Below are 56,587 nucleotides of genomic sequence, written 5' to 3' on the forward strand. Positions count from 1 at the left end.
ATGGCGTCGGCCGGTAAGACCCTGGTCGAGCTGTTCGGTCTCGCCCGCGAGCTGAACATCGACGCCGAGGGCATCGACATGGGCCCGTCCCCGACGGACGCCGCCCTTGCCGCCGACCTGGCGCTGCCGATCGAGGAGCTCGAGCTCACGGTCCGCTCCTACAACTGCCTCAAGCGCGAAGGCGTCCACTCGGTGGGTGAGCTCCTGGCACGTTCCGAGGCCGACCTGATGGACATCCGCAACTTCGGTGCGAAGTCCATCGACGAGGTCAAGGCGAAGCTGGCCGGCCTGGGCCTGGGCCTCAAGGACAGCCCGCCCGGATTCGACCCGACCGCCGCCGCGGACGCCTTCGGCGCCGACGACAACGCGGATGCCGGATTCGTGGAGACCGAGCAGTACTGAACGCTGCGTGGGGCGTGAGGTCGCGGGGGAGCCGGGTCCCAAACCCCAGCTCCGGGGCAGCAGTTGCCCGCCGACGCCCGTTGCAGAGCACATGCAGGACGCCTGGGCCACAGCCGGCCACCCACCGGCCCGTGGCCCGGGCGCCCGCTCAGGTCACGGTGGCAACAGCGGCTGGATCAGCGCCCACACGCCGTCAAAGGCCCCGGACGGTGATCGTCCGGGGCCTTTGCGCTGGTGCCCCCGGCAGGAGACCATTCCGGCCGAGGAGTTCCAGCGAGTGTGGACTCGCACCCGCCTGCCCGACACCGCTATTGACCGCAGTTGACCGCTGTATCTGGCACGACTGTGACACGCGACGGTGCGGCGTTGCTACTGCTCACGAATTGCCGGAACGCCATACAGGTCTTCGATCTGGCGCTCGGCGCGACGGCATGCAGCCATCATTCCGTTTGGCGTCTCGTAACTGCTGGTCAGTTCTTCCGAGCAAGCCTTTTGGCCATGCCATGAACAGCCGCGCCGCCACCCCACGGTGCCCTCGCGGTGCAACTGCGCGTCGTAGGTGTGCTTCACGATGGGCATGAGAGCTCCTGAAGGGCGTTAGGACGAGGGCTCAACGGTAGCGAGAGCTGGCGCTGGGGCAGGAGGCTTCGCGGGCAGGAGGCGGGAGCCCAGCAAAAGGGGAGCTGAGTCTTGAACTGTCCTTCCTCGCTATCAGCTTGCAAATCTGCCGGCTTGGCCTTCCCAGGTTCGAATCCCGGCGCCGCCACGCTAGTGGGAATCGGCCGCTGACCAGCAAGTTTGGTCGGGGGTAGCTCTCGCTTCAACCCGGCTCCCATGCCTGTGGCTTCCCGCCGTTCCCCGCTCGTGTGCCACACGGCAGACTGCCGGTGTGTGGATACCGGTGGCAGTGACAGCGCTCCTCATCATGCTCGCCTCGGCCTCTGCAGTCCTGCAGGCGCGAAAGGGTCGATGGTGGACCGCGGTCGCGGTCTTTTTGCCTTCCCTCGGCGTGGCGGCACTGCTTGCCGGCCTTGAGCGACAGAGCACGTCCTTCTTCGGACTCGCGGTCATGTTGGTCGTGGGTGGCTTCGGGGCAGAGGCCATGGCCTATTGGAAGACTCGGACCGCTGAGAGGGTGCGGACGGAACAGTGAGCAGCGGCAACGCGCAAGGTCGATGGAACGACTTTGGGCTGGAGCTTCTTTGGCCCGAGTGACCATGGCCCCGTGAGCTTCCGGCGCGTCAGCCAGTCTGTGGACCTGCCGGGCAAAGGCGCGAAGTTGGGGCCACCAATTTGGCGGGGGCTGTGGGTCGACGAACACACGGCGATCGGGCTATCCGTCGTCACGGACCAGCGAGGCTGGCTATCAGGCTCCTGCTGGCCGACCAAGAGGGCAGCCAATTCATCGGCACCGTGGACAAGTCCACGATGGAGCGGAATTGCCCGAATCGTCAGCGGGTCCGGTCAGTCGTGTCCTAGAGTGCGAGCGCGTCCGAGACCAGGAAGCGTGAGCTGGAGGCCGAGAGACGTACGAACGTCGAAATCGTCAAGGTGCCGATCTTTGAGAAGTGTGGGGGAAGAGTCCATGGACGAGGACAAGAAGAAGGACGCCGAGCTACCACCTTTGCTCTCACGGTTCGTGGACGCGGCGGTGTGGGCCAGGACAAACAGTGATCTTGTCTGGGACAGGCAAGCGGATGGAAGGTTCCGCGCTGGACTCGTCCTCAAGTTCTCCGCTTCCCAGTCCGTCATGCTGAAGATCGAGAAGAATCCTGGCAGCCGTCTCGACTGGCAGTTCGGTCCCGCCAAGCCCCTCCCCAAGCTGCGCAGGAAGCCTCTTAGCTGATACCTGAACCCACGCCCCAGTCGTCCCGAAGCAACTTGGGTGCGGGTTGTGCCTGGGATTGGCGTGCTCCACACCTGCGTCGATGGTTCGTACGCTTCCGCGCTCATCCACCGTTGTGCGTCGACAATGTCCCGCAGTTAGACACTCACCCCGCCCGTGCACTACTTCTTGCGACGCTTGCTCACCCTCTTCTTTATTTCGGCCTGGCCGCGCTTCGTCCAGTCACCTTGGTGTAGGTAGCAACGTGAGGTGCCCTTCAGCGTCTTGTTCTGGCAACGCCTTCCAGACGCCGTCGGCCAGCCGCACTTGCTCTGCTTCCACTCGCCCACTGTCCGCCCCCAGGTACTTCGCTCGAAGACTCGGCCGGCACTCAGCGTGCGGCGCCGTGCAAGCACTGGGTAGGGCGCATAGCCAACGGTGTGAAAGCTCCATGCGCGCGCGAGTCGGTACAGCACGTCGCGCGTGCAGGCTTTCAGTGACCGTTGGTGCTCCAAGAGGACGTGTACGAGGTCGTTCACCTGTATTCATGGTCGGATTTCCTGCGACACCCGCTTTAGGAAGAGAGGCTGGGGAATCCTGCCGCTGACCTGGGGCTTCGCAGCCCAGTGGGGGGGGGCCAGCAACTCGACCGCAGGACACTCCCGTTGACTGTGGCTGACCTCTGCATCTGGCACGCCAGTGGCACGAACCTCAACCGACGCCAGCCAGCCACGACGAGGGCTGTACTCAGCGATCAGGCGCGGTGTACCTCGCTGCACCCCCGCTGCCTCCCATCTTGGCGCCCTGCATGAGCCTCAAACCCTCGCTGTGGGGCCTTGGAACGCGCTTGGACTTGACACGGGTGACAACGCGACGCATACCGTCAGCGTGGGAAGCTGCGAGCATTTGCAGGCGGGTTGGGCGCTGACCTGGACGAACGGCTGTGATGCAGCTTCGTCGGACCCGGTTGCCTTCACCGTGGTTCCCCGCTGGATCTGGTGCGCTTGTGGTGCCGCAACTTTCTGGTCCGTAGCTCTGCCGGCCGGTCAGTGACGGCCACACCGGCCCCTGGGCGGGCCCGGAGAGACGCTACCGTGCGGCGGCGGATGCTGGGGTTGCGGTACCCGGTTGCTGTACCGCAGGATCCAAACGGGGGTGACCATGGAACGGCAAGTGCTGGAATCGCTGTTGGCCGGTGATGACGAGGCGTCTGTGGCGGCTCTGGCCACCCTCCGCAGCGGCGCCACCTACTGGGTGGGAGACGGGGCACAACCCGCAGGCCAGCATGCCGGAGTCTTCAATCGACGACTTCAGCGCATGCGGATGCACGGACTCGAACCTCTCGGGCTGGAACGAGCAGTGCAACTCATCCGCGAACATGGCCAGCCCGTGCGCACAGGGATGATCGATGCTGCCGATCGGACATGGACCACCCTGCTCTTCCTCACTGAGGACGGCAGCGCACTAGTGGCCTGCGCAGGCTGGCCGCTGCCGCTGGTCAGGAAGCCACCGCTTTAAGAGTTCGATCTATGCCCGCCCCTGGGCTCGTCGTCGGCTGGTTCCATGGTCGCGCAGGGGCGCTGCTGTCTGCCGCTGTCCGGGCTCGTTGATGTCAGTGTTGGAGGTCAGCGGAACAGCGCCGGCGCCGGGCAGATCATCAAAGCTGTTTTGGCGCGAGTGATCATTGCACCGGGATGAGATCGTCGGTCTCCGCTGGTTTGACCTCGACCTCGACAACCGCGTCCTCTACGTCCGTCAGCAGACCCAGCGGCGCCGTGGCGTCCTCTACGACGACGATCCGAAGAGCCGCCGTCGGCGCGCCGTGCCGCTGCCAGCCCTCTGCATCGCGCCTCTCCGTTGGCACCGCATGAGGCAGGCGACTGCCCGTATCAAGGCGGGGGAGAAGTGGCACCAGTCCGACTACGTCTTCGCCACCCGCACCGGCCGCCAAGTCGAGCCCCGGAACATCTACCGCCGTTCACGCGCGTCGCCGAGTTGGAGGTCCTCGGGCACAGCCAGATCAGCATCAACATGGACGTGTACACGCACGTGGTCCAGGACACCCAGCGCGAAGCCATGAGCCACATGGACCGTCTGCTGCGAAAGCGGCGGCCCGGTCGTCAGTGACCGACCCCGTTGATGTCAGAAGTGGATGTCAAAGGCCCCGGACCATGATCGGTCCGGGGCCTTTGCGCTGGTGCCCCCGGCAGGATTCGAACCTGCGACACCCGCTTTAGGAGAGCGGTGCTCTATCCCCTGAGCTACGAAGGCGGAAGGTGCCTTGACAGCGTAGCGGATGCGTCCCTCGGGGTTCGCCCCGGTTGTGGGGGATGGGCGGCGTGCCTTGTCGATCTTTCTCGGGCGGCGCCTCCGGGAGCGCTTGACCTCAAGTTAACTTGAGATTCTACGTTTCTAGCGCGGGCCCATCCAGGGCCGATCGCGGTCACTCCCGGCTACCGAAAACGAGGCACCTCCATGCCCCAGACCCCGCGCACCCCCGTATCCCGGATGTCCCAGGTCTCTCAGGCCTCCCCGGCGTCCCAGGTCTCTCAGGCCTCCCCGGCGTCCCAGGTCTCTCAGATCTCCCGGAGCCACCAGTCACCCCAGCCCCCACTCAAGATCGGCGTCCTCATCGGCAGCGTCCGCCCCGGCCGGTTCGCCGACAAGGTCTCCCAGTGGTTCGTGTCCGAGATCGGGCAGCGTGATGACATGGAGACGCATGTCATCGATCTGTCCGAGCCCGCCCTCACCGACGAGCTCAAGCTCACGCTGGAGCGGGCCGCAGGAAGCGGCGATGCCCCGACGCTGGCCGAGCGGATCGGTGGGCTCGATGGGTTCGTTGTGGTGACGCCCGAGTACAACCACGGCTACCCCGCCTCCCTCAAGCTGGCCATCGACTACGTCTACCGGGAGTGGCGGGCCAAGCCGGTCGGCTTCGTTTCGTATGGCGGTATGGCCGGTGGTCAGCGGGCGGTGGAGCAGTTGCGGCAGGTCTTCGCCGAGCTGCATGCCGTCACGCTGCGCGACACCGTCAGCTTCCACATGGCGTGGGAGCAGTTCGACGACGAGGGGCGCCCGCACGACCAGGACGGCACCGCCAAGGCCGCCGCCGTGCTGTTGGACCAGCTCGCCTGGTGGGGGCTGACCCTGCGGGAGGGCCGGGCCGCCAGGCCGTACGACGGCTGAGGCGTCCAGTCATCATTCATCGTTCATCAGTCCTCAGCCCTCACCGCCCCTCCAGCCCTCTCACCCCCAGCCCCCTCACCCCCAGCTCTCCTCACTCCACCCCCACCCGAGCAAACCTCCCCGCCACCCGAAGATCCCCCTCCACCCGCTCCGCCGTCTCCACCAACTCCGGCAGTACCTCCCGCACGCACTCCTCCACCGATCGCCGAGCCGCGTGCATCGCCACGTTCAGCGCGGCGACCACGCGGCCGGTGCGGTCTCGTACAGGTACTGCCACCGAGCGGAGTCCTGCCTCCAACTCCTCGTCGACCAGGGCGTATCCCTGCTTGCGGACCTCGTCCAGCGCTGTCGTCAGGGTCGCGGGGTCGGTTGTGGTGTGTGGCGTGAGGGGGGACAAGGGGCCCAAGTGGCGGTCTGCGGGCGGGAGATCTGCCAGTAGGACCCGGCCCAGCGATGTTGCGTACGCCGGCAGTCGCGTGCCCACCGTGATGTCGACGCTCATCACGCGGCCCGTGGCGGCGCGGGCCGTGTACTGGACCTCGTCGCCCGACGGCGTCAGCACCGCCAGAGACGTCGACTCGTGGACACGGGTGACCAGTTCGGTCAGGTGCGGGGTCGCGATTCGAGGGAGGGAGGTGCGGGACAGGGGTGGGAAGCCCAGGGACAGTACGCGTGGGGTCAGGGCGAAGGCGCGGTTGCCGGACTGGCGTACCAGGCCCAGGTGCTCATAGGTGATGAGTGCCCTGCGTGCGGTGGCCCTCGCCAGTCCCGTCGCCCGTGCCACGTCCGTCAGCGTCAGTTCCGTCCTGCCCTTGCCGAAGGCGGTCAGTACGGTCAGTCCGCGGGCCAGTGACTCGACGAACTCCCTGCCCAGTTCCTGCTTGGAGGCCCCGGTCCAGGCCGCCAGCCCCGCCGGCGCCGCCCCGCGCTGCGACTGCGGCTGCGGTGCCTCGCGCAGTTCGTGCTCCATCTTCGCGACCGTGGCCCGTAGGCGGGACAGGAGCGTGTCGCGCAGGTCCGCGGCGGTGTGGCGGCTGGTGTGGCTGACGACGTTCGCCACGCAGGCGATACGGCCGCCCGCCCGCGGATCCCTCACCGGTACGGACACGGCCACCAGTCCCGGCTCGATCAACTGGTCGTCCAGCGCCCAGCCGTCCTTCCGCGCCCGTGCCGCCCGGCGTTCGAAGTCCTCGTCGGGGGACGGGTGCGGTTGCGGCGGTACGGCGGGAAAGCCGCGGTCCTCCGGGTCCGTCGCCCGGCGCTCGCGCCAGGTCTGCCACTCCGCGGCCGTCCACTCCGTCGCGAACAGCGGGCCCGGCGCGGTGCGTTCGGCCGGGAGCAGGTCGCCGATGCGGAAGCTGAGGGACATCGCGCGGCGGCGGGTCGCCTGGTGGATGAAGCGGATGCCGTCGCGGTCGGCGACCGCCAGCGACACCGACTCGTCCAACTCGTCCGCGAGCGCGTCCGCGTGGGAGGTGAGGAGGGCGGGCAGGCCGAGGGCGGCCAGGTAGGCGTTGCCGAGTTCCATCACCCGGGGCGCCAGGATCACGTCGCGGCCGTCGAGGCGGACGTATCCCATGCGGGCGAGCGTGGACGCGATCCGGTCCACCGTGGAGCGTGCGAGTCCGGTCGCCCGTTCCAGCCCGCTTGCGCTCAGCGTCCCGCCCGCCTCCGTCAGGCACAGCAGCACCCCGACACCGCGGATCAGTGGTGTGACCGCCTCCACCGGCACGGCACGGTCGTCCAGGGTCGTCTTCGCGGGCATCGGCTCTCCGGTACGGCGGTCACGGCAGGCCTAACCGTAATCCGAATTGATCCAAGCCGATTCGAGCCGATTCGTTTCGCTTCACGCGCGCGTACCCGTGCTCGTACTTCGATTCATGCGCGTCACGCGCGCGTACGGCCGCGACTCGGGCCCACCCCCACGCCCAGCATTCCGGCCCCACCCGCACCCCAACACACCCCTGCCCCCAACACACCCCTGCCCCCAACACACCCCTGCCCCCAACACACCCCTGACCCCAACACACCCCTGCCCCCAACACACCCCTGCCCCCAACACACCCCTGCCCCCAACACATCCCTGCCCCCAACACACCCCTACCCCCGAGAAACCCGCACCCGATACCCCCCCGCCAAATCCGCCCCCACCACCTCCACCCGCACCCCCCGCTTCTCGTCCCGGAATTCCTCCCCCGGCACGAACGTCGCGTCCGAGAGTTCGGCGTGGACGTTCGGGCTGCGGGTGCAGCCGCCGCTGTCCTCGTGGGAGTCGAGGACCTTCACCGGGCCCATGCCGGTGTCGACGTCGGCGTCGATCTTGTAGATCAGGATGCCGGGGCGGCACACGGCCTCGTCGTTGCCCTCGCGGGTGCGTAGTTCGACGGCGTAGCCGGAGCGGCGGTCGAGGGGGACGAACACCAGCTTGGGGCCGCCCGTGCGGGCCAGTGGGGTCAGGGCGTACTCGGCCTTGCCGGGGGTGGCCGCGCACCGGACCTGGTCCGAGTCCAGCCAGCCCAGTTTCCATTTGTGCCAGCCCAGGAGGTCGTTGTTGGCCCCCCAGTCCTCGCTCATGATGTCCCAGTGGCCGACCGCGCCCCCGCCCTCGGCGGTGTACAGGTCGGGCAGGCCGAAGACGTGGCCGTTCTCGTGGGGGAGGACCCGGTAGCCGGTGCGGTGGTAGGTGCCGGAGCCGTCGTCCTGGCGGGAGTAGACGAAGGACGCGTTGGTCACCGAGACGCCGTCGGCCACCGGGGCCTCGGCGTTGCCCGCGAAGGTCACCGACAGGACCGTGTCCAGGGCCGACGGGCCGGCGTTCGGGGTCACCAGGACGTTCAGGAAGTCGTAGGACCGGAAGTCCACCTTGGGGTCGGCCGCGACCACGAGGTCCTGGACCAGCTGCCGGTACCCGGGGTCGAAGGGCGCGCCGCGCTCTATGCCGTACGCCCGGAACGACTTGGGCATGCGCAGCCAGCGGGGTATCGGGGTGTCGGGGCGGTAGTCGAGGCGGCCGTAGGAACTGGTGCGGAACCACTTCTGGGTCTGCGGGAAGAACTCCGCGAAACGGTCGAGCGCCTTGCCCGTGCCGGGCGAGTCTGGGAAGTCGACCATCAGGGTGAGGGCGCGGACGGTTCCGGTGGAGCGGGCGTAACCGCGCGGTGTCGGTACGCCCTCCGACATCTGGACCGTCGGCCGGCCGCTGATCATGCAGGGGCCGAGGGCCGCGGTGTGACCCGGTGGGATCGGGCTCGCCCCGGCCGCCGTGGAGGTCCCCGCCGTGAGGTGCCCGGTGCCTGCCGAGGTGCTGACCGCCAGGGTCAGGGCGGTCACGGAGGCAAGGGCGGCCACACGGCGGGGACGTATCCGACGGCTCGGCATGCATGGGCCTCTCGTCCATGGCAGCCGCCGACTGCGTACTGCACCCTCTCGATCACCCTGTGTCGAGGGCTGCGGGTGCGCGCGCTGGAGGAGACCGAACGTGGGTCCCCGGTCGCGGGAGGCGGGAGAGATTGTGACTCAGGTCACAAGGAATTCCTTGCGGGTTTGGGAAATAACCGGGGAGCCCCTCCCCGTTTAGTCATGTGTCCGAGCGAAACGGGGACAGCATCCCCGGATCGCCCACCCAGCAGAACTCAGGAGTACGCCGTGCAGACCGCCACCCCCGCACCGCGCAAGGCGACCCGGCCGCGCGCCGACGCCCTGCGCAACCGGGAGCGGATCGTCACCGCCGCCCGGGAGATGTTCGTCGAGTTCGGCCCCGACGTGCCGCTGGACGACATCGCCCGCCGGGCCGGCGTCGGCAACGCCACGGTGTACCGCAACTTCCCCGACCGCGACGCGCTGGTCCGCGAGGTCGTCTGCTCCGTCATGGACCGTACGGCCGCGGCGGCCGAGCTCGCGCTCGCTCAGACCGGGGATGCCTTCGAGGCTCTGGAGCGCTTCGTGCACACGGCCGCCGACGAGCGGATCAGCGCGCTGTGCCCCATGGTCCAGAGCACGTTCGACCAGCACCACCCGGATCTGGAGGCCTCGCGGGAGCGGGTCGAGCAGCTAATCGGGGCGATCATGGACCGCGCCAAGGTGGCCGGCCAGCTCCGCTCCGACGTGGACGTCGGCGACCTCATGATCGCCGCCGCCCAGCTCAGCCGGCCCCCGGCCGGAACGGGCTGCGACATCGCCGACCGCTATGTCCACCGCCATCTGCAGCTGTTCCTGGACGGACTGCGGGCCCCGGCCCGTTCCACCCTGCCGGGTACGCCGCTGACCATGGAGGACCTGCGCCAGGCCTGACCGATCAGTTCAGAGCACAACGGCAGTCATCAGAGCGCCACAGCAGCCGATAGACCGAATCACAAAGCCATCAACTCTCACCGGCCGTCACAGCCGACGAGCCGTCCCCTTTCCTTTCGTTTTTCCGTCACGAAGTCCCGAAGTGGGTAGACCCATGTCTGAAACGGCCGTAAAGGCTCCTGGCGGCACCCTCGGTGCCGTCGATCCCAACCGCTGGAAAGCGCTCGTCTTCATCGCGCTGGCCCAGCTGATGGTCGTGCTCGACGCGACCATCGTGAACATCGCACTGCCCTCCGCCCAGCAGGACCTGGGTATCTCCGACGGCAACCGGCAGTGGGTCGTCACGGCCTACGCCCTCGCCTTCGGTGGTCTGCTGCTGTTCGGCGGCCGGATCGCCGACCTCTGGGGCCGCAAGCGGGCGTTCGTCATAGGCCTGGCCGGCTTCGCCGCCGCGTCCGCGCTGGGCGGCGCCGCCACCAACGAGGCCATGATGTTCGGTGCCCGTGCCCTCCAGGGTGTCTTCGGTGCCCTGCTCGCCCCGGCCGCGCTGTCGCTGCTCGCCGTGATGTTCACGGACGCCAAGGAGCGCGCGAAGGCGTTCGGTATCTACGGTGCGATCGCCGGTGGTGGCGGTGCCGTGGGTCTGATCCTCGGCGGTTTCCTCACCGAGTACCTGGACTGGCGCTGGACGTTCTTCGTGAACATCCCGTTCGCCATTCTCGCCGCGGCCGGTGCCTGGTTCGTCATCCGTGAACCCAAGGGCGCCCGCAACCGCTCCGCGCTCGACATCCCGGGCGTGATCCTGTCCACCCTCGGTCTGGTCGCGCTGGTCTACGGCTTCACGCGCGCCGAGTCCAACGGCTGGGGCGACTCCCTGACGGTCGGCATGTTCGTCGCCTCCGGTGTGCTGCTCGCGGCCTTCGTCCTGGTCGAGTCCAAGGTCAAGGCCCCGCTGCTGCCGCTGCGCGTGGTCACCGAACGCAACCGCGGCGGTATCTACCTCTCGCTGGGCCTCGCGATCATCGCGATGTTCGGCCTGTTCCTCTTCCTGACCTACTACCTGCAGATCGTGAAGGGCTACTCGCCGGTCAAGACCGGCTTCGCCTTCCTGCCGATGATCGCGGGCATGATCACGGGCTCCACCCAGATCGGCACCCGGCTGATGACCCGGGTCGCGCCGCGGCTGCTGATGGGCCCCGGCTTCCTGGTCGCCGCCGTCGGCATGCTGCTGCTGACCCAGCTGGAGATCGGCTCCTCGTACGCCGCGCTCCTGCTGCCGGCGATGTTGCTGCTCGGCCTCGGTATGGGTACCGCGTTCATGCCGGCGATGTCGCTGGCCACGCAGGGCGTCAAGCCGCAGGACGCCGGTGTCGCCTCCGCGATGGTGAACACCTCGCAGCAGGTGGGCGGCGCGATCGGTACGGCGCTGCTGAACACGATCGCCGCCTCGGCGACCACGGCGTACGTCGCCGACCACATCGCCGGTGCCACCAGCCGGTCCCAGCAGCAGCTGGTCCAGCTGGAGGCCATGGTGCAGGGCTACACCAGCGCCATCTGGTTCGCCGTCGGCATCCTGGTCGCGGCCGCGGTCATCGCCCTGACCTTCGTCAACGCCGGCCGCCCGGGCGGCACGACGGTGGCGGCGTCCTCCGAGGACGGCGCCGAGGACGAGGTGCCGGTGCCGGTCGTCGCGCACTGACGCCGCACCGAGGCCGGCGGCAACCGCCGGCCCACCCCTTCGGGCCAGGCGTACGTACGGGGATGGGGACGCTCCGTACGTACGACCCCCAGGACCTGCCCCGGTTCCCTTGAATGAGCGGTTCAGCGGAGCCAGGGCAGGTCCGCACCCGCTTCGCTCGGCTGCAGGCCCTCGGCGACGATCCGCATGATCTCGCCGAGGGCCTTCTGCTGTTCCGGCGTCAGCCGGTCGAACATCGCCTGCTGCACGGCCTCCACATGGCCCGGCGCGGTCTGCTGCAGCACCTGAAGGCCCGCGTCGGTCAGCACCGCGAACTGGCCCCGCTTGTCGTCGGGGCAGTCCTCGCGCCGGACCCAGCCGTTCTTCTCCAGCCGGGCGATGGCGTGCGAGAGGCGGGAGCGGGTGATCTTCGCGTACATCGCCAGCTCGGTCATCCGCAGCCGGCGGTGCGCGGACTCGGCCAGCTTGACCAGCAGCCCGTAGTAGATGTGCGGCATGCCCGCGTCCCGCTGGAGCTGACGGTCCAGGTGGTCCTCGAGCAGGGTGCTCGCATCCAGGTAGGTGCGCCAGACGCGCTGCTGCTCGTCGGTGAGCCAGCGCGGCTGCGCCGCGGACGAGGGTTCGGGCGAGGGTGGCGCGGAGGTCGATGCCGTATTCATGTACTCCACTGTACGAGAGCTCTCCTTGAAATTTTAACTACCTCGGCGTACCGTCTTTTGAGCAGAGAAGCTTTAGATTTGAAGCAAATGGCTTCAAGTCCCCGGAGGGAGCCGCCGTCATGTCCGCCGCCACGCAGGAGCGCATGCCCGCCCTCTACCTCAGCCATGGCGCCCCGCCCCTCGCGGACGACCCGCTCTGGCCCGCCGAGCTCGCCGCCTGGTCCGCCGATCTGCCCCGCCCGAAGGCGATCCTCATGGTCTCCGCCCACTGGGAGGAGGCCCCGCTCGCCATCGGCGCCACCGAGACCGTTCCGCTCGTCTACGACTTCTGGGGCTTCCCCGAGCACTACTACCAGGTCGAGTACGCGGCCCCCGGCGCTCCCCAACTCGCCGAGTCCGTACGCAAGCTGCTGCGCGCCCCCGGTATCCCCGTGCAGGACATCCCGGACCGCGGCCTCGACCACGGCGCCTACGTCCCCCTCGTCGAGATGTACCCCGCGGCCGACATCCCCGTCCTGCAGATCTCCATGCCGACCCTCGACCCGGTGCGGCTCATGGAGATCGGCCGCAAGCTGGCGCCGCTGCGCGACGAAGGCGTGCTGATCGTCGGCTCCGGCTTCTTCACCCACAACCTGGCCGCCCTGCGGCAGGGCGGAATACCCACGTGGTCGGCGGAGTTCGACGACTGGGGCCGCCGGACGCTGGAGAACCGCGACTGGGACGCCCTGCTGGACTTCCTGCACAAGGCTCCGGCCGGCCGCTACGCCCATCCGCGCACCGAGCACTTCGCCCCGCTGTTCGTGACGATGGGCGCGGCGGACGCGGCCGGTGAGCTGGAAGCGACGCAGAAATCGGTGATCGACGGGTTCTGGATGGGGCTGGCGAAGCGCTCGGTGCAGTTCGGCTGAGGGTCCGGCCTTCCGGCCCGGCTCACAATTCCTTCTCGTACCAGGCGACGTCCCAGTACCGGCCGAACTTGCGGCCCACCTCGCGGTACGTGCCGACGTACCGGAAGCCGAACCGCTCGTGCAGCCGGGTGGAGGCCTCGTTCGGCTGGGCGATGCCGGCGTAGGCGCGGTGCACGTCCTCCTCGGCCAGGGCCTCGAAGAGGGCCTTGTAGAGGAGGGTGCCGACACCTCGCCGGCCGGCGTCGGGCGCGAGGTAGACGGTCACCTCGACGGAGGTCTCATAGGCGGGCTTCGGCCGGAAGGCGCTGGATGTGGCGTAGCCGAGAACCCGCTGTGAGTCGGCCCCAGGAGCCCCCTGCGTGGCAACCATCAACCGGTGCGGGCCGTCTTCAGGGTGGGAGAGCAGCCAAGGGCGGCGCTCTTCCGGCGTGAAGACCGCGGTATCGAATGTGATCGGCGTCTCACGTACATAGTGGTTGTAGATGTCGGTGAGGGCGTCGAGGTCACTCTCGACTCCCGGTCTGACCTGCACCTCTGTACGTGCCGACGGCATCGGTCCTCCTCGCGTGGCCGGACAGGGTACTGCAAGATCAGAAAAATATGGGGGTGGGTTGGGAATTCTGTCCTGATTCCAGTCGTTGTTTCCATCGGATGCAGGGCACTCGAGAAGAGTCCCAAGCGTTTACGAATCACCCGCCCGCCCACATCGCAAGGGAGCACGCATGGCAACCCGTGCCGTCGCCCGTCGTCAGTCCGCCGCCACCGGCGAGACCGTCGACAAGGCACGCAGTGTTCGCGCCCATGGCGGCGAGATCGCGGACCGCGACCTGGTCGGCATGTACCTCGACGAGATCGCGCGCACGCCGCTTCTCGACGCAGCCAAAGAGGTCGAGCTGTCACAGATCATCGAGGCGGGTGTGTTCGCAAGGCAGGTCCTCGACGGCTACGAGGAGGCCAGGGCGGACGCCACCCGCGAGGAGCTGGAGGCCCTGGTCGCCGACGGAGAGCGGGCCAAGGACATCTTCATCCGCTCCAACCTCCGCCTGGTCGTCGCGGTGGCCCGCCGCTACCCGCGCAGCGGCCTGCCCCTCCTCGACCTGGTCCAGGAGGGCAACGCCGGCCTGGTGCGCGCAGTGGAGAAGTTCGACTACCGCAAGGGCTTCAAGTTCTCCACGTACGCCACCTGGTGGATCCGCCAGGCGATCACCCGCTCGATAGCCGACCAGTCCCGCACCATCCGCCTCCCCGTCCACCTGGTCGAGGAGCTGGGCCGCATCCGTCGAGTGCAGCGCGAGTTCAACCGCGAGCACGGCCGCGACCCGGAGCCCGCGGAGATCGCCGCCGAGCTCGGTTCCAACCCGGACCGCGTGGTGGACGTCCTGGACTGGGCCCGCGACCCGGTCTCCCTGAACATGTCGGTGGACGACGAGGGCGAGACCCAGTTCGGCGACCTGCTGGAGGACACCTCCGCGGTCTCCCCGGAGCAGTCGGTCCTCACCCTGCTGCGCAGCGAGGAGCTGGACGACCTGATCGGCCGCCTCGACCAGCGCACGGCGTCCATCATCAAGATGCGGTACGGCATCGAGGACGGCCGCGAGCGCACCCTGACCGAGGTGGGCAAGGAACACGGCCTCACCCGCGAGCGCATCCGGCAGATCGAGAAGCACGCCCTGCTGGAGCTGAAGAAGCTGGCGCGCAGCACCGGCTTCGACGCCGCCGCGTAACACCACGACCACAGGGCGTACAAAGGGTGCGGCCGCGTACGCCGGGTGGCGAAAGACCGCGCAAACATGGCGCGTATCGCCGCTTTCAACCGACAGGACCCCGGGAACAAGACCTCAAGGCAAGGGAGTTCAGCCTCCGAGGACACTGACCCGCAACGCACCGGGTCCCACCGACCAAGTCCCGACGCACTCCCCCCGGCGCCGGGACTTTCCCCGAGCCGGGCTTCGGCGCCCAACCCCCCTGGGTGCCGGGGCCCGGCTCTTTTTCGCGCCGGGGCAGGCCTGGAAAGGGCGGGTCACCCCGTACCTGAACCACGGGGTGGCCCACCCGAATGGCAGATTGTGCCACATGGGCATAGCCTGCCGAATGTGAGCAGTCCCACCCCCGCTTCCTCCCCGTCCCTCACGGAGCGACGCAAGGCGGCGACCCGCATGGAGATCGCCCGCGCCGCGGCCGGCCTCTTCGTGAAACGCGGCCTGAAGGCCACCCGCGCCGAGGACATCGCCCAGGCCGCCGGCATCGCCCCGCGCACCTTCTACCGCTACTTCGCCACCAAGGAAGAGGCGGTGGCCCCCCTCTACGCGGCCGGCGCCGCCCGCTGGTCGGAAGCAGTCCGCAAGGCCCCGACCGGCCTCCCCCTGCCCCAGGCCCTGGAACACGCGGCCCTCCACACCCTCACCCCCGGCACCGCAGTCTCCACAGCCTCCTGGGATTGGGTCCGCACCCTCGTCCGCCTGGCCATCTCAAGCCCCGCGCTCCGAAAGGTATGGGCGGAGGTCTGCCACGAGTCGGAGACGACCCTGGCGGAAGTGTTTGCCGCGAGGTCGGCGCCCCCCGGCACCGACGACAACGTTGCCGAACGCCCTTCCCCCTCCCTCCACTTCGCAGCCGCAGTGGCCGCCGCCTCCATACGAGTGGCCGTAGAAGCCTGGGCAGCAGGCGACGCCCCACCCGAGGGTCCGGAGGGCCCGGCGGCCTTGGCGATGCACAACCTCGAATCGCTGAGGGACTTCCCATGGGACGGCGTACAGCCACACAGCTGAGGTGAGTCGGCGCGGCACCCGCGTACGGCGGAAAGGGGACGTGCCGGGGGGTGTCCGCCCGCAGCGGCGGGCGTCAAGAGACAGCCCCTCTTGAGGCACGGCAACCGCCCGACCGAGGCGGACACCCCCCGGCACGGCCCCGACCCACAACGAAGCCGCGGGCGCTACGCGAACCCCCACTCACCCGAGCGGGCCGCCGCAGGCATCCCCGGTCTCGCCGCCGGAGGCCCCCGCCCGGCTCAACCGCCCCCCCAACTCCCGTACAGCAGCCACCAGTTCCCCCGGCGACTCCACCACGAACTCACACCCCACCATCGCCAGACGCACCCCCATCCAGTCAACGGGATCACTCGTGCTCCCGCGCAACCGGCACCTCGACGCCCCCACCGCCTCGGGCACCCCCAGCCACCCCGGCAACCGAGCCCCCACCACCTCGGCGGACGCCGCGAACGTGACCACGAACTCGTACGACTCCTGCCGCCGCCACATCGACTGCCGCAGATACTCCGCCGCACTCCCCGTGGGCAGCTCCCGCGGAGCGAACCGCGCCCCCGTGGCGAACGGCTCGCTCACCCGGTCGACCCGGAACGTCCGCCAGTCCCCCCGGTCGAGGTCGTACGCGACGAGGTACCAGCGCCGCCCCGTCGACACCAGCCGATACGGCTCGACCAGCCGCCGCGACCCCGCCCCGTCCCCCGCCCGATACGCGAAGCGCAACCGCTCCTGCCCCGCCACACTCGCCGCCATCACCGTCAGCGTCTCGGGCGCGATACTCGCCCCGTCCCCACTGGTCAGCGGCGTGGTCGCGGCCTGCAGCGTGGACACCCGGTGCCGCAGCCGCGACGGCAGCACCTGCTCCAGCTTCGCCAGCGCCCGCACGGACGCCTCCTCCACCCCCTCGACCGCGTGCCCGGCCCCCGCTCGCAGCCCGACCGCGATCGCCACCGCCTCCTCGTCGTCGAGGACGAGCGGCGGCATCGCCTTGCCCGCGACAAGCCGGTAGCCGCCGTCGGCGCCCATGCTCGCCTGCACGGGATATCCCAGCTCCCGCAGCCGGTCGATGTCCCGCCGCACCGTGCGCCGGGACACCCCGAGCCGGTCGGCGAGCTCACCGCCGGGCCATTCGCGGGGCGTCTGAAGAAGGGAGAGAAGAGTCAGGAGCCGTGCCGGAGTATCCGTCGTCATGTATCCGAGGATCCCCCACAAGTAGGACACGATCCGACCTAATGCGGTCCTATCTTCGATGCATGACCTCCTCCGAAACGTCACCCACACCTCAGCCCGCCCCAGGCGACCGCCGCCGATGGTTCGCTCTGGCGATCGTGATGACCGCGGCTTTCATGGACCTCGTCGACGTCACGATCGTCAACATCGCCATCCCCTCGATCCAGCGGGAGGCCGGCGCGAGCTTCAGCCAGATCCAGTGGATCACCGCCGGTTATGCGCTCGCCTTCGCCGCGGGTCTGATCACGGGTGGCCGTCTCGGCGACATCCACGGCCGCAAGCGGCTGTTCCTCATCGGCATCGGCGGCTTCACCATCGCCTCGGCGCTGTGCGGCTTCGCGGCGAACCCCGAGATGCTGGTCGCGTCCCGCATCCTGCAGGGCGCGATGGCGGCGCTGATGGTCCCGCAGGTCCTGTCGATCGTGCACGCCACGTTCCCGGCGCACGAACGCGGCAAGGTCTTCGGCCTGTTCGGAGCGGTCGTGGGACTCGGCGCGGTCACCGGCCCGCTGCTCGGCGCTCTGCTCACGGAGTGGAACCTGTTCGGCCTCGAATGGCGCCCGATCTTCCTCATCAACCTCCCGGTCGGCATCGCGGGCCTGATCCTCGGCAGCCGCTACATCACCGAGTCCAAGGCGCCGAAGGCCCTGAAGCTGGACCTGGTCGGCGTCGCCCTCGTCACGCTCGGCCTGCTGATGCTGCTGTACCCGCTGACCCGCGGCCGTGAGCTGGGCTGGCCGCTGTGGGGGTACGTGTCGATGGCGGGCGCGCTCGTCGTCCTCGCGGTGCTGGTGGCGTACGAGAGGCGCAAGGCCGGCCGCGACGGCTCCCCGCTCGTCGAACTGTCGCTGTTCAAGGTGAAGAGCTTCGCGGCGGGCATCGCGGTGCAGACCGTGTTCGGTGTGGCGCTCGGCATCTTCTTCCTGGTCTGGACGATGTACATGCAGTTCGGGCTGGGCTGGAGCCCGCTCAAGGCGGGCCTGACCGGGATCCCCTTCTCGATCGCGGTCTCGGTGGCGGCCGGCATGTCCGTGCAGGCACTGGTGCCGCGCTTCGGCCGCATGGTGCTGCAGGCGGGCGCGCTGGTGATGGCGCTCGGTGTCCTGCTCTACATCTGGGAGTCCGAGCGCTACGGCCTGTCCATCGCGCCCTGGCAGATGGCCCTGCCCCTGATCGTCATGGGTGTCGGCATGGGCCTGATCGTGGCCCCGCTGACGGACGCGATCCTGTCGGAGGTACCGCGCGAGCACTCCGGTTCGGCGTCGGGCCTGATCAACACCGTGCAGCAGATGGGCAACGCGCTCGGCCTCGGCCTGGTGTCCGTCGTCTTCTTCGGCGTCATCGACGATCAGCTGGCCGAAGCGGCGCAGCGTCCGGCGGTGGGCGCGGCCTTCGTGGACGGTTTCCAGCACGCGCTGGGCTGGGTGGCCGCGGTGATGGCCGTCATCTTCCTGCTGATGTTCGCGCTGCCGAAGCGGCCCGCGCAGCACGTCGAGGGAGCGGGGGAGGAGCCGTCGCCGGCATCGGAGAAGGAGCCCGTGCTGGTGCCCTGAGAGCGGGACCGCCCGGCGGAACCTCGGAGCGGAGCCCGAGAGCGGGGGAGGGGCCCGGCACTTCGGTGCCGGGCCCCTCGGCATTCCCGTTCATGCCCGATTGGGCCCGAACCTGTTTACTTTCCGGAAATCCAGGCGTAGCCTCCCGCTGAAACCACAAGTTCGGGCACAGTTCGGAGGCGAACGGACATGTACGCACCGGAGCGGCAGCAGGAGATCCTCCGCATCGCCCGTGACGGCGGCCGAGTGGACGTCCTGTCGCTGGCCGAGGAATTCCAGGTCACGGCAGAGACGATCCGCCGCGACCTGAAGGCCCTCGACCGCGCCGGACTCGTTCGCCGAGTGCACGGCGGCGCGATCCCGGCCGGGCGCCTGGACTTCGAGCCGGATCTCGCCGAGCGCGAGTCGACGGCGGCCGACGAGAAGGACCGGGTCGCCAAGGCGGCCGTCGCCGAGCTGCCGACCGAGGGCACGATGATCCTCGACGCCGGTACGACGGTGGCCCGCCTGGCCGCCGCGCTGCCGCTGGAGGCGTCCCTCACCGTCGTCACGCACAGCCTGCCCATCGCGGCCCGCCTCGCGGACCACCCCGGCATCCAGCTGCACCTGGTCGGCGGGCGGGTACGGCACCGTACGCGCGCCGCCGTGGACGCCTGGGCGCTGCGTGCGTACGGCGAGATCCGCGCCGACGTCCTGTTCGTCGCGGCCAACGGCTTCTCCGCCGAGCACGGTCTGACCACCCCGGACCTCGCCGAGGCCGCCGTGAAGCGCGCCGCGGTGGCCGCGGCCCGCCGCGTGGTGCTGCTCGCCGACTCCTCCAAGCACGGCCAGGAGCACTTCGCCCGCTTCGGTGACCTGAGCGATGTGGACCTGCTGATCACCGACAGCGGGCTGAGCCCCGAAGACGCCACCGCGATCGAGCGCGGCGGCACGGAAGTAGTGCGCGCATGATCCTCACCGTCACCCCGAACCCGTCCCTGGACCGCACCTACGAGGTCCCGGCCCTCGACCGCGGCGAGGTCATACGCGCCACCGGCGAGCGCATGGACCCGGGCGGCAAGGGCGTGAACGTCTCGCGCGCCGTCACGGCCGCCGGGCAGCGCACGGTCGCGGTCCTGCCCCTGGGCGGCGCGCCCGGCGCGCTCGTCGCCGACCTGCTCGACGCGCAGGGCATCGAGGTCGCGCCGGTACCGGTCGCCGGCGCCACCCGGTCCAACATCGCGCTCGCGGAGTCGGACGGCGTACTGACGAAGATCAACGCGCCCGGCCCCGAGCTGTCGGCCGCCGAGCAGGAACTCCTTCTGGAGACGGTCCGCGAGCAGTCGCGCGACGCCGACTGGATCGCCTGCTGCGGCAGCCTGCCCCGGGGGCTCGCCCCGTCCTGGTACGCCGATGTCGTCACCCGGGCGCACGCGGGCGGCGCACGGATCGCGCTGGACACCTCCGGCCGTGCCCTCCTCGAAGCGCTGCGTGCCCGGCCCGACGTGGTGAAGCCGAACGCCGAGGAACTCTCGGAGGCCGTCGGGCGCCCCCTGACCACCGTGGGCGACGCGCTGAAGGCCGCCGAGGAGCTGCGCGCGATGGGCGCCGGCGCCGTACTGGCGAGCCTGGGCGCCGACGGGCAGCTGCTCGTGGACGGTTCGGGCGCCTGGTTCGGCAGCGCGCGCGTGGACGTCGTACGCAGCAATGTCGGTGCCGGCGACTCCTCCCTCGCCGGCTTTCTGATCGCCGGGGGAGCCGGGCCCGAGGCGCTGGCCTCCGCCGTCGCGCACGGTGCGGCAGCCGTACAGCTGCCCGGCAGCGTGATGCCCTCGCCGGCCGATCTGGACCCGACCGCGGTGACGGTCACGGCCGAGGTGCCGGTGGACCGCGTACTGAAGGAGCCGGCGGCATGACGAATGTCGCGGTTGTCATAGTTCTTGCCGATCCGAACCGTGACCGGCAAGGCTCGGCGTTACTCACGGCCACCGACGGACGGCAGGGCAACCTGAGCCGCTCTGCCGCCCGGGGGAGGCGGGTTCTCCCCGACCTCGCCTCCTCTGTCCCCGCCTCCCCCCACCGCATTCATGCCGCCCCCCACGGCACCCCCGTCCCCTTCACCGCCCACCAGACTCTCAGGGCGATACGCGTGCGAAGGAGCCCGCGATGAGCGACATGATCACCGCGGACCTGGTCGATCTCGACCTGTCCGCCGACACCAAGGACGCGGCGGCGCGCGCCCTCGCCGAGCGCATGGTGGCCCTGGGCCGGGTGACCGACCTGGAGGGCTTCCTCGCCGACGTCGCCGCCCGTGAGGCACAGATGCCGACCGGCCTCGACGGCGGCATCGGCATCCCGCACTGCCGCAGCGAGCACGTCACCGAGCCGACGCTCGCCTTCGGGCGCAGCGCCGCCGGCATCGACTTCGGCGCCGCGGACGGCCCTGCCGACCTGATCTTCCTGATCGCCGCTCCGGCAGGCGCGGACGACGCCCACCTGACGATCCTGTCGTCGCTGGCCCGGCAGCTGATGAACCCCGAGTTCACGGACGCGCTGCGGGCGGCGGGGGATGCGGCGTCGGCGGCGGCGCTGATCCGGGGGGAGGAGCACGAGGCGGAAGGGGCGGTCCAGGCGGAGGGGTCGGCCGACACCGCCGGTTCCCAAGGCTCCGGAGCCTCCCAAGACTCCGTGGCGTCGTCGGTGGCGGCCTCCGCCGACGACGCCACGGGTACCTCCTCCTCCGACGCTCCCGGCGCTGACCGCCCCTTCCGGATCGTCGCCGTCACCTCCTGCCCGACCGGCATCGCCCACACCTACATGGCGGCCGAGTCCCTGGAGAACGCGGGCCGCGACGCCGGCGTCGAACTCGTCGTCGAGACGCAGGGCTCGGCCGGCTTCACCCGGCTAGACCCGGCGGTCATCGCGGCGGCGGACGGCGTGATCTTCGCGCACGACGTGGCCGTACGGGAAAAGGACCGGTTCGCCGCGAAGCCGACCGTCGACGTCGGAGTGAAGGCGGGCATCAACCGCCCCGCCGAACTCATCTCCGAGGTCCGCGCCAAGGCGGAGCGCGGCGAGACCACCGCGGCCGCCCGGCCCGGCAGCGGCACGCCGGTCGAGCGCACGGGCGAGCCCGGCGAGGGCTACGGCACCAAGCTGCGCAAGTGGCTGATGTCCGGCGTGAGCTACATGGTCCCGTTCGTCGCGGCGGGCGGTCTGCTGATCGCCCTCGGGTTCGCGATCGGCGGCTGGGAGATCGACAAGGCCCAGCCGGTCACCGAGCACTTCGACTGGCTCCAGGTCGACAGCTGGGCTGCGCTGCTGTTCCAGATCGGTGGCGTCGCCTTCGGCTTCCTGATCCCCGTCCTCGCCGGGTACATCGGATACGGCATGGCGGACCGGCCAGGTCTCGTCCCGGGCTTCGTCGGCGGCATGATCGCTGCCGAAATCAACGCCGGTTTCCTCGGTGGTCTGGCCGCCGGTCTGATCGCCGGTGGCGTGGTCCTCGGTATCCAACGGATCAAGATCCCGCCGGTGCTGCGCGGCATCATGCCGGTGGTCGTGATTCCGCTGATCTCGTCGATGATCGTCGGCTTCCTGATGCTGGTGGTGATCGGCAAGCCCATCGCCGAGGCTCAGAAGGCAATGACGGACTGGCTTGGCGGCCTCTCCGGCACCAACGCCGTCCTGCTCGGCATCCTGCTCGGCCTGATGATGTGCTTCGACCTGGGGGGCCCGGTCAACAAGGTCGCGTATGCCTTCGCCACCGCCGGTATCGCCGTGCAGGACCCCAGCGACTCTGCGATGAAGGTGATGGCCGCAGTGATGGCCGCCGGCATGGTCCCGCCGCTCGGCATGGCCCTCGCCACCACGATCCGCAAGAAGCTGTTCACCACTGCCGAGCGCGAGAACGGCAAGGCCGCCTGGGTCCTCGGCGCTTCCTTCATCTCCGAGGGCGCGATCCCGTTCGCGGCGGCCGACCCGCTGCGCGTGATCCCCGCCTCCATGGCGGGCGGCGCGGTCACCGGCGCGCTGACCATGGCCTTCGGCTCGACTCTGCGCGCCCCGCACGGCGGCATCTGGGTCACCTTCCTGATCGGCAAGCCGTTCCTGTACCTGCTGGCCATCGCGGCCGGTACGGCGGTCACGGCGGGCCTGGTCATCGCCCTGAAGGGCATGCGCAGGACGACCCCGGAGGGCGCCGCGTCCTCGGAGCCCTCGGCGGCCACGATCACGGAGGCGAAGCAGCCGGTGCCGGCATAAGCCCTCCACGGGCCAGGCCTCCAGCTTGTTCCCTTTGGCGCACTGTGAGTTGTTCACGGCACCTGCGATATACGTCACGGTCCGGGCCCAATGGCCCGGACCGTGTTGTCTACTGGAGCGTATGCCTGAGAACGTCTCGATCATCCAGCTGCTGGGCCCGGTCGTCCTCGCCCTGGCGGCCGTGCTGTGGGTGATGGGGCTGGCCCGCCTCCTGCGCCGCACCCGCCCCGAGGCCACCCCCGGGGCACTCCCCGGCCTCCCGCACCAGCGGCAGACCGCCCCCGCCCAGGAAGCCGTGGAACTGACCCCGGCCGAACTGGACGCCTTCGCCGGCCTGGTACGCCAACTCGACGACAGCCGCTGACCGGCTGCGCCGCCTGAAGAGCCACGCCGCCTGAAGGGTCACGCCGGTTGGCCGGACCCGGCGGTACACCGGCGCTCAGCCCGACCGCTCGCGGCACCTGCGCTCGCGGTGCCTGCGGCACTTGGCTCGACGGCGCGCCCCGCCTGCGGCACCTCCGCCGCTCGTGGCCTGCGCTCGACACCATCGGGGCCGTGCTCGCTGCTTCCGCATCTGCGCCTGCCGTCCGCGGTGTCCGCGGTGTCTGCGGCTCTCGGGCCCCCGAGTGGGGCACCCGCGCCCGCCCGTTCTCTGCGCCTCGCCGTGCGTGTGGCCCGGGGCTCGTCGTGTGCGGCACCTGAGCTTGCCAACTCGCCGCGCTTCCGTCTCTTGGGCCCGTCGTGTGCGGCACTTGTGCACGCCACCAGCGGGGGCGTGCACGGCGCTCCGGAACCTGAGCCCGTCGGCGCCCGCAATACGTGCGGCCCTTGACCCCGCCGCATGCGGCACTCGCGCTCGCCACCAGCGGCACCTGAGCCCGCCGTTCCCGGTGCCCGCGCCGCTCCCGCACCCACTACGGCACCTGAGCCCGCCGTTCCCGGTGCCCGCGCCGCTCCCGCACCCACTACGGCACCTGAGCCCGCCGTTCCCGGTGCCCGCGCCGCTCCCGCGGCCCCCGCACCCCCTACGGCACCTGCGCAGCCCGCCGTTCCATCGCGGCGCGCGCCGTGTCCTCGCTGGTGTACACCTCGCACATGTGACGGCCGTCGGGTGTCGCCGTGTGCTCGACCTCCCAGAGGGAGATTTCCTGCCCGTCGCGGAGCAGGAAGGCGTGCTCGTAGAGCGAGAAGCAGAGTCCGGGGCGGCCCGAGCGGCCGGGGCGGCCGAAGGCCTGGGTGATCTGGTGTGCGCACGCAGTGGTCAGCAGCGCGGCCGTGGCCGCGTCCGGCCGGTCCGGGTTCTCCGCGCGGCGCAGCAGCCGGCGCGCGTGGTCCGCCGAATCGTCCGGCACATACGCGTGCCGGGGCGCGGGGATCGGCGACAGCTGCACCGTCACGGGCAGCTCGAAGTCCGGCGCGTCCGGCGGCAGCGGCAGCCGCCCGGTCGCGGCGCGCAGCTCCTCCTCGTCGACGTACACCTCGTGCTGAGCGGCGCGGCCCCGCGCGGTGTTGTGGACGAGCTCCCACAGCGTGAGCGCCGACCCGTCGGCGAGCAGCCAGGTGTGCCGGTACGTCTCGCGATGCAGCCCCGCGCTGTGGTGCGCGGAGTGCAGCGAGCTGTCGTGAGCCAGCGCACAGTCAAGCCGCCGTATCGTCTCGTCGGGCAGCTCGAACGAGTTCAGGGCACGGCCGAGGAGTCGCGCGAGGTGCTCCTCCGGAGACTCCGGCGACTCGGGTGGTTCGTACGCTGCCGTCTCGTACGGAACGCTCAAGGTTTCTCCCGGCGTTGCTGCATGTCACCTTGTGGGTGCATACCGTAGCCCCTCGGTCGGACATCATGTCCGGGAACCGAGAAAACGTACGTCCGGTAAAACGCGAGGGCCGCGCGAGAAGTTCCCGCGCGGCCCGATGAACTGTCAAGAATCCCTGCTCGGACGGTACTTCAGGGGGTCAGGCAGCGCTGCCCGCGACCCACTCGTTCCACGACATGTTCCAGCCGTTGAGTCCGTTGTCCGGCGTCACGGTCTTGTCGGGGGAGTTCTTGACGATCACCACGTCACCGAGGATCGAGCTGTCGTAGAACCACTTGGCGGGGGTGTCCCCCTGCCCGCCCCTCATGTCCTGCAGACCGACGCAGCCGTGGCTGGTGCCCTGGCGGCCGAATGGCGGGTTGCCCTGGTTGTACCAGTAGTTGCCGTGCAGGAAGGTCCCCGACTGCGTCAGCCGCATCGCGTTCGGCACGTCCTTGATGTCGTACGCGTTGGCGAGATCGACCGTGCGGCTGTCCATGCGGACCTTCTTGTATTTCTCGGAGATCACCATCTGCCCGTTGTAGGTGGCGAACTCCGAGCTGCCCGCCGAGATCGGCACCGACTTGACCGTCTTGCCGTCGCGCACGACCGTCATCGTCTGCTTGCTGACGTCGACCGTGGAGACCTGCGAGCGACCGATGGTGAAGGTGACCGTCTTCCTCTGGACGCCGTAGACGCCGTTCGCGCCCTCGACGCCGTCCAGGTCGACCTTCATGGTGACCTTGGAGCCGGCCTTCCAGTACTCCTCGGGCCGGAAGTCGAGCCGCTGCCCGTTGAACCAGTGCCCGACCACCTTCTGGCCGCTGCTGGAGGTGACGGAGATGTGCGACTGCACGTCCTTCTGGTTGCTGATCGCCTTGTCGAAGTTGAACGACACCGGCATGCCGACGCCGACCGTGGTGCCGTCGTCGGGCGTGTACGTCCCGATGAAGCTGTTGTCCTTGGACACGGTCGTGAAGGTCGAGTCGGCCGCAGCACTGCGCCCGTCGGCGTCCTTCGCGGTGGCCGAAATCTGGTACTTCGTCCCCCGCTCCAGCTGCTCCTTCGGCTTCCAGCTGACCCCGTCGGCGCCCAGGGAGCCCGGTACGGCCTGCCCGCTCCCGGCCACCGTCATCTTCACCTCGGTCAGCTTGCCGTCGCTGACCTTGACGCCGGTCGAGTTGATCGACGCCCCTGTCGAGCCGTCCTTCGCCGAGATCGCGATCTGCGCTGCGGAAGTCCTGGACGAGTCACTGCCGCCCTTTCCGTCCTCGTGGTCGGCGTTGGCGCTCCCACCGCAGGCGGTGAGCGTCAGAGCGCCGATCATCAGGGCGGCACAGGCCCCCACTGCGCGCCGCGCTGCTATGTCCGGCGTAGTCACGAGATACTCCATCTTCATGCGATCTGCGGGATCCGTTCCGTTCCACGGTGGAAGAGGCCACCGCCACGGGACCGGGTTCCCAACGTGCGCCGTGAACGCCATCACGTGACACAACCGGGACAATCGCCCGCGGCGCCCGCACGGGAGGCTCCGTTACCGGTCCCCATTACCGGTCTCTCTTACCCCTGCCCGTCACCGTTCCCCGTACAACTCCCCGTACGACGGCCACACTCCACCCGGCCCGTCCACCGGCACAGCCGCCCGCACGGCCCGCACGATCGCCCGCGTCAGCGTGTCCGCGCCCGCCGCGAGAAGCTCGTTCAGCGCGAGGGGCCGCCCGGCGTCCAGCGGGCGTTCTCCGGTGGCCAGCACGAACACGGTGTCCCCGTCGCTGAGCAGATGCACCGGCCGTACGGCCCGTGCGATGCCGTCGTGCGCAGTGCCTGCCAGCTTCTGCGCCTGCGCCTTCGTCAGGTCCGCGTCGGTGGCGACCACGGCGAGCGTGGTGTTGAGCGGGGGCGGCGCGTTCTTCGCCGCGATGTCGGCGAGGCTCAGGCGCGCGGCCTCGTGGACGCTCTCCTCCGGGTAGTCCACGCGCCCCTGGAACAACTCCCCGTACAGGACCCCGGTTTCGGGATCCACGGCCGACCCCGCCGCGTTCGCCACCACCAGCGCGGCCACCGTGATCCCCGAGTCGAGGACGACGCTCGCGGTGCCGATCCCGCCCTTGATCGGACCCACCGTCGCCCCCGTGCCGGCGCCCACACAGCCCTCCCGCACCGGATCGCCGGGTTCGCTCGCCGCGGCCGCCTCGACCGCTGCCCGCCCGACGGCCGCGTCAGGCCTCGCCCGGAAGTCGCCGCCCCGCCCGAGATCGAAGACACAGGCTGCGGGGACCACCGGCACGACATGCGCCGGGTCCACCCCGACCCGCACCCCGCGCCGCTGCTCCTCCAGCCAGGCCATCACCCCGGACGCCGCGTCCAGCCCGTACGCGCTGCCCCCCGTCAGCACGATCGCCTCGACCTTCTGCACGAGGTTGCGCGGATCGAGGGCGTCCGTCTCCTTGGTGCCGGGACCGCCGCCGCGTACGTCCACGGCGGCGACGGCCCCGCCCTCTGGCGCCAGGACGACCGTGGTGCCGGTCAGCCAACCGTCGCCGGTGCGCGTCGCGTGCCCCACCCGCAGCCCGGCGACATCTGTCAGTGCGTCAACTGTCATGGGCCCAGTCTCGTCCAGCCACCGGTGCGGGCCCGTGAAGTCCGGCCAGACGGGGCCGGTGGGGCGCCCGGCGCCCGGCCGGCCTCACGTGTCAGGCGAGCGGCGTCTCCGCCGTCGCCCCGTACCCTCGGGCTGCCCTACGGGCCGTCAGCGTCTCCCCGGTCACCACCGCCAGCGCCGTGACGATGCCGGCCACGAGCACCGCCCAATCGCCCAGGAACGTGCAGCAGATCACCAGCAGCGCCGCGGTCGGCAGCACCAGCTGCTGGGAGATGCCCACCTTGAAGTAACGCGAGTGCAGCACCCAGACCGTCAGGAGATAGAGCGCCGTCGGCAGGGTCACCGCGGCCGACGCGGCCAGCGTCGAGATGTGCGCCTTGCCCACGGTCTGCTCCACCGCCACCTCCAGACCCGCGCCGATCGCGGCCGCCGACGCGAAGACCACGTAGTGGCCGTAGCCCCACAGGAACGCCTGTCTGTTGGAGCGCAGATGGCCGTGGATCGGCACCACGAAGTAGATCCACCAGGCGGCGAAGATGATCAGCAGCCCGCCCGCGGCGATCGGCAGCACGTCGCCCAGGGCGTCGTTCTCGTCGATGCCGGTCTTCACCGCCACCGTGGCCGCCGCGATGGTCTCGCCGAGCACGATGATCGTGAACAGCCCGTACCGCTCGGCGATGTGATGCGGGTGCCAGGACGTGGGGTGGTCCCGCTCCGCGAACGGAGGCACGCACATCTCCAGGATCGCCATCGCCAGGAACCACCAGGGCCGGACGTCCTCGGGCAGGACCACCAGGCCCACCCAGCCGATCTGACACAGCAGCACGCCGCCGGCGTACCGCAGGGCCATTCTCCGCTCCGGCCCCGAACTCGACCGGGCCACCCGCAGCCACTGCCCCACCAGGGCCAGCCGCATGATCACATAGCCGATCAGCACCGCCAGGTACTCGTGCTCCTCGAACGCCCGCGAGACACCGGCCGCCAGGACCAGCACACCGGCGATCTGGATCAGGGTGACGACCCGGTAGAGGATGTCGTCGTTGTCGTAGGCGGAGGCGAACCAGGTGAAGTTCATCCACGCCCACCAGATGGCGAAGAAGACCATCGCGTAGTCGAGGATCCCCTGGCCCGCGTGGCTCTCGGCGACCGCGTGCACCAACTGGATGCCCGCCTGGGCGATGGCCACGACGAAGCACAGGTCGAAGAAGAGCTCCAGCGGAGTGGCGACCCGGTGCTCCTCACCCCGGCCACGGGCGGTGAGCCTGCGCAGCGGGCGGCGGTGTCCGGGTGGGCGGGGAGAGCCCGACGCGGGAGTGGAACTGGACGTCATGAGGACAAGCACAGCAGATGGAGCGGGGAATTTCTCCCGTAGGAGATCACCCGTGTGCGAGGGAGGGGGTCATCGCCGCGCGGGCCGTACCCTGGGCGTATGAGCACCGCCCCTGCCGCCCCCGAGCCGCGCGAGCCGAAGCCCGCGCTGGTCTTCGACGATCCGCTGGACCAGCAGTCCTCGGACGACACGGACCGTGGGTGGGGCGAGCGGCCCGGTACCGGCGGCGACAGCGCGGCCGACCTGAAGCGCTTCCTCGACGAGAAGCCGCCCCACCACCTCTGAGCCCCTACTGCTGGTTGTGCCCCGAGCCGTGCTGGGCGACCAGCGCGTCGCGGATCTCCTTGAGCACCTCCAGCTCGGTCACCTCCATGACCTCCTGGGCGCCCTCCTTGGCCTTGCGGCGGGCCTCCACGCGGGCCAGGTACTTCGCCATGGGCAGGACCATCAGGAAGTAGACGACGGCCGCGGTGATCACGAAGCTGAGGGCCGCGCCGAGGACGGTCCCCCACAGGATCTGAATGCCCTGCTCGCCCTCGCACGTCGAGCTCAGGCACGAGCTGTAGTGATCGAGGTTCTTGGTGCCGATCGCTCCGACCAGCGGGTTGATGATCCCCTTCACCACCGCGTTGACGATGTTGGTGAACGCGGCGCCGATGACCACCGCTACCGCCAGATCGACGACGTTCCCGCGCATCAGGAAGGCCTTGAAGCCGTCCCAGATGCCCGGATCCTTCTTCTCGCTCACCGCGGAGCCTCTCCTCGCAGACGCAGGTTGTGGAACGAACAGCTCCGCAACCTACGTCAGGGCTGGGCCATCCTGTCCAATCAGTCCACCTGAACGAGCGACTTGACAGGGCGTCCAGCGTCATGCGCACGACATGTGCGACCCGGCTCAGCACAGTGTCACCGCCAGCCGTGCCGTAGCGCTCGCGCCCGCGAGGCGTGCCGCGGTGGAGCGCGGCACCGACAGCACGACCAGCGCCCCGCTCTCGCTCGCGGCGTCCAGCAGCTCCGGCACCTCGGTCACCCGCGCCCCGCGCGCGACCACCCGGGCGTCGCTGCCCGCCACGCTCTCCTCCGCGGCGATCACGTCGATCCGGTCGCCGGGCCGCAGCAGCCGCACGGTGGCACCGTCGGAGATCCGCACCGGCGCGGACACCGTCTCGACGGCACGCGCCCTTTCCGCGGCCCGGTGCTGGCGGACCGGCTCAGGAGCCGGATGCCCTCGCGCCCGGTCGGCCTCACCCGGGCCCGCCGCCACGAGCGCCGCCGCGGTGACCGCGAGCCCCGCCGCCACGGCCCGCCTGCGCTGTCGTACCAGACGGCGCAGCCGGTACCGCCCGCCGCGCACCCGCACCGGGGCGAAGTGCGGCACCTCGCGGCCGGCGGGCGCGTCCGTGCCCAGCGGGAGCGGAGCAGCGGGGAAGGGAGAAGGGGGAGAAGGGGAGAGCTGCGAACGGGGCGAGGGAGCAACGGACACGTGGACCACCACCTGCGACGACGGAACGGATTGTGAAGCCACGATGAGACATCGCGCCGCCGCCCGCCGGAGGCCGTGGACTACCGACCGGTTGTGGACAACTCCCTCGCCCGAAGGAGGAGTTCCGCCCTCCCGCCCACCCCCTGCGGTCGGGGTCCCCTGCGGCAGGAGCTCCCCTACGGCAGCTCGAACCCCGGATCCATCCCGCCCAGCGCCTTGGTGCACAGGCAGTCCCGCTCGTCGTTCGCCGGCAGCGCGGCCACCGCGTCGAACAGCACGCCCCGCAGCCGGTCCACGTTCGCCGCGAACACCCGCAGCACCTCGTCGTGGGAGACGCCCTCGCCGGTCTCGGCTCCCGCGTCCAGGTCGGTGACCAGCGTCAACGAGGTGTAGCAGAGCTCCAGTTCACGGGCGAGCGCCGCCTCGGGGTGGCCGGTCATGCCCACCACCGACCAGCCCTGCGCCTGGTGCCACAGCGATTCGGCACGGGTCGAGAAGCGGGGCCCCTCCACGACGACCAGCGTGCCGCCGTCCACCGGCTCCCAGTCCCGCCCCCGCGCCGCCTTCAGCGCGGCCGCACGTCCGGTGGGGCAGTAGGGGTCGGCCAGGGACACGTGCACCACGTTGGGGACGGCGCCGTCGGGCAGCGGCAGTCCGTCGAAGTACGTCCCCACCCGGGTCTTCGTACGGTCGACCAGCTGGTCCGGCACCAGCAGCGTGCCCGGTCCGTACTCGGGGCGCAGTCCGCCCACCGCGCACGGGCCGAGCACCTGGCGTGCGCCGAGCGAGCGCAGCGCCCACAGGTTGGCCCGGTAGTTGATCCGGTGCGGCGGCAGATGGTGGCCGCGTCCGTGACGGGGCAGGAAGGCGACCCGCCGGCCGGCGATCTCGCCGAGGAAGAGGGAGTCGCTGGGCGGCCCGTACGGGGTGTCCACCTGTATCTCGGTCACGTCGTCGAGGAACGAGTAGAAGCCGGAGCCGCCGATCACGCCGAGTTCCACGTTCGCCTTGTTCGCCATGCCCGCACCCTAACCGCACCCGCAAAGCCGAGGACCCCGTCGCCGGATGACGACAGGGTCCCGTAAGGAATGAGTCCTACGCGGCGGAGCTGCTGGAGGAGGTGCCGGCGCTCGACGGCTTCGAGTCCGAGGAGGACGAAGACGACGAGGAGGAGGACGAGTCGGACGAGGAGGACGTCGACGACTTCGACGACGCCGGCGAGCTGCTCGACGAGGAGCCGCGGCTGTCGTTCCGGTAGAAGCCGGATCCCTTGAAGACGATGCCGACCGCGGAGAACACCTTCTTGAGGCGGCCCTGGCAGTCGGGGCACTCGGTCAGGGCGTCGTCGGTGAACTTCTGCACCGCTTCGAGACCCTCGCCGCACTCGGTGCACTGGTACTGATAGGTGGGCACTGTCTTCCTCCTGGCACTCTCACTCGATGAGTGCTAACGACGGTCCATAGTGACGTATTCCAGCCGCTCAGTCCACTGCCACCGGCACGCGGTGACCCACGCCACGTGCGACCGTGCGGCTGCCGGACCGTGTCTCGAGCCGGGAGCGCAGTGCCACCAGGGTCGCCAGGGCCAGCAGGGTGCCGCCCATCGGCACCAGGAACCCGGCGCCGCCCCAGAAGCGGTCCTCCAGCTGACCGGCGACGGTCACGGCGGCGGCCTGGCCCAGCGCGACCGCACCCGTGAGCCAGGTGAAGGCCTCGGTGCGGGCGCCGGCCGGGACCAGGCTCTCGACCAGCGTGTAGCCGGTGATCAGCGCGGGTGCGATGCACATGCCGACGAGCAGACCGAGGCCGGCCAGGACCAGCACCGAGTGCGCGGCCCACAGGCCGGACGCGGTGAGCGCCAGGGCGGCGTATCCGACGAGGAGGCGGCGCTGCGGGGCCACCTTCCAGGCGATGGCTCCGCAGGCGATGCCGGAGAGCATGTTGCCCGCGGCGAAGGTGCCGTACAGGACGCCGTTCAGGCCGGGCTCGCCGATCGACTCGGAGAAGGCGGCCAGCGAGACCTGCATGCCGCCGAAGACGGAGCCGATGCCGAGGAAGGTCACGATCAGTACGCGCACGCCGGGGATGCGCAGCGCGGAAGCGTGCTCCACACGCGTGTGCCCTACGGCGGCGACCGAAGGCTGCGTGCTCTTCTGCGCAGCGAACAGCAGACCGCCGAGCAGCGTGAGCGAGGCCTCCGTGATCAGGCCCGCGGCCGGGTCGACGGCGGTGCACAGGGCGGTGGCCAACAGCGGGCCGACGACGAAGGTCAGCTCGTCGGTGACCGACTCGAAGGCGGCGGCCGTCGTCATCAGGGGGGAGCCCTGGAGCTTCACGCCCCAGCGGGCCCGCACCATGGGCCCGACCTGCGGCACCGAGGCGCCGGTGGGCACGGCGGCGACGAACAGGGCCCACAGGGGCGCGTCGGTCAGGGCGAGCGTCGTCAGGGTCAGGCCGGACAGGGTGTGCAGCAGGACGCCGGGGATCAGGACGGTGCGCTGGCCGTAGCGGTCGGCGAGGCGGCCGCTGTAGGGCGCGAACAGTGCCATGGAGACGCCGGTGACGGCTGCGGCGGCGCCCGCCACACCGTACGAACCCGTGGTGTGCTGCACGAGCAGCACGATGGAGATGGTCAGCATCGCGAAGGGCTGGCGGGCCGCGAAGCCGGGGAGCAGGAACGTCCAGGCGCCGCGGGTGCGCAGCAGCTGTCCGTATCCCGGGCGGGAGGAGGCGGGCGCGTCCTTCGACGGCTCGGTGGTGACCGTGGATGCCACGGCCCGTGCCTTTCTGCCACCTGGTAGCGCGGCCCCTACGGGTGGGGGGCGGCGCCGAGAGCTGTCCTCTTGCGCGGAACTGCGGTAGATGCCGGAACCCACTTGAGGAAGGACGTCCGGCCGCCATACGGTCGCGCCAGCTCTGCGTCAGGCAGAGTTGGTTCGATCTGGGTGCTCCTGCATAGTACAGGGGAAAGCGGCCGTTGATCCTGTGAAAATGAGCACTACGTAGCGCTCCACCTGCGATTGGGCAGGCCCTCTCCAGCCGTGCCTCAGGTCGCCCCTCGGGCCGCCCCCTCAGGTCGTGCCGTTCGTCCCCAGCCACCCGGCCAGCTTGCCCCCGGCGCCCACGGCGCGCAGTCGGCGCTCGGCGGCGTCCCGTACCGGGTCCGTGGCGACGACCAGCAGTTCGTCCCCGTGCCGCAGTACCGTGGTCGGCAGCGGAACGAACGATTTTCCCTCGCGGACGACGAGCGTGACGGCGGCCCCGGCCGGCAGCCGCAGCTCGTTGATCTCGACCCCGTGCATCTTCGAGCCGTCGGGGATCACGAAGGACAGCAGATGCCCGCGAAGCCGCTCCAGCGGCGCCGACTCGATGCCGAGGTCGTCGGCCTCGGGCCCCCTGCTCAGGTGCAGCTTGCGGGCCAGCCAGGGCAGGGTCGGACCCTGGACCAGGGTGTACACGACGACCAGGACGAAGACGATGTTGAAGATGCGGCGGCTGTCCTCGACGCCGCCGACCATGGGGATCGTGGCCAGGATGATGGGCACGGCGCCGCGCAGGCCGGCCCAGGACATCAGGGCCTGCTCCCGCCAGGCGACGCCGAAGGGCGTCAGGCACAGGACGACGCTCAGCGGGCGGGCCACCATGGTCAGCGCCAGCCCGATGACGAGCGCGGGCAGGATGTCGTCGCCCAGCTCGTGCGGGGTGACCAGGAGGCCGAGCAGGACGAACATGCCGATCTGTGCGATCCAGCCGACCCCGTCGGCGAACCCGCGCGTGGCCGGCCAGTGCGGCAGTCTCGCGTTGCCCATCACCATGGAGGCGAGATAGACGGCGAGGAACCCGCTGCCGTGCGCCATGGCGCCGGCCGCGTAGGCGGCGACGGCGATGGCCATGACGGCGATCGGGTAGAGACCGGAGGCCGGCAGCGCCACGTGCCGCAGGCCCCAGGAGCCCAGCCAGCCCACCGCGAGGCCGATGGCGGCGCCGATGGCCAGCTCCAGCAGTATCTCGCCCAGCAGCACGTACGAGTGTTCGATCGGGCCGTGTGTGGAGAAGGCGACCACCAGGATGACCACAGGGGCGTCGTTGAAGCCCGACTCGGCCTCCATGGTGCCGGTCACGCGCGAGGGCAGGGGAATCCGCCGGAGCACCGAGAAGACCGCGGCGGCGTCGGTCGAGGAGACGACCGCCCCGATGATCAGCGCCTGCCGCCACTCCAGCCCGACCAGGTAGTGCGCGGCCGCCGCCGTGACCCCGACGCTCACCGAGACCCCGGCCAGGGCCAGCGCGGTGGCGGCCGGAAGTGCCGGCTTGATCTCTTTCCACTTCGTGCCCAGACCGCCTTCGGCCAGGATCACGACCAGCGCCGCGTACCCGATGACCTGGGTCAGCTCGGCGTCGTTGAAGCTGATGCCGCCGATCCCGTCCTGGCCCATGAGGACGCCGATCCCCAGGTACACGAGCAGGCTGGGGAGCCCGCTGCGCGAGGAGATCCGGACCGCGGCGACGGCGACGAGCAGGACTAGCGAGCAGACGAGCAGGAGCTGGTTGAGGTCGTGGACAGTCAGCGGCCGTTCCCTTCCCTGGCTCGCACGCACGCGCGCGCGGGCTCATGTACATAGGACACGAAGTGGCGGTTCTCCGCACCCAACTACTTCGTTACCTTACCTAACTCTTGACGATTTCTTGACACTCGGGCAGGCATGATCGAACGTCCGTCCGCGCTGGTTCCCCACTCCGCGTCAAGGTGAAGCGGGCCCTGCGCCTATGGTTGCTCCAGCACTCCAGGACCGCCTGCCGCTCGCGTTAGGACAGCAAGGACAGCGATGCCCCCCAACACCACCGCCTCCACGGGTCAGCAGCCCGGCAAGTCCGGCAGGAAGAAGGGGCGCAGAGCCCGCCTGTTCGTCATCGTGCTGGTCCTGGCCGTCGTGGCGGGCGTCACCGGCGGGGCGTACTGGTCCATCAGCACCGTGCGCGCCTCCTTCCCGCAGACCAAGGGGTCGATAACGCTCGACGGGCTGTCCGGGCCCGTCGACGTGAAGCGCGACGGCTACGGCATCCCGCAGATCTACGCCTCCTCCGACGAGGACCTGTTCATGGCACAGGGTTTCGTCCAGGCGCAGGACCGGTTCTACGAGATGGACGTGCGCCGCCACATGACCTCCGGGCGCCTGTCGGAGATGTTCGGCAAGAGCCAGGTCGACAACGACGAGTTCCTGCGCACCCTGGGCTGGAACCGCGTGGCCGAGGAGGAGTACGAGAAGACGCTGTCCCCCTCCACCAAGAAGTACCTCCAGGCGTACGCCAAGGGAGTCAACGCCTACCTGGAGGGCAAGGCCAACAAGGACATCTCCCTGGAGTACGCGGCCCTCGGGTTCGCCAACGACTACAAGCCGCAGAAGTGGACCCCGGTCGACTCGATCGCCTGGCTGAAGGCGATGGCCTGGGACCTGCGCGGCAACATGCAGGACGAGATCGACCGCGCCCTGATGACCAGCCGCCTGGGCCCCAAGGAGATCCAGGACCTATACCCGGACTACCCCTACGGCCGGAACAAGACGATCGTCCAGGCGGGCCAGTACGACGAGGTCACCAAGACCTTCGAGCAGGGCTCCACGCCCGGCGCGGGCTCCTCCGCCGACAGCTCCACGAGCGGCACGGGCACGGCCGCCGGCTCGGACGGCGCCGGCCTGCAGAGCCAGCTGTCGGGCCTCCAGGACGCCCTGGACGATCTGCCGACCGCCGTCGGCGTGAACGGCAACGGCATCGGCTCCAACTCCTGGGTGGTCGGCGGGGAGTACACCATCACCGGCAAGCCGCTCCTGGCCAACGACCCGCACCTGTCGGCCTCGCTGCCGTCCGTCTGGTACCAGATGGGCCTGCACTGCCGCTCGGTCTCCAGCAAGTGCCAGTACGACGCCAGCGGCTACACCTTCGCGGGCATGCCCGGCGTGGTCATCGGCCACAACCAGAACATCTCCTGGGGCATGACGAACTCCGGTGTCGACGTCACCGACCTCTACCTGGAGAAGCTCTCCGGCGACGGTTACCTGTACGACGGCAAGACGCGACCGTTCACCAAGCGCGAGGAGACCATCAAGGTCGCCGGCGGTGCCCCCAAGAAGATCGTCGTCCGCGAAACCGGCAACGGACCGCTGCTGTCCGACCGCAGCAGCGAGCTGGTGAAGGCCGGCAAGAAGGCCACCGTCGACACCGCCGCCCCCGACCGCGGCGACGGCTACGGCATCTCGCTGCGCTGGACCGCGCTCCAGGCGGGCACCACCATGGACGCCGTCTTCGCCATGGACAAAGCGAAGAACTGGAACGACTTCCGCGCCGCGGGCGCCCTGTTCGACGTGCCCTCGCAGAACCTGATCTACGCCGACACCGAGGGCAACATCGGCTACACGCTGCCCGGCAAGATCCCCACCCGCCCGCAGGGCTACGACGGCTCCGTCCCCGCGCCCGGCTGGGACTCCAAGTCCCGCTGGACCGGCTACATCGACGACGACGAGCTGCCGTACGAGTACAACCCGTCCCGCGGCTACATCGTCACCGCCAACCAGGCGGTGGTCGACAAGGCCAAGTACCCCTACACGCTCACCACGGACTGGGGCTACGGCGCCCGCAGCCAGCGCATCACCGACCTGATCCAGTCGAAGATCGACGACGGCGGCAAGATCTCCACCGAAGACATGCGCCAGATGCAGCTCGACAACAGCAGCGAGATCGCCAAGCTGCTGGTGCCCAAGCTGCTGAAGATCGACATCGACGACAAGACGGTCCGGGACGCGGACGACGTTCGCGAGGCACAGGAACTCCTCGAGGGCTGGGACTACACCCAGGACGCCGACTCGGCGGCCGCCGCCTACTTCAACTCGGTCTGGCGCAACATCCTCAAGCTCGCCTTCGGCAACAAGCTGCCCATGGAGCTGCGGGTCAAGGGCCAGTGTCTATGGGTCGACCCGGTCAACACCACCGGGCCCGCGGACGACGCGAAAAAGGTCCGTGAGTGCGGTGAGCGCGACGCCGACCAGGCGCAGCCGGACGGCGGCGACCGCTGGTTCGAGGTCGTGCGCAGCCTCATGGACGACGAGAAGAGCGACTGGTGGACGACGCCGAAGAACGGCACCCGCCCCGCGGCCACCGACCGTGACGGCCTGTTCAAGCGCGCCATGATCGACGCCCGCTGGGAGCTGACCGCCAAGCTCGGCAAGGACATCGACACCTGGAGCTGGGGCCGGCTGCACCGTCTGTTCCTGAAGAACCAGACACTCGGCACCGACGGCCCCGGGTTCCTCCAGTACGCCCTCAACCGCGGCCCCTGGAAGCTCAGCGGCGGCGAGGCCACGGTCAACGCCAGCGGCTGGAACGCGGCCGGCGGCTACGGCGTGGTCTGGGTGCCGTCGATGCGGATGGTGGTCAACCTCGGCGACCTCGACAAGTCGAAGTGGATCAACCTCACCGGTGCCTCCGGGCACGCCTACAACGCCCACTACACCGACCAGACGGACAAGTGGGCCGACGGCGAACTGCTCGACTGGTCCTTCTCGAACGACGCCGTCGACGAGAGCACGAGCGACACCCTGGTGCTCAAGCCGTGACCCGCTGACGGCGCACGGCCGAAGGCGAACGCCGAAAGGGCCCTCCACGCACGCGTGGAGGGCCCTTCGCCTGTGCGGCACCGCGGCCTGAAAGGACTCAGGCCGCGCGGAACCTGCGCACCCCCGACGGCGTCACCACCGCGTCCACCGGACGATCGTGCGGCTCCGCGGGGACGTGCTCGACGACCTCGGAGTCGTAGAGCAGCACCACGCGCGCGGGATGCGCCCCAGCGCCTTCGAGGCGGGCCAGGACGCGGTCGTACGACCCACCCCCGCGCCCCAGACGCATCCCGCGCGCGTCGACCGCAAGGCCCGGCAGCAGCACGACGTCGGCGCCGGTCACGGCGTCCGGGCCGAGGCGTTCGCCGGCGGGCTCGAAGAGGGCCATCTTCCCGCCGTGTTGAACGCGGGCGAGGGAGTCCTCCCCCAAGTAGGCACCCCAGTCGAGGTCGTTGTCGGGCAGAAGGGCGGGGAGCAGGACGCGTACGCCCCGGGCGCGCAGCGCGTCGAGCAGCGCGAGCGTGCCGGGTTCACTCCCCACGGAGACGTACGCGGCCACCACGCGCGCGAGCGCCAACTCGGGCAGCTCCAGCGCCCGAACCGCCAGCGCGGCCGCGGTTTCTCGCAGGTCATCGGCCGTCAACCTGTTTCTCACCGAGATGAATTCTCGCCGCAATGTTCGCTTGTCAGTCTCGGCCGGACGTCCGGAGTGAGTCACTGGTCGCACCCGTACCCTTCCTAATGCGCTCATATGAGAGTGAATTAACCGGAGCCTCAGATTCACTGCAAAGGCACCGGATATGGTGTCGGGCATGACTCAGTCGCACCCTCGGATCAGCAAGGCTGTCATCCCCGCAGCGGGCCTAGGTACCCGCTTCCTGCCGGCCACCAAAGCCACTCCCAAGGAGATGCTGCCGGTCGTCGACAAGCCGGCGATCCAGTACGTGGTCGAAGAGGCCGTATCGGCAGGCCTCGACGACGTCCTCATGATCACGGGCCGCAACAAGCGCCCGCTGGAGGACCACTTCGACCGCAACTACGAGCTGGAGTCCGCTCTTCAGAAGAAGGGTGACGCCGGCCGGCTCGCCAAGGTGCAGGAGTCCAGCGACCTCGCGACGATGCACTACGTCCGCCAGGGCGACCCCAAGGGCCTCGGCCACGCCGTCCTGTGCGCCGCTCCGCACGTCGGCCACGAGCCCTTCGCCGTCCTCCTCGGCGACGACCTGATCGACCCGCGCGACCCGCTGCTCAAGCGGATGGTCGAGGTGCAGGAGCAGCACGGCGGCAGCGTCATCGCGCTGATGGAGGTCGCGCCCGAGCAGATCCACCTCTACGGCTGCGCGGCCGTGGACCCCACCGACGACGGCGACGTGGTCAAGGTGCACGACCTCGTCGAGAAGCCGGCCGCGGCGGACGCCCCGTCCAACTACGCGATCATCGGCCGCTACGTCCTCGACCCGGCCATCTTCGACATACTGCGCAAGACCGAGCCGGGCCGCGGCGGTGAGATCCAGCTCACCGACGCCCTCCAGCAGCTCTCGCAGGACGAGAAGGTCGGCGGCCCGGTGCACGGCGTCGTCTTCAAGGGCCGCCGCTATGACACCGGCGACCGTGGCGACTACCTGCGTGCCATTGTCAGACTCGCATGCGAACGTGAAGACCTGGGCCCGGACTTCCGGACCTGGCTTCGCAGTTACGTAGCCGAGGAGATGTAGCGAGTTGAGCACCGCCGCCGCGCCCCGCCCCGCCGGCCAGGACCACCTCTGGTCGGTGGACGAACACCTGGAGGACATCCTCGCGACCGTCCGCCCCCTCGAACCCATCGAGCTGCAACTGCTCGACGCCCAGGGCTGTGTCCTGGTCGACGACGTCACGGTGCCGGTCTCCCTGCCACCGTTCGACAACAGCTCCATGGACGGGTACGCGGTGCGGGTCGCGGATGTCGCGGGCGCGAGCGAGGAGTTCCCGGCGGTCCTGGAGGTCGTCGGGGACGTCGCGGCGGGCCAGGCCGACCTGCTCCACGTGGGCCCGGGCCAGGCCGCCCGCATCATGACCGGCGCCCCGCTGCCGCCCGGCGCCGAGACGGTCGTGCCCGTGGAGTGGACCGACGGCGGCCTCGGCGAGGGCCCGGTGACCGGGATGCGCGCCCGCAGCCTGGCCCCCGAGGGCGCCCGGGGCCAGGTGCACATCCACCGGCCGGCCGAGGCACGCGCGCATGTGCGCGCGAAGGGCAGCGACGTCAAGGCGGGCGACCGCGCGCTCGAAGCGGGCACGGTCCTCGGGCCGCCCCAGATCGCCCTGCTCGCCGCGATCGGACGCGGCACGGTGCGCGTGCGCCCGCGCCCGCGCGTGGTCGTCATGTCCACCGGCAGCGAACTCGTCCAGCCCGACGAGGCCCTGGGCAGCGGCCAGATCTACGACTCCAACAGCTTCGCCCTCACCGCCGCGGCCCGTGACGCCGGCGCCATCGCCTACCGCGTGGGCGCCGTCGCCGACGACGCCGAGACCCTCCGGTCCACCGTCGAGGACCAGCTCGTGCGCGCCGATCTCATGGTCACCACCGGCGGCGTGAGCGTCGGGGCGTACGACGTCGTCAAGGAGGCGCTGTCGCACGTCGGCGACGAGGACGAGGCCGGCAGCGGCATCGACTTCCGCAAGCTCGCCATGCAGCCCGGCAAGCCTCAGGGCTTCGGCTCCATCGGCCCCGACCACACCCCGCTGCTCGCGCTCCCGGGCAACCCGGTGTCGTCGTACGTCTCCTTCGAGCTGTTCGTGCGCCCCGCGATCCGCACTCTGATGGGCCTGGAGGACGTCCACCGGCCGCGGCTGACGGCGACCCTCGCCGCGGACAAGGCGCTGAGCTCTCCCAAGGGACGCAGACAGTTCCTGCGCGGGACGTACGCCGACGGCGAGGTGCGGCCGGTCGGCGGCGCCGGATCCCATCTGATCGCCGCCCTCGCGCACGCCGATGCGCTGATCGTCGTCCCGGAGGACGTGGAGAGCGTCGAGCCCGGCACCGAGGTCGAGATGGTCCTGCTCCGCTGAGGGGCCCCGGCCCGCGATACCGTGTCGCGCACAGCAGGCCCGTGCGCCGCACCGCGACGGGCCCGGACCGGGAGCGCCACACGATCATGACTGTGCCTTCCCGGGGGGAGACCCCCGGACCCCATGAGCACGACCGCCCCACGCAGCAGCGGCTGACGCACATCGACGACGCGGGCGCGGCCCGCATGGTCGACGTCTCCGGGAAGGACGTGACCGCGCGCACCGCCCGCGCCAGCGGACGCGTCCTCGTCTCGCCCCGCGTGGTCGAGCTGCTGCGCGGCGAGGGGGTACCCAAGGGCGACGCCCTCGCCACCGCGCGTATCGCGGGCATCATGGGCGCCAAACGCACACCGGACCTGATCCCGCTGTGCCACCCGTTGTCGGTGTCCGGTGTGAAACTGGACCTGTCGGTCGCGGACGACGCGGTGGAGATCCTGGCCACCGTGAAGACGACGGACCGCACGGGCGTCGAGATGGAGGCCCTCACCGCGGTCTCCGTCGCCGCGCTCACCGTGATCGACATGGTGAAGGCGGTCGACAAGGGAGCGGTCATCACGGACGTACGGGTGGAGGAGAAGACGGGCGGCAAGTCGGGCGACTGGAGCCGGGCATGATGTATCGCGCTCTTGTGGTCACCGCCTCCAACCGGGCTGCCGCCGGGGTCTACGAGGACAAGGGCGGCCCGCTGATCGCCGAGGGCCTGAAGGGCTTCGGCTTCGAGGTCGAGGGGCCGCAGATCGTGCCGGACGGGGACCCGGTGGAGGCAGCGCTGCGCGCCGGAGTCGACGCCGGGTACGACGTCATCGTGACCACCGGCGGCACCGGCATCTCGCCGACCGACCGCACCCCCGAGGCGACCCGCGCCCTCCTCGACTTCGAGGTGCCGGGCATCGCCGAGGCGATCAGGGCGTTCGGACGGGACAAGGTGCCCACGGCGGCACTGTCCCGGGGGCTCGCCGGAGTCGCCGGACGCACACTGATCATCAACCTGCCCGGCTCCAGCGGCGGAGTGAAGGACGGACTGGCCGTCCTCGAACCCCTGCTGACCCACGCCGTCGACCAGATCCGCGGCGGCGACCACTCCAGACCCAGCAGCGGGGGTGCGAGCTGAACAGCCCATCCTGGCCCGTCGTGCTGAGGGACGGCGATGTCGTCCTGAGGCCGATAAAGATGCGCGACCAACGGGCCTGGCGCGAGGTCAACCGGCGCAACCGGGACTGGCTGCGGCCCTGGGAGGCGACCATTCCGCCGCCCACGCCCAGCGGACCGATCACGCACCGGCCGACCTACCGCCAGATGGTCCGGCATCTGCGGTCCGAGGCGCACTCGGGCCGGATGCTGCCGTTCGTCATCGAGTACCAGGGGCGGCTGGTGGGGCAGTTGACGGTCGCCGGCATCACCTGGGGCTCGATGTGTTCGGGACACGTCGGCTACTGGGTGGACGAGGCGGTGGCGGGCCGCGGGGTCATGCCGACCGCTGTGGCGCTCGTGGTGGACCACTGTTTCCGCACCGTTGGTCTGCACCGCATCGAGGTCTGCATTCGCCCCGAGAACGGGCCCAGCCGCCGGGTCGTCGAGAAACTCGGATTCCGCGAGGAGGGGCTCCGTCCGCGATATCTCCACATCGACGGAGCCTGGCGCGACCATCTCGTCTTCGCGCTCACGTCGGAAGAGGTCCCGGAGGGGTTGCTCGGACGCTGGCACCGGGCGCGCTCGCAGAAGACATCGCAGTCGAACCCGCAGGACACCCGCCAGAACAGTCAGGGGAATCCCGCGTGGCCCGGAAATTGAATAAGTGTTCGAAATTGATCGCCGGATGACCGGCTCAGGGCATTAAATTCGCGCCTCGGCGGGCTGCTGATCGCATCGGTCACAAAAAAAGTTCGAAATATCAGCCAGATCGTGCGACACACCGGCTCAATTGGCGGATGGCCTCACGCAAACCCCTCTACCGTGTGAGACGTGAGCAGCAGCGGCCTCATCTACGCAGTCATTGTCGGGGCCTGGGCCGCCTACTTGGTGCCGATGTGGCTCCGTAGGCAGGACGAGCTGAACGAGGCCCGTCCGACGGAACGCTTCAGCACAGCCATCCGGTTGCTGTCCGGACGGGCGGGGATGGAGCGCCGGTACGCCAAGGACCTGCGCGCGCGCTCCACCGAGGAGGGGGAGCACAGCGCCGATGACCCGGGCGACGTCACCGAGTCGGTGGACGTCCGGGCCTTCGCCGTGCCTCCGACCCGTCCGCAGACCCAGGCTGCGGTACAGGCACAGGCCCCGGCGCGCCCGGAGCCGGCACGGGAATCCGCGCGGGAACCCATGCGAGAACAGGGGGGCAAACCGGCACCCGAACACGGGTCCAGGCAGGCCCCCGAACGCGCGGGCGCGCCCACGGCCGAAGCGGGCTCCGGCCCGGCGGCCAAGGCGCGCAAGCGAGTGCCCGCCGCCCGGCGGGCGCCCTCGGCCTCGGAGGAGGCGGCAGCAGCGCGGGCCCGGCGCCTGAAGGTGCTCGCGCGCCGTCGGCGCACCACCGTCGTCCTCTTCCTCGCCTTCACCCTCGGCGCGATCGTCGCCGCGGTCGGCGGGCTCGCGTTCCTGTGGGCGCCCGGCGTTCCCGCCGTCATGCTCAGTGGGTACATCGCGTATCTGCGCTCCCAGGAGCGCCGCCGCTTCGCCTACCAGATGGACCGGCGCCGCGCAGAGATCGCCGCGCAGCGGCTCCGCGAGCATGCGCGCCAGTCGCGCCGCCGCGGCCCCGCCGACGCAGGTGCCGGCCTCGACGAGTCCGACGAGGGGCCCGAACCAGGTACCGACCCCGGGCTCTCCGCCCTCGCCGCGGACCGGCGCGCCCTCGTCGAGCAGACCGACCACGCCGAGTGGGTCGACCAGCAGCGCGAGCGGCAGCGCAGGCCCGGCCACGGCGACAGCTGGGACCCGGTACCGGTGCCCCTGCCGACGTACGTGACCGCGCCGGTCGCGCCTCGGGCCACCTCCGACGTGGACCTCGGCGCCCCGGACGCCTGGAGCTCGGCACGGTCGAGCCCCGTCGGCCGGGACCGGGAGGCAGCCGAGGCCGCGGACGGGCCCGCGCGGGGCGCCGAGCCGGGCGACTCGGGCCGCGAGGAGGAGAAAGCCGAGGGGGGCGGTCGTAGCGACGCGCGCCGGGCCGCCTCCGCCCGCCGGGCGCGTGAGCGGGGCCGTACGCCGCTGTTCGACCAGTTCGAGGACGGCGAGCGGCCGCGCGCCGCGAACGAGTAGCCGCCCTCGTCCGGCCAGGGAACGGATTTCCAAGCACCCCGATCGGGGTGCTAAAGTTTCACTCGTTGCAAGGGCCTGTGGCGCAGTCCGGTAGCGCACCTCGTTCGCATCGAGGGGGCCAGGGGTTCAAATCCCCTCAGGTCCACCGCAACAACTTTCCAGGGAAACTTGGGTAGTTGAAAGATCCCGTCCGATCGGTTGATCGGGCGGGATCTTTGTTGTTCCCAAGGGGTCACGTCTTGAGGGGGACCGTGCAGAAGGCCACCGCGGAGTTACCGGCGAGGCGCGTGACGCCGCTGCGAGACGCACGCTTCCGGCGGTTCGTGACCGCCAGTCTCATCTCCGCCACCGGATCCGCGATGGCACCCCTCGCGCTCGCCTACTCCGTGATCGAGCAGGGCGGTGGCGCCGGCGACCTCGGTGTGGTGCTCGCCACGAACACCGTGCCCACCATCGTCTTCCTTCTCGTGGGCGGAGTGCTCGCGGACCGTGTCTCCCGGAGCAGGCTGCTCTTCCTCGGCAACCTGCTGGCGGCCGCCGCTCAGGGGGCGCTGGCCGTGACCGTCGCCATCGGGCAGGCCACGACCACCTCCATCGCGGTCTGCGGCTTCGTCTCGGGGACGGCCATGGCCTTCACCGTGCCCGCCACCCAGGGCGCCGTGCCCCAGATCGTGCCGGCGGAGCAGTTGCAGCAGGCCAACGCCCTGCTCAGGCTGCCGAGCAACGCCGTCAAAGTGCTCGGGCCCGCCATCGGCGGCGTCGTCGTCGCGGCCGGCGGCCCGGCCTGGGCGCTGGCCTGGGACGCGCTCACCTTCGCCGTGGCCGCCGTCCTGCTGCTCGGGCTGCGCCTGGACGCGCAAGTCACCGTCACCAGCGCGCTGAGTGACCTGAGGGAGGGCTGGACCGGCTTCTGGTCGCGGACCTGGCTGTGGACCTACACGGTCGCCGGGGCCGTCCTTGTCGCCGCCTGGCTGGCCGGGTTCCAGTTGCTGGGGCCGGTCGTCGCGGCGGAGCAGTACGCGGGGGCGCGTGACTGGGGGCTCGTGGCGGCCGCGTTCTCCGCGGGGCTGCTGGTCGGGACCGTGGTGTGCCTGCGCTGGCGGCCGTACCGGCTGATGGTCGTGGCGGTCGCGGCCGGTGCGCCGCTCGCCGGGCCGTTGCTCGTCATGGCGTGGGGACTGCCGCTGCCCTGGCTGCTGTTGGCCGCCCTGCTCGCGGGGATCGCGTTGGACGTGGCGATCGTCGCGTGGACAACCGCCTTCCAGCAGCATGTGCCGCAGGGCGAGTTGGGTCGCATGAGCGCGTTCAACAGCGTCGGGGAGCGGCTGGCCATTCCGCTCGGCTACCTGCTCACCGCGCTCGCCGCCGGCAGCTGGGACAACCGGACGGTGCTGATGGTGTGCGCCGGGCTCGTCGTCGCCGCCACCGTCCTCAACCTCTGTGTGCGGGACCTCTACCGCGTCAACGCCGCACGGAAGTGACCGCTCACAGCGCCTTCGCATAACACAGGCTCAGATCGTGGAAGCGGTAGTAGCCGAACTTCCCGCACGGCTCGTAGCCGCTGGACGTGTACAGCGCCACCGCCTCCGGCTGCTTCGCCCCGGTCTCCAGCACCATGCGGGTGCGGCCCGCCGCCCGCGCGTCGTCCTCCAGCGCGGCAAGGATGCGTCTCGCCAGGCCGCGCCCGCGCATCTGCTCGATGACGTACATCCGCTTGAGCTCGGCGTCCCCGTCCTCGTTGCCCTCGCCGTTCTCGTCCTGGGCCCGCCAGCCGCCGGACGCGACGGGGGTGCCGAGCGCGTCGTACGCGATCAGGTACAGGCCGTTCGGCGGCCTGAAGTCCGCCGTGTCCAGAGGTGTGGCGTCACCGTCATCGCCGTAGCGGACGCCGTACTCGGCCTGCACTTGGTCGTTGAGCTTGACGGCGTCGGGGTGGCCGAAAGGGACGGAGCGTATATGCATGCTGGATACCGTATATCAATTCAAGGTCAAGAAGTTCCAGAATCGGACACCGTCCAGTGTGCCGGTAGGGTGCCCGAGTGCTCACTGTGACCTCTGTGAATGTGAACGGGCTGCGGGCCGCCGCGAAGAAGGGCTTCGTGGAGTGGCTCGCCGGCACCGAGGCCGATGTGCTGTGCCTTCAGGAGGTGCGCGCGGAGCCGCAGCAGCTGCCCGAGGGCGTCCGCGCGCCCGACGGCTGGCACGTCGTGCACGCGCCGGCCGCCGCCAAGGGCCGCGCCGGCGTCTCCCTCTACACCCGCCGCGAGCCCGACCGGATCCAGGTCGGCTTCGGGTCGAGTGAGTTCGACGACAGTGGGCGTTACGTCGAGGCCGACCTGCCGGGTGTGACGGTCGCCTCGCTCTACCTCCCCTCCGGCGAGGTGGGCACCGAGCGGCAGGACGAGAAGGTCCGCTTCATGGGCGAATTCCTCGCCTACCTGAAGGCCCTGCGCGAGCGCGCCGCCGCCGACGGCCGCGAGGTCCTGGTCTGCGGCGACTGGAACATCGCCCACCAGCAGGCCGACCTGAAGAACTGGCGCGGCAACACCAAGAACTCCGGGTTCCTGCCGGAGGAGCGGGAGTGGCTGACCGAGGTGTTCGCGCCGGGCGCCGCCGGCTATGTCGATGTCGTGCGGGCGCTGCATCCGGATGTGGAGGGGCCGTATACCTGGTGGTCGTACCGGGGGCGGGCTTTCGAGAGAGATACAGGTTGGAGGATCGACCTCGCCGTGGCGACCCCGGGCCTTGCGGGGAAGGCGGCCAAAGCGTACGTGGAGCGAGCCGCCAGTCACGACGAACGGTGGTCGGATCACGCTCCCGTGACAGTCGTCTTCCACAAGTGACTTGGACCGTGGGGGTGCGCTGAAACCCGCACACCCCCACACGCACCGTAGGCACGTCAGGGACGTGGCCCGACTGTGAAGGTCAAGCGGGAGGTGTCAGGCCCGGCCAGCCGCTCCGGGCCGCCGCCCGATCGCCCCTTGGCGACTGACACCCGAACCCCGTCCCGCAGGAGTCGTTGCACTGCTGGATGCAGGCGCGCTGCCTGCCGCTGGACAGCTGAGGCGTGAGGTGATCTCGGGCGCTAGCCGCCCTTCCGTAGCCGTCGGTCCAGTGCCAGCGAAAGCTCCGCTTCCACCACGCTCCGGGCGAGTGGGCGCAGGCGCTGGAGGTCGTCCTCGCGGGCGTGGCGCAGGACCAGTTCGGCGAACATCTCCGCGAGGTCGTCGACGCGCTCGCGGACCTGCTTGCCCGCCGCCAGGACCTCGGCGAGGGGGATGCCCTCGCGGACCAGGGCCGAGGAGACGTCCAGGAGGCGGCGGCTGATGTGGACGATCTCGCCGCCGTCGGTGCCGAGGTAGCCGAGCTCCAGGGCGGCGGCGAGGTTCTCCGGGGTGACCTGGCCCTCGAAGCGTGCGGCGAGTTCCTCGGGGGTGAGGCGGACCGGCTCCTCCTCCGTGGGGGCGGCGCCGAGGAGGTCGGCGACGTCGCGGCCGTGGTCGAGGGCGTCGGCCAGTTCCGCGATGCCGTTCAGGGTGTGGCCGCGTTCCAGCAGGGCCGAGATCGTGCGCAGTCGGGCCAGGTGGTGGTCGTCGTACCAGGCGATGCGGCCCTCGCGGCGGGGTGGCGGGATCAGCTTGCGTTCCCGGTAGAAGCGCAGGGTGCGCGTCGTGATGCCGGCCAGGCGGGCCAGTTCCTCCATGCGGTATTCACGCTTCTCGGTCACCCGGGAACCTTAATTCGTACCGGCGGTAACTTTCCTCGATCCGACCCCTACCGGTCGGTACGGACCTCCTCTACTCTCCCCATTGTGCCAGTGTTCACTGGCATGGTTCCGGTTTCCGGGGTCCGGGAGAAGCTAGGGAGGCACAGGCATGGCCGAACGCGAACATGTGCGGGTCGCGGTGGTCGGGTCCGGGTTCGGCGGGCTGGGGGCCGCCGTACGGCTGCGGCGCGAGGGCGTCACCGACTTCGTCGTCCTGGAGCGGGCCGACAGCGTCGGAGGCACCTGGCGGGACAACAGCTATCCGGGGTGTGCGTGTGACGTGCCGTCCCATCTGTACTCCTTCTCCTTCGCGCCCAACCCCGACTGGCCGCGCACCTTCTCCGGCCAGCAGCACATCCGCGCCTACCTGGAGCACGTCACCGACGTCTTCCGCCTGCGGCCGCACATCCGCTTCAACTCGGAGGTGCAGCGGATGACCTGGAACGCCGAGCGGCTGTGCTGGGACATCGAGACCAGCAGCGGGAATCTGTCGGCCGACCTCGTCGTCTCCGCCACCGGGCCGCTGTCCGACCCGAAGATGCCGGACATCCCGGGGCTCGACTCCTTCCCGGGCAAGGTCTTCCACTCCGCCCGCTGGGACCACGACTTCGACCTGCGCGGCAAGCGCGTCGCGATGGTCGGCACCGGCGCCTCCGCCATCCAGATCGTGCCGTCCATCCAGCCGGAGGTCGAGCGGCTCACGCTCTTCCAGCGCACCCCGCCGTGGGTCATGCCCCGCGTCGACCGTGCCATCACCGGCGTCGAGCGCTCCCTGCACCGGGCCCTGCCCCTCACCGCGCAACTGCGCCGCGGACTGCTGTGGGGCATCCGGGAGCTTCAGGTCCAGGCGTTCACCAAGCGCCCCAACGAGCTGGGTCTCATCGAGCAGTTGGCCAAGCGGAACATGGGCCGCTCCATCAAGGACCCGGCCCTGCGCGCCAAGCTGACCCCCGACTACCGCATCGGCTGCAAGCGGATCCTGCTGAGCAGTGAGTACTATCCGGCGCTCGCCCAGCCCAACGTGGACCTCGTCGCCAGTGGTCTCAGCGAGGTCCGCGGCTCGACCCTGGTCGCCGCCGACGGCAGCGAGGCCGAGGCCGACGCGATCGTCTTCGGCACGGGGTTCCACGTCACCGACATGCCGATCGCGGACCGGGTGGTGGGCGCGGAGGGCAAGACCCTCGCCGAGGCGTGGAAGGGCGGGATGGAGGCGCTGCGCGGCGCGTCCGCCGCCGGGTTCCCGAACTGGATGACGATCATCGGGCCCAACACGGGCCTCGGGAACTCGTCCATGATCCTCATGATCGAGTCCCAGCTGAACTACATGGCCGACTTCGTGAAGCAGTTGGACGTCCTCGGTGGACGCGCGGCTCTGGACGCCCGGCCCAGCGCCGTGCACGCCTGGAACCGGCGGGTTCAGGAACGCATGAAGCGGACGGTGTGGAACACGGGCGGCTGCACCAGCTGGTACCTGGATGCCAGCGGCCGCAACACGACGGTGTGGCCCGGTACGACGTCCGAGTTCCGGCGGGCCACGCGGCGGGTGGATCTGGCGGAGTACGAACTCCTGCGAGCGCCGGCCGAGAAGGACGCCGAGTCCAGAAATGCCAAGTCCAAAAACGCCAAGACCAAAAACGCCAAGTCCAAGGACGCCACGTCGGAGGTGACCGCGTGAGCCGGCTGACGCACGTCGCCTCCGGGCCGTACGCCCCACCCGCCCCCGCCCGTGAGCTGACGGCGATATCCGCCGACGGCGCCCGTCTGCACGTGGAGGTGCACGGTCCCCTCGACGACACGGCCGCGCCCGCCGTCGTGCTCGCGCACGGCTGGACCTGCTCGACCGCCTTCTGGGCGGCGCAGATCCGGGAGCTGGCCGTCGATCACCGGGTCATCGCCTACGACCAGCGCGGCCACGGACGCAGTCCGGCGAGCCCGGCGTGCAGCAGCGACGCTCTCGCCGACGACCTCGAAGCCGTACTGGAGGCCACGCTCGCACCCGGCGAGAAGGCCGTGATCGTCGGGCACTCCATGGGCGGCATGACGGTGATGGCCGCCGCCGGCCGCCCGGGATTCCGGGCGCACGCCGCCGCGGTCCTGCTGTGCAGCACGGGCGCCTCGCGGCTGGTCGCCGAGTCCACGGTCGTACCGATGCGGCCGGGGCGGCTGCGGACCTGGCTGACCAAGCACATCCTCGGCTCCCGGGCGCCGCTCGGGCCGGTCACGCCGATCGCGAGGGCGATTCTCAAGTACGCGACGATGGGCCCCGGTTCGGCCCCGCACATGGTCGAGGCGTGCGCGCGGATCGTGCACGCGTGCCCGCGCAAGGTGCGATACGCCTGGTCGAACGTGCTGGATCTGCTCGATCTCGACCACGGCGTGCGGGAGTTGACGGTGCCGACCGCGGTGGTCGTCGGCACGGCCGACCGCCTGACCCCGCCGGTGCACGCCCGCTCGCTGGCCGCCGCGCTGCCGCACTGCCTCGGCGTCACCGAACTGCCCGGGCTCGGGCACATGACACCGGTCGAGGCGCCCGAGCTGGTGGCCGGGAAGATACGGGAGCTCGTCATGACGTACCCGCAGGCCGACACGTACACGCAGGTCAAGGAGGGCGCATGAGCAGGGTGAGCCTTGAAGGACAGGTCGCCGTCGTCACGGGGGCGGCGCGGGGCGTCGGGGAGCTCCTCGCCCGCAAGCTCTCGGCGCGCGGCGCGAAGGTGGCGCTCGTGGGGCTGGAGGCGGACGCCCTCAAGCAGGTCTCCGCACGGCTGCACAGCGACAGCGACCACTGGTACGCCGACGTGACGGATCACGAGGCGATGGCGCGGGTGGCGCTGGAGGTGAAGGAACGGTTCGGGAAGGTCGACGTCGTCGTCGCCAACGCGGGTGTCGCCAGCGGGGGACCGTTCGTGGACTCCGACCCGGAGGCGTGGCGGCGGGTCATCGAGGTCAACCTCATCGGGTCGGCGGTGACGGCTCGCACGTTTCTGCCGGTGCTGTTGGAGAGCCGGGGCTATCTCCTGCAGATAGCCTCGCTCGCGGCCATCACGCCGGCGCCGATGATGACCGCGTACTGCGCGTCCAAGTCCGGTGTGGAGGCGTACGCGCACAGTCTGCGGGCCGAAGTCGGTTACAGGGGCGTGCGGGTGGGGGTCGGCTATCTGTCCTGGACCGACACCGACATGGTGCGCGGCGCCGATCAGGACGACGTCATGCGGGAGTTGAGGAAGCGGCTGCCCTGGCCGGCCAACAAGACGTATCCGCTGGGGCCGGCGGTCGACCGGATCGTGGCCGGGATCGAGCGGCGCTCCAGCCATGTCTACGCGCAGTGGTGGCTGCGCGGGATGCAGGGGGTGCGCGGGTACCTGCCGGGGATCATCGGGACCGTGGGGCAACGGGAGATGCGGCGGTTCGGGGACCGGCTGGTGGGGGTGCGGACGGGGTTGGTCGGCGCGGGCGGCGCCGCCGATGAGCAGGAGCGTATTACGCGGCGTAACTGATCGACATGCGCAGGGTTATCGCCCGTGTGAATCTGGTCGAGGCCCCACCGAGGGGCCAACCCCACTCACTACGGGAGTGAACCCACATGGGCATGAAGGACCAGTTCAAGGAGAAGTCCGAGCAGCTGCAGGAGCGTGCGCGTCAGCACGGGCAGCACGGGCAGCAGGGCCCGCAGCGTCCGCAGGGCCAGCCGGAGCGTGGGCGCCAGCGGCCGCCGCGGGACGAGGAGTCCGAGCCGATGCGTGAGCGTGAGCGTGAGGACGAGGAGCGGTTCGACCAGGACTACGACCGGTAGTCAGTCGGTTCGCTGAGCGCGGGGCGCCCACTGTTTTGGTGGGTGCCCCGCGTTTTGGCTTGTGTGGACGGGTGCGCTGTGGGGTGCGGGCCGGTGGGGGCTTGTCGCGCAGTTCCCCGCGCCCCTTGGGGTGTTGGTGCCGTCGCGTGTTCAAGAGGCGTGGTGTCGGGTCGCGCCCACGCGGCGGAGCCGCAAATTGAAGCAGTCCCGCGCTTCTGGGTGGGCTCCCCTGGCTCAAGAACGCGGGGGCAGCTTCGGACGTGAGCGGTTTGGTACGTGTGCGTAGTCCGGGGGCGTTGCCGCGGGGTTCGTCTCCAGGAGTTCCAGGGCGAGTTCCACCGCGTCCGTCAGCTGGGCGTGGCGGCCCTCCGCCCAGTCCAGCGGTGTCCGCAGGACCTCGACGTCCGGGCTCACCCCCTTGTTCTCGACGCTCCAGCCGTACGCGTCGAACCAGGCCGCGTTCATCGGGACCGTGATCACCGTGCCGTCGCCGAGGCGGTGGCGGCCGGTCATGCCGACCACTCCGCCCCAGGTGCGCTGGCCCACGACCGGTCCCAGTTTGAGGAGTTTGAAGGCCGCCGTGATCATGTCGCCGTCCGAGGAGGTCGCCTCGTCGGCGAGGGCGACGACCGGGCCGCGCGGGGCGTTCGAGGCGTACGACACCGGCTGGGCGTTGCGGGTGAGGTCCCAGCCGAGGATCGTGCGGGTGAGCTTCTCCACTACCAGCTCGCTGATGTGGCCGCCCGCGTTGCCGCGGACGTCGACGATCAGTGCGGGGCGGGACATCTCCATGCGCAGGTCCCGGTTGAACTGGGCCCAGCCCGAGCCGCCCATGTCCGGGATGTGCAGGTAGCCGCAGCGGCCGTCGCTCAACTCCCGTACGACGGCGCGGCGTTTGGCGACCCAGTCCTGGTAGCGCAGGGGGCGTTCGTCGATGAGGGGGACCACGGCCACGCGGCGTGCGCGGCCCGCCTCGCCCTCTGCGGGGGTGAACGTCAGTTCCACCGTCGTGCCGCCGGCGCCGGCCAGGAGGGGGTAGGGGCCCGTGACGGGGTCCACGAGACGGCCGTCGACGTGGGTGAGGACGGCGCCTTCCCGGATGCCGGTGCCTGCCAGCGGGGAACGGGCCTTGGAGTCGGAGGACTCGCCGGGGAGGATGCGCTTGACCATCCAGCCCTCGTCGCGGCGCACGAAGTTGGCGCCGAGCAGGCCCTGCCAGCGCTGGTAGTGGGCCGGGCCCTCGTTGCGGCGGGCTGCGGAGACGTAGGCGTGTGAGGTGCCGAGTTCGCCCAGCACCTCGCGGAGGAGGTCCGCGAACTCGTCGGGGGAGGCGACACGTTCGACCAGGGGGCGGTACTGGGCGAGCACCGCGTCCCAGTCGATGCCGCACATCTCCGGCTCCCAGAAGTACGCCCGGATCAGCCGGCCCGCCTCCGCGTAGGACTGCCTCCACTCGGCCGTCGGGTCCACCTGGTGCAGGATGCGGCGCAGGTCGATCCACACCGTCGTGTCACTGTCGCCGGACTCGGAGGCCGGGACACCGCGCAGGTCGTTCTCGTCGACCAGGACCAGCCGGGTGCCGTCGCCGCTCACCGCGAACCAGTCGAGGTGGTCGACGAGTTCGGACTTCTTCGCCTTGCTGATGTTGAAGTGTTCGAGGGTGGGCCGGCCGGTCATGTCGTCCGGGTTGGCGAACGTCTCGCCCAGCGCCCCCGAGATCGGCCAGCGCAGCCAGACCAGTCCGCCGCCCGCGACCGGGTACAGCGCCGAGTACTTGGAGGCGGTGACCGGGAACGGGGTGACCCGGCTCTCCAGGCCCTCGATCTCGACGGTCGGCGCGCCGCCGTCGCCGCCCTCCTCGTCCTCCACCGGGTCCAGGCCGCCGGCCGCGGGGCGGCCCTCCGGGTTCAGGGCGAAGGGGGAGGGGGTCGCGGAGGACAGGGGGACCAGGTAGGGGCGGCAGCCCAGCGGGAAGGACAGGTCGCCGGTGTGGACGTCGTACACCGGGTCGAAGCCGCGCCAGGAGAGGAAGGCCAGGTAGCGGCCGTCCCGGGTGAACACCGGATTCTCGTCCTCGAAGCGGCCGTTGGTGACGTCGACGATCATCCGGTCCTTTATGCGCGCCAGCTTGATCTGGCGCAGGGTGCGGCCGATGCCGGGGTGCGACCACGTCAGCCAGCTGCCGTCCGGGGAGAAGGCCAGGTCCCGCACGGGGCCGTTGACGGACCGGATCAGTTCGGTGACCTCGCCGTTGGAGTCCTCCGTGACGTCGAGGAGCAGGAGGCGTCCGTCGTGCGCGGCGATCGCGAGGCGCTCACCCTGCGGGTCGGCGACCATCTCCAGGACCCGGCCCAGCTCGCCCGAGGCCAGTCGGCGCGGCTCGCGGTCGCCGGTGGCCCTGGGCAGGTAGGCGATCTCGATGGCGTCCTCGCCCTGCGCGTCCGTCACATACGCGACCTGGCCGACCGAGCCGAGCATCTCCGGGAGCCGGACCCGTACGCCGGGGGTGTCGATGATCGTGCGGGCGGGGCCGTCCCGGTGGGTGAGCCAGTACAGGCTGCCGCGCACGACCACGGCGCTCGCGCGGCCCGTCTCGTCCACGGAGATGCCGTCGACGTGCTGGGCGGCCGGCACCTGGTACGGACGGCGGCCCGCGCGCGGCCCGCTCAGGCGTACGTCGAGCCGGCGCGGCTCGGAGTCCGCGGCGAGGTCGTCCACGATCCACAGGTCGCCCGCGCACTGGTACACCACCCGGGTGCCGTCGCTCGCGGCGTGCCGGGCGTAGAAGGCGTCGTGGTCGGTGTGCCGGCGCAGGTCGGAGCCGTCGTACGCGCACGAGTAGAGGTTGCCGACGCCCTCGTGGTCGGAGAGGAAGGCGATCCGGCCGCCGACGAACATGGGGGAGGCGAGGTGGCCGCCGAGGTCCGCGAGCAGGCGTTCGCCGTGCAGCCAGAGCCTGCCCGTGGCCCCGCCCCGGTAGCGCTTCCAGGCGGCCGGTTCGTGCGGCGGGGTGCCGGTCAGGAGCAGGGTCTTGCGTTCGCCGTCGAGGTCGGTGACCTGGAGGTCGGAGCACGGGCCCCAGGGGAGCTTGCGGCCGGGGTCGCCGTCCGGGCGGACCTTGTAGGCCCAGGTGAAGTGGGAGAAGGGCTCGCCGTGCGAGGCGACGGCGAGGATCACGCCGTCGGGGGTCCAGCCGCACACCTGGGTGTCCGCCGAGCCCCAGTGCGTGAGCTGGCGGCCGGGGCCGCCGTCGACCGGGACGAGGTGGATCTCGGGGACCAGGCTGCGCCAGCTCGTGTACGCGATGTGGCGGCCGTCGGGGGAGAAGCGGGGGTGGCCGGTCTTGGTGCGGTCCACGGTGAGCCGCCAGGCGCGGGCCGGACCGTCGAGGGGGGCCAGCCACAGGTCGTCCTCGGCCACGAAGCACAGCAGGTCGTCATGGAGGTGCGGCAGGCGCAGATAGCTCACCTACCCATGCTTTTCCCGGGAACGGACCTCAGCAACTCGTGACATGCCCGGCATGAGGGTGTGCGCGTGACCCAGGACACGAACGAAACCGTTTCGTTTCGCTCGCGGATGAGGTACCTTCTAGGTGTACGAAACCGTGTCGTTCGGAGTGGGAAGGTGAGGACCGTGACCGAGGCATCCAAGGGCGCGGCGTCAGCCGCTCCAGTGGAGCCGGTGCTTGCACCGGGGCGCCGCAGTCGGATCACCCCTGAGCGCGAGGCCGAGTTGTACGAGGCCGTGCTCGACCTGCTCCGGGAGGTCGGCTACGACGCCCTCACCATGGACGCCGTGGCGGCCCGCACCCGGTCCAGCAAGGCGACGCTCTACCGCCAGTGGGGCGGCAAGCCCGAGCTGGTGGCGAAGGCGATCCGGCACAACAAGCCGGGGAACATCGCCGACGTCGACACCGGTTCCCTGCGGGGCGACCTCCACGCCCTCACGTCACGCGAGGACGACTGCCACATGCAGCAGAACGCCGCGCTGATGCGGGGTCTGTTCATGGCGGTGCACGCCAACCCCGACCTTCTCCAGGCCTTCAAGGAACTGCTCATCGAGCCGGAGATGGAGGAGTTCAACCGGGTGGTCCAGCGGGCCGTCGACCGCGGCGAGGTCCGTGCCGACTGCCCCGCGCTGGAGTACGTGGTGCACATGCTCGTCGGCGCGTTCGCCACCCGGACGCTGATCGACGACCAGCCGCCGACGCAGTCCTTCCTCATGTCGTACATCGACGCCGTGGTCCTCCCCGCCCTCGGCGCGCCCACCCACTGACAGTCCCCTGAGCAAGCCCTCCACCTGACGTAACCGCTCACGTCGTCGGGCTGATGACCCCTGCCCTGGGGCCTGTGTCGGAACCCCGGCCGGGGGCCCGCCGCCTGGCACGCACGCTCGCCGCGTTGCCGAACCGCCCACGTGGCTCCGCCACGAGGGCGCTCCGGCGCCTTGCGATCGCACGCACCAGACGACGTGCGCTGATCCGGCCGGAGTTCCGACACAGGCCCCCCAATCCACGACCTGACCGGGAGACGCCCTCGTGGCCACGTTCCTCTACAAACTCGGCCGGCTCGCCTTCAGGCGACGGCATTTCGTCGCCCTCATATGGGTCGCGCTGCTCACCCTCGCCGGTGTGGGTGCGGCCAGCGCGCCCGCCGCGGGCACGACGTCCTTCTCGATCCCCGGCACCGAGGCGCAGAAGGCCTTCGACCTGCTGGAACAGCGCTTCCCCGGCATGAGCGCCGACGGCGCCACCGCCCGGGTCGTCTTCAAGGCGCCGGACGGGCAGAAGATGACGGACGCCGGCAACAAGGCGACCGTCGAGGACACCGTCAAGGAGCTGTCCGACGGCTCCGAGGTGGCCTCGGTCGCCGACCCGTACACAGCGAAGGCCGTCAGCAGGGACGGCACGGTCGCGTACGCGTCGGTGAAGTACGACGTCTCCGGCATGGAACTGCAGGACTCCTCACGGGACGCCCTGGAGGACGCCGCGAAGGACGCGCGGGACGCCGGGCTGACCGTGGAGATCGGCGGTGACGCGCTCCAGACGGTGCCGCACACCGGCGCCACGGAGATCATCGGCATCGGGGTCGCCGCGGTCGTCCTCGTCATCACCTTCGGCTCGCTCATCGCGGCGGGGCTCCCGTTGCTGACCGCCCTGATC

At 70.3% G+C, this 56,587-nt stretch carries 50 protein-coding genes, 2 tRNA genes and 1 pseudogene (1 of these 53 cut by a window edge); 32 read left to right on the plus strand and 21 right to left on the minus strand.

Going from position 1 to position 56,587, the window contains the following annotated elements; genetic code table 11:
- The coding region (locus tag ACZ7L5_RS39560) for a DNA-directed RNA polymerase subunit alpha C-terminal domain-containing protein (protein WP_471523303.1) at positions 1–402 on the plus strand (402 nt) is incomplete at its 5' end.
- 369 nt (positions 403–771) lie between these two features.
- Here ACZ7L5_RS39560 and ACZ7L5_RS39565 read toward each other — a convergent pair.
- Entirely contained in the window at positions 772–981 is a 210-nt protein-coding gene (locus ACZ7L5_RS39565) for a hypothetical protein (RefSeq protein WP_471523305.1), read from the minus strand.
- A 1,006-nt stretch (positions 982–1,987) separates the two neighbouring features.
- Between ACZ7L5_RS39565 and ACZ7L5_RS39570 the strand changes: the two genes are divergently transcribed.
- From ACZ7L5_RS39570 to ACZ7L5_RS39580, 3 genes and pseudogenes are all read left to right on the plus strand, one after another.
- Entirely contained in the window at positions 1,988–2,248 is a 261-nt protein-coding gene (locus tag ACZ7L5_RS39570; protein ID WP_471523307.1) for a hypothetical protein, read from the plus strand.
- 1,140 nt (positions 2,249–3,388) lie between these two features.
- Positions 3,389–3,745 carry a hypothetical protein gene (locus ACZ7L5_RS39575; protein WP_471523309.1) on the plus strand — a complete coding sequence of 119 codons (357 nt, stop codon included), beginning with the start codon at positions 3,389–3,391 and terminating at the stop codon, positions 3,743–3,745.
- A 166-nt stretch (positions 3,746–3,911) separates the two neighbouring features.
- Positions 3,912–4,354 (plus strand): annotated as a pseudogene (locus ACZ7L5_RS39580) (site-specific integrase); the annotation flags it as partial.
- 68 nt (positions 4,355–4,422) lie between these two features.
- On the opposite strand, the gene ACZ7L5_RS39585 reads toward ACZ7L5_RS39580, so the two are convergent.
- A tRNA-Arg gene (locus ACZ7L5_RS39585) sits at positions 4,423–4,498 on the minus strand.
- A gap of 204 nt (positions 4,499–4,702) precedes the next feature.
- On the opposite strand from ACZ7L5_RS39585, the gene ACZ7L5_RS39590 reads away from it, so the two are divergent.
- Positions 4,703–5,413 carry an NADPH-dependent FMN reductase gene (locus ACZ7L5_RS39590; RefSeq protein WP_471523311.1) on the plus strand — a complete coding sequence of 237 codons (711 nt, stop codon included), beginning with the start codon at positions 4,703–4,705 and terminating at the stop codon, positions 5,411–5,413.
- A gap of 91 nt (positions 5,414–5,504) precedes the next feature.
- Here the strand turns inward: ACZ7L5_RS39590 and ACZ7L5_RS39595 are convergent, their stop codons facing one another.
- Together ACZ7L5_RS39595 and ACZ7L5_RS39600 are read right to left on the minus strand one after the other, a co-directional pair.
- On the minus strand, positions 5,505–7,178 hold the full coding sequence (locus ACZ7L5_RS39595) for an IclR family transcriptional regulator domain-containing protein (protein WP_471523313.1): 1,674 nt from the start codon (positions 7,176–7,178) through the stop codon (positions 5,505–5,507).
- Positions 7,179–7,513: 335 nt separating this feature from the next.
- Positions 7,514–8,791 carry a M6 family metalloprotease domain-containing protein gene (locus ACZ7L5_RS39600; RefSeq protein WP_467479796.1) on the minus strand — a complete coding sequence of 426 codons (1,278 nt, stop codon included), beginning with the start codon at positions 8,789–8,791 and terminating at the stop codon, positions 7,514–7,516.
- A gap of 267 nt (positions 8,792–9,058) precedes the next feature.
- Between ACZ7L5_RS39600 and ACZ7L5_RS39605 the strand changes: the two genes are divergently transcribed.
- Together ACZ7L5_RS39605 and ACZ7L5_RS39610 are read left to right on the plus strand one after the other, a co-directional pair.
- Complete coding sequence (locus tag ACZ7L5_RS39605) at positions 9,059–9,703, plus strand: TetR/AcrR family transcriptional regulator (protein WP_406201369.1); 645 nt, start codon at positions 9,059–9,061, stop codon at positions 9,701–9,703.
- Between the two features lie 154 nt (positions 9,704–9,857).
- On the plus strand, positions 9,858–11,402 hold the full coding sequence (locus ACZ7L5_RS39610; RefSeq protein WP_471523315.1) for an MFS transporter: 1,545 nt from the start codon (positions 9,858–9,860) through the stop codon (positions 11,400–11,402).
- Positions 11,403–11,524: 122 nt separating this feature from the next.
- On the opposite strand, the gene ACZ7L5_RS39615 is transcribed toward ACZ7L5_RS39610, so the two are convergent.
- Positions 11,525–12,061 (minus strand): MarR family winged helix-turn-helix transcriptional regulator, encoded by a 537-nt coding sequence (locus ACZ7L5_RS39615; protein WP_328881054.1) that lies wholly within the window; start codon positions 12,059–12,061, stop codon positions 11,525–11,527.
- Between the two features lie 119 nt (positions 12,062–12,180).
- Here ACZ7L5_RS39615 and ACZ7L5_RS39620 point away from each other — a divergent pair, with 119 nt between their 5' ends.
- Positions 12,181–12,969, plus strand: a complete 789-nt coding sequence (locus tag ACZ7L5_RS39620) for a dioxygenase family protein (RefSeq protein WP_471523317.1) — start codon at positions 12,181–12,183, stop codon at positions 12,967–12,969.
- Between the two features lie 22 nt (positions 12,970–12,991).
- On the opposite strand, the gene ACZ7L5_RS39625 is transcribed toward ACZ7L5_RS39620, so the two are convergent.
- The gene (locus ACZ7L5_RS39625; protein ID WP_471523319.1) at positions 12,992–13,522 is read right to left on the minus strand and encodes a GNAT family N-acetyltransferase; all 531 of its coding nucleotides are present in this window, start codon (positions 13,520–13,522) and stop codon (positions 12,992–12,994) included.
- A 169-nt stretch (positions 13,523–13,691) separates the two neighbouring features.
- Between ACZ7L5_RS39625 and ACZ7L5_RS39630 the strand changes: the two genes are divergently transcribed.
- Positions 13,692–14,693 carry a sigma-70 family RNA polymerase sigma factor gene (locus ACZ7L5_RS39630; RefSeq protein WP_363040331.1) on the plus strand — a complete coding sequence of 334 codons (1,002 nt, stop codon included), beginning with the start codon at positions 13,692–13,694 and terminating at the stop codon, positions 14,691–14,693.
- Between the two features lie 432 nt (positions 14,694–15,125).
- On the plus strand, positions 15,126–15,737 hold the full coding sequence (locus ACZ7L5_RS39635) for a TetR/AcrR family transcriptional regulator (RefSeq protein WP_471523601.1): 612 nt from the start codon (positions 15,126–15,128) through the stop codon (positions 15,735–15,737).
- A gap of 180 nt (positions 15,738–15,917) precedes the next feature.
- Here ACZ7L5_RS39635 and ACZ7L5_RS39640 read toward each other — a convergent pair whose 3' ends face one another.
- Positions 15,918–16,922, minus strand: coding sequence for a helix-turn-helix transcriptional regulator (locus ACZ7L5_RS39640; protein WP_471523321.1), 1,005 nt, complete (start codon positions 16,920–16,922; stop codon positions 15,918–15,920).
- Between the two features lie 62 nt (positions 16,923–16,984).
- Between ACZ7L5_RS39640 and ACZ7L5_RS39645 the strand changes: the two genes are divergently transcribed.
- From ACZ7L5_RS39645 to ACZ7L5_RS39665, 5 genes are all read left to right on the plus strand, one after another.
- Positions 16,985–18,514, plus strand: a complete 1,530-nt coding sequence (locus ACZ7L5_RS39645) for an MFS transporter (RefSeq protein WP_471523323.1) — start codon at positions 16,985–16,987, stop codon at positions 18,512–18,514.
- Between the two features lie 189 nt (positions 18,515–18,703).
- Entirely contained in the window at positions 18,704–19,465 is a 762-nt protein-coding gene (locus tag ACZ7L5_RS39650; RefSeq protein WP_471523325.1) for a DeoR/GlpR family DNA-binding transcription regulator, read from the plus strand.
- Positions 19,462–20,409: a 1-phosphofructokinase gene (gene pfkB, locus ACZ7L5_RS39655; RefSeq protein ID WP_471523327.1), complete on the plus strand. Its 948-nt coding sequence runs from the start codon at positions 19,462–19,464 to the stop codon at positions 20,407–20,409. Before ACZ7L5_RS39650 ends, pfkB begins: the two co-directional genes overlap by 4 nt.
- Before the next feature lie 250 nt (positions 20,410–20,659).
- On the plus strand, positions 20,660–22,756 hold the full coding sequence (locus ACZ7L5_RS39660; RefSeq protein WP_471523329.1) for a PTS fructose transporter subunit IIABC: 2,097 nt from the start codon (positions 20,660–20,662) through the stop codon (positions 22,754–22,756).
- Between the two features lie 121 nt (positions 22,757–22,877).
- Complete coding sequence (locus ACZ7L5_RS39665) at positions 22,878–23,120, plus strand: hypothetical protein (protein ID WP_328881064.1); 243 nt, start codon at positions 22,878–22,880, stop codon at positions 23,118–23,120.
- 661 nt (positions 23,121–23,781) lie between these two features.
- Here the strand turns inward: ACZ7L5_RS39665 and ACZ7L5_RS39670 are convergent.
- The 4 genes from ACZ7L5_RS39670 to ACZ7L5_RS39685 form a co-directional block, all read right to left on the minus strand.
- Positions 23,782–24,528 carry a DUF6227 family protein gene (locus tag ACZ7L5_RS39670; protein WP_471523331.1) on the minus strand — a complete coding sequence of 249 codons (747 nt, stop codon included), beginning with the start codon at positions 24,526–24,528 and terminating at the stop codon, positions 23,782–23,784.
- 178 nt (positions 24,529–24,706) lie between these two features.
- The gene (locus ACZ7L5_RS39675; protein WP_471523333.1) at positions 24,707–25,927 is read right to left on the minus strand and encodes a L,D-transpeptidase; all 1,221 of its coding nucleotides are present in this window, start codon (positions 25,925–25,927) and stop codon (positions 24,707–24,709) included.
- 192 nt (positions 25,928–26,119) lie between these two features.
- The gene (locus tag ACZ7L5_RS39680; protein ID WP_471523335.1) at positions 26,120–27,148 is read right to left on the minus strand and encodes a P1 family peptidase; all 1,029 of its coding nucleotides are present in this window, start codon (positions 27,146–27,148) and stop codon (positions 26,120–26,122) included.
- A 91-nt stretch (positions 27,149–27,239) separates the two neighbouring features.
- Positions 27,240–28,478, minus strand: coding sequence for a low temperature requirement protein A (locus ACZ7L5_RS39685; RefSeq protein WP_471523337.1), 1,239 nt, complete (start codon positions 28,476–28,478; stop codon positions 27,240–27,242).
- A 99-nt stretch (positions 28,479–28,577) separates the two neighbouring features.
- Here ACZ7L5_RS39685 and ACZ7L5_RS39690 point away from each other — a divergent pair, with 99 nt between their 5' ends.
- Entirely contained in the window at positions 28,578–28,763 is a 186-nt protein-coding gene (locus tag ACZ7L5_RS39690; RefSeq protein WP_362384496.1) for a hypothetical protein, read from the plus strand.
- Between the two features lie 4 nt (positions 28,764–28,767).
- On the opposite strand, the gene mscL is transcribed toward ACZ7L5_RS39690, so the two are convergent.
- From mscL to ACZ7L5_RS39720, 6 genes are all read right to left on the minus strand, one after another.
- On the minus strand, positions 28,768–29,226 hold the full coding sequence (mscL, locus tag ACZ7L5_RS39695) for a large conductance mechanosensitive channel protein MscL (RefSeq protein ID WP_471523340.1): 459 nt from the start codon (positions 29,224–29,226) through the stop codon (positions 28,768–28,770).
- Positions 29,227–29,373: 147 nt separating this feature from the next.
- Positions 29,374–29,961, minus strand: coding sequence for a hypothetical protein (locus tag ACZ7L5_RS39700; RefSeq protein WP_471523342.1), 588 nt, complete (start codon positions 29,959–29,961; stop codon positions 29,374–29,376).
- Positions 29,962–30,137: 176 nt separating this feature from the next.
- On the minus strand, positions 30,138–30,980 hold the full coding sequence (locus tag ACZ7L5_RS39705; RefSeq protein ID WP_471523344.1) for an S-methyl-5'-thioadenosine phosphorylase: 843 nt from the start codon (positions 30,978–30,980) through the stop codon (positions 30,138–30,140).
- Positions 30,981–31,056: 76 nt separating this feature from the next.
- Positions 31,057–31,374 carry an FmdB family zinc ribbon protein gene (locus ACZ7L5_RS39710; RefSeq protein WP_471523346.1) on the minus strand — a complete coding sequence of 106 codons (318 nt, stop codon included), beginning with the start codon at positions 31,372–31,374 and terminating at the stop codon, positions 31,057–31,059.
- A gap of 67 nt (positions 31,375–31,441) precedes the next feature.
- On the minus strand, positions 31,442–32,734 hold the full coding sequence (locus tag ACZ7L5_RS39715) for an MFS transporter (protein ID WP_467479822.1): 1,293 nt from the start codon (positions 32,732–32,734) through the stop codon (positions 31,442–31,444).
- A 297-nt stretch (positions 32,735–33,031) separates the two neighbouring features.
- The gene (locus ACZ7L5_RS39720) at positions 33,032–34,558 is read right to left on the minus strand and encodes a potassium/proton antiporter (RefSeq protein WP_471523348.1); all 1,527 of its coding nucleotides are present in this window, start codon (positions 34,556–34,558) and stop codon (positions 33,032–33,034) included.
- A 228-nt stretch (positions 34,559–34,786) separates the two neighbouring features.
- Between ACZ7L5_RS39720 and ACZ7L5_RS39725 the strand changes: the two genes are divergently transcribed.
- On the plus strand, positions 34,787–37,567 hold the full coding sequence (locus tag ACZ7L5_RS39725; RefSeq protein ID WP_471523350.1) for a penicillin acylase family protein: 2,781 nt from the start codon (positions 34,787–34,789) through the stop codon (positions 37,565–37,567).
- Between the two features lie 97 nt (positions 37,568–37,664).
- Here the strand turns inward: ACZ7L5_RS39725 and ACZ7L5_RS39730 are convergent, their stop codons facing one another.
- Entirely contained in the window at positions 37,665–38,285 is a 621-nt protein-coding gene (locus tag ACZ7L5_RS39730; RefSeq protein WP_471523603.1) for a 5-formyltetrahydrofolate cyclo-ligase, read from the minus strand.
- 94 nt (positions 38,286–38,379) lie between these two features.
- On the opposite strand from ACZ7L5_RS39730, the gene galU reads away from it, so the two are divergent.
- The 8 genes from galU (at position 38,380) to ACZ7L5_RS39770 (ending at position 45,348) form a co-directional block, all read left to right on the plus strand.
- Complete coding sequence (gene galU / locus ACZ7L5_RS39735; RefSeq protein ID WP_328881077.1) at positions 38,380–39,282, plus strand: UTP--glucose-1-phosphate uridylyltransferase GalU; 903 nt, start codon at positions 38,380–38,382, stop codon at positions 39,280–39,282.
- Positions 39,283–39,286: 4 nt separating this feature from the next.
- Positions 39,287–40,612 (plus strand): molybdotransferase-like divisome protein Glp, encoded by a 1,326-nt coding sequence (glp, locus tag ACZ7L5_RS39740; protein ID WP_471523352.1) that lies wholly within the window; start codon positions 39,287–39,289, stop codon positions 40,610–40,612.
- A gap of 86 nt (positions 40,613–40,698) precedes the next feature.
- Complete coding sequence (gene moaC / locus ACZ7L5_RS39745; RefSeq protein WP_362384511.1) at positions 40,699–41,226, plus strand: cyclic pyranopterin monophosphate synthase MoaC; 528 nt, start codon at positions 40,699–40,701, stop codon at positions 41,224–41,226.
- Positions 41,223–41,723, plus strand: a complete 501-nt coding sequence (locus ACZ7L5_RS39750; protein WP_471523353.1) for a MogA/MoaB family molybdenum cofactor biosynthesis protein — start codon at positions 41,223–41,225, stop codon at positions 41,721–41,723. Before moaC ends, ACZ7L5_RS39750 begins: the two co-directional genes overlap by 4 nt.
- Positions 41,724–41,782: 59 nt before the next feature.
- Positions 41,783–42,403, plus strand: a complete 621-nt coding sequence (locus ACZ7L5_RS39755) for a GNAT family N-acetyltransferase (RefSeq protein WP_471019445.1) — start codon at positions 41,783–41,785, stop codon at positions 42,401–42,403.
- A gap of 171 nt (positions 42,404–42,574) precedes the next feature.
- On the plus strand, positions 42,575–43,867 hold the full coding sequence (gene sepX, locus ACZ7L5_RS39760) for a divisome protein SepX/GlpR (RefSeq protein ID WP_471523355.1): 1,293 nt from the start codon (positions 42,575–42,577) through the stop codon (positions 43,865–43,867).
- 71 nt (positions 43,868–43,938) lie between these two features.
- A tRNA-Ala gene (locus tag ACZ7L5_RS39765) sits at positions 43,939–44,012 on the plus strand.
- A gap of 106 nt (positions 44,013–44,118) precedes the next feature.
- Positions 44,119–45,348 carry an MFS transporter gene (locus ACZ7L5_RS39770; protein WP_471523605.1) on the plus strand — a complete coding sequence of 410 codons (1,230 nt, stop codon included), beginning with the start codon at positions 44,119–44,121 and terminating at the stop codon, positions 45,346–45,348.
- 4 nt (positions 45,349–45,352) lie between these two features.
- Here the strand turns inward: ACZ7L5_RS39770 and ACZ7L5_RS39775 are convergent, their stop codons facing one another.
- Positions 45,353–45,829 carry a GNAT family N-acetyltransferase gene (locus ACZ7L5_RS39775; protein WP_471523357.1) on the minus strand — a complete coding sequence of 159 codons (477 nt, stop codon included), beginning with the start codon at positions 45,827–45,829 and terminating at the stop codon, positions 45,353–45,355.
- A 77-nt stretch (positions 45,830–45,906) separates the two neighbouring features.
- Here ACZ7L5_RS39775 and ACZ7L5_RS39780 point away from each other — a divergent pair, with 77 nt between their 5' ends.
- Positions 45,907–46,710, plus strand: a complete 804-nt coding sequence (locus tag ACZ7L5_RS39780; RefSeq protein ID WP_471523359.1) for an exodeoxyribonuclease III — start codon at positions 45,907–45,909, stop codon at positions 46,708–46,710.
- A gap of 242 nt (positions 46,711–46,952) precedes the next feature.
- On the opposite strand, the gene ACZ7L5_RS39785 is transcribed toward ACZ7L5_RS39780, so the two are convergent.
- On the minus strand, positions 46,953–47,594 hold the full coding sequence (locus ACZ7L5_RS39785; protein WP_471523361.1) for a MerR family transcriptional regulator: 642 nt from the start codon (positions 47,592–47,594) through the stop codon (positions 46,953–46,955).
- Between the two features lie 148 nt (positions 47,595–47,742).
- On the opposite strand from ACZ7L5_RS39785, the gene ACZ7L5_RS39790 reads away from it, so the two are divergent.
- From ACZ7L5_RS39790 to ACZ7L5_RS39805, 4 genes are all read left to right on the plus strand, one after another.
- Complete coding sequence (locus ACZ7L5_RS39790) at positions 47,743–49,308, plus strand: flavin-containing monooxygenase (protein ID WP_471523363.1); 1,566 nt, start codon at positions 47,743–47,745, stop codon at positions 49,306–49,308.
- Positions 49,305–50,249 (plus strand): alpha/beta fold hydrolase, encoded by a 945-nt coding sequence (locus ACZ7L5_RS39795; protein WP_471523364.1) that lies wholly within the window; start codon positions 49,305–49,307, stop codon positions 50,247–50,249. The genes ACZ7L5_RS39790 and ACZ7L5_RS39795 overlap by 4 nt, the downstream gene beginning before the upstream one ends.
- The gene (locus tag ACZ7L5_RS39800; RefSeq protein ID WP_471523366.1) at positions 50,246–51,130 is read left to right on the plus strand and encodes an SDR family oxidoreductase; all 885 of its coding nucleotides are present in this window, start codon (positions 50,246–50,248) and stop codon (positions 51,128–51,130) included. Before ACZ7L5_RS39795 ends, ACZ7L5_RS39800 begins: the two co-directional genes overlap by 4 nt.
- Before the next feature lie 86 nt (positions 51,131–51,216).
- Positions 51,217–51,426, plus strand: a complete 210-nt coding sequence (locus ACZ7L5_RS39805; protein ID WP_471523368.1) for a hypothetical protein — start codon at positions 51,217–51,219, stop codon at positions 51,424–51,426.
- A 234-nt stretch (positions 51,427–51,660) separates the two neighbouring features.
- Here the strand turns inward: ACZ7L5_RS39805 and ACZ7L5_RS39810 are convergent, their stop codons facing one another.
- Positions 51,661–54,894: a S41 family peptidase gene (locus tag ACZ7L5_RS39810; RefSeq protein WP_471523370.1), complete on the minus strand. Its 3,234-nt coding sequence runs from the start codon at positions 54,892–54,894 to the stop codon at positions 51,661–51,663.
- A 213-nt stretch (positions 54,895–55,107) separates the two neighbouring features.
- Between ACZ7L5_RS39810 and ACZ7L5_RS39815 the strand changes: the two genes are divergently transcribed.
- Both ACZ7L5_RS39815 and ACZ7L5_RS39820 read left to right on the plus strand, forming a co-directional pair.
- The gene (locus ACZ7L5_RS39815; RefSeq protein ID WP_471523607.1) at positions 55,108–55,701 is read left to right on the plus strand and encodes a TetR/AcrR family transcriptional regulator; all 594 of its coding nucleotides are present in this window, start codon (positions 55,108–55,110) and stop codon (positions 55,699–55,701) included.
- Between the two features lie 262 nt (positions 55,702–55,963).
- Positions 55,964–56,587: the 5' portion of an MMPL family transporter gene (locus tag ACZ7L5_RS39820; RefSeq protein ID WP_471523372.1), read on the plus strand. The gene runs 1,629 nt beyond the window's last position; the window shows 624 of its 2,253 coding nt (coding positions 1–624); it begins with the start codon at positions 55,964–55,966; the stop codon falls past the right edge of the window.

It is taken from the genome of Streptomyces sp. NPDC107528, from assembly GCF_055639295.1.

What these genes read in the sequence shown, in the direction of transcription:
- ACZ7L5_RS39645 (WP_471523323.1), top strand. Translation starts at nt 16,985, where the DNA reads ATGACCTCCTCCGAAACGTCACCCACACCTCAGCCCGCCCCAGGCGAC.
- ACZ7L5_RS39615 (WP_328881054.1), bottom strand. Translation starts at nt 12,061, where the DNA reads ATGAATACGGCATCGACCTCCGCGCCACCCTCGCCCGAACCCTCGTCC.
- ACZ7L5_RS39680 (WP_471523335.1), bottom strand. Translation starts at nt 27,148, where the DNA reads ATGACAGTTGACGCACTGACAGATGTCGCCGGGCTGCGGGTGGGGCAC.
- ACZ7L5_RS39790 (WP_471523363.1), top strand. Translation starts at nt 47,743, where the DNA reads ATGGCCGAACGCGAACATGTGCGGGTCGCGGTGGTCGGGTCCGGGTTC.
- moaC (WP_362384511.1), top strand. Translation starts at nt 40,699, where the DNA reads ATGACTGTGCCTTCCCGGGGGGAGACCCCCGGACCCCATGAGCACGAC.
- ACZ7L5_RS39750 (WP_471523353.1), top strand. Translation starts at nt 41,223, where the DNA reads ATGATGTATCGCGCTCTTGTGGTCACCGCCTCCAACCGGGCTGCCGCC.
- ACZ7L5_RS39665 (WP_328881064.1), top strand. Translation starts at nt 22,878, where the DNA reads ATGCCTGAGAACGTCTCGATCATCCAGCTGCTGGGCCCGGTCGTCCTC.
- ACZ7L5_RS39625 (WP_471523319.1), bottom strand. Translation starts at nt 13,522, where the DNA reads ATGCCGTCGGCACGTACAGAGGTGCAGGTCAGACCGGGAGTCGAGAGT.
- ACZ7L5_RS39650 (WP_471523325.1), top strand. Translation starts at nt 18,704, where the DNA reads ATGTACGCACCGGAGCGGCAGCAGGAGATCCTCCGCATCGCCCGTGAC.
- pfkB (WP_471523327.1), top strand. Translation starts at nt 19,462, where the DNA reads ATGATCCTCACCGTCACCCCGAACCCGTCCCTGGACCGCACCTACGAG.
- ACZ7L5_RS39800 (WP_471523366.1), top strand. Translation starts at nt 50,246, where the DNA reads ATGAGCAGGGTGAGCCTTGAAGGACAGGTCGCCGTCGTCACGGGGGCG.
- ACZ7L5_RS39595 (WP_471523313.1), bottom strand. Translation starts at nt 7,178, where the DNA reads ATGCCCGCGAAGACGACCCTGGACGACCGTGCCGTGCCGGTGGAGGCG.
- ACZ7L5_RS39755 (WP_471019445.1), top strand. Translation starts at nt 41,783, where the DNA reads ATGCGCGACCAACGGGCCTGGCGCGAGGTCAACCGGCGCAACCGGGAC.
- galU (WP_328881077.1), top strand. Translation starts at nt 38,380, where the DNA reads ATGACTCAGTCGCACCCTCGGATCAGCAAGGCTGTCATCCCCGCAGCG.
- ACZ7L5_RS39725 (WP_471523350.1), top strand. Translation starts at nt 34,787, where the DNA reads ATGCCCCCCAACACCACCGCCTCCACGGGTCAGCAGCCCGGCAAGTCC.
- ACZ7L5_RS39685 (WP_471523337.1), bottom strand. Translation starts at nt 28,478, where the DNA reads ATGACGTCCAGTTCCACTCCCGCGTCGGGCTCTCCCCGCCCACCCGGA.
- ACZ7L5_RS39610 (WP_471523315.1), top strand. Translation starts at nt 9,858, where the DNA reads ATGTCTGAAACGGCCGTAAAGGCTCCTGGCGGCACCCTCGGTGCCGTC.
- ACZ7L5_RS39705 (WP_471523344.1), bottom strand. Translation starts at nt 30,980, where the DNA reads ATGGCGAACAAGGCGAACGTGGAACTCGGCGTGATCGGCGGCTCCGGC.
- ACZ7L5_RS39620 (WP_471523317.1), top strand. Translation starts at nt 12,181, where the DNA reads ATGTCCGCCGCCACGCAGGAGCGCATGCCCGCCCTCTACCTCAGCCAT.
- ACZ7L5_RS39600 (WP_467479796.1), bottom strand. Translation starts at nt 8,791, where the DNA reads ATGCCGAGCCGTCGGATACGTCCCCGCCGTGTGGCCGCCCTTGCCTCC.
- ACZ7L5_RS39590 (WP_471523311.1), top strand. Translation starts at nt 4,703, where the DNA reads ATGCCCCAGACCCCGCGCACCCCCGTATCCCGGATGTCCCAGGTCTCT.
- ACZ7L5_RS39575 (WP_471523309.1), top strand. Translation starts at nt 3,389, where the DNA reads ATGGAACGGCAAGTGCTGGAATCGCTGTTGGCCGGTGATGACGAGGCG.
- ACZ7L5_RS39775 (WP_471523357.1), bottom strand. Translation starts at nt 45,829, where the DNA reads ATGCATATACGCTCCGTCCCTTTCGGCCACCCCGACGCCGTCAAGCTC.
- ACZ7L5_RS39640 (WP_471523321.1), bottom strand. Translation starts at nt 16,922, where the DNA reads ATGACGACGGATACTCCGGCACGGCTCCTGACTCTTCTCTCCCTTCTT.
- ACZ7L5_RS39690 (WP_362384496.1), top strand. Translation starts at nt 28,578, where the DNA reads ATGAGCACCGCCCCTGCCGCCCCCGAGCCGCGCGAGCCGAAGCCCGCG.
- ACZ7L5_RS39565 (WP_471523305.1), bottom strand. Translation starts at nt 981, where the DNA reads ATGCCCATCGTGAAGCACACCTACGACGCGCAGTTGCACCGCGAGGGC.
- ACZ7L5_RS39570 (WP_471523307.1), top strand. Translation starts at nt 1,988, where the DNA reads ATGGACGAGGACAAGAAGAAGGACGCCGAGCTACCACCTTTGCTCTCA.
- ACZ7L5_RS39635 (WP_471523601.1), top strand. Translation starts at nt 15,126, where the DNA reads ATGGAGATCGCCCGCGCCGCGGCCGGCCTCTTCGTGAAACGCGGCCTG.
- ACZ7L5_RS39805 (WP_471523368.1), top strand. Translation starts at nt 51,217, where the DNA reads ATGGGCATGAAGGACCAGTTCAAGGAGAAGTCCGAGCAGCTGCAGGAG.
- ACZ7L5_RS39630 (WP_363040331.1), top strand. Translation starts at nt 13,692, where the DNA reads ATGGCAACCCGTGCCGTCGCCCGTCGTCAGTCCGCCGCCACCGGCGAG.
- ACZ7L5_RS39660 (WP_471523329.1), top strand. Translation starts at nt 20,660, where the DNA reads ATGAGCGACATGATCACCGCGGACCTGGTCGATCTCGACCTGTCCGCC.